Origin of the sequence: Actinoplanes sp. TBRC 11911, from assembly GCF_012933445.1 — a bacterium.
Taxonomy (GTDB): domain Bacteria; phylum Actinomycetota; class Actinomycetes; order Mycobacteriales; family Micromonosporaceae; genus Actinoplanes.
In genome coordinates this window covers 115,344-156,048 of the sequence record NZ_JABBNC010000023.1, presented here as the reverse complement: position 1 = coordinate 156,048, position 40,705 = coordinate 115,344, and the positions used below count along the sequence as shown (strand labels likewise).

Annotated in this window: 38 protein-coding genes and 1 pseudogene (1 of these 39 running past the window's edge); 11 read left to right on the top strand and 28 right to left on the bottom strand. The window is 70.3% G+C overall.

Going from position 1 to position 40,705, the window contains the following annotated elements; all coding sequences use genetic code 11:
- Positions 1–168: 168 nt before the first annotated feature.
- A pseudogene (locus HH310_RS27650) lies at positions 169–822 on the bottom strand (NuoI/complex I 23 kDa subunit family protein); the annotation flags it as partial.
- A gap of 103 nt (positions 823–925) precedes the next feature.
- Between HH310_RS27650 and HH310_RS27645 the strand changes: the two are divergent.
- Positions 926–1,162 (top strand): hypothetical protein, encoded by a 237-nt coding sequence (locus tag HH310_RS27645; protein ID WP_169178579.1) that lies wholly within the window; start codon positions 926–928, stop codon positions 1,160–1,162.
- Positions 1,163–1,225: 63 nt separating this feature from the next.
- Positions 1,226–1,933 carry a transglutaminase domain-containing protein gene (locus HH310_RS27640; protein ID WP_169178578.1) on the top strand — a complete coding sequence of 236 codons (708 nt, stop codon included), beginning with the start codon at positions 1,226–1,228 and terminating at the stop codon, positions 1,931–1,933.
- Here the strand turns inward: HH310_RS27640 and HH310_RS27635 are convergent.
- The 6 genes from HH310_RS27635 to HH310_RS27605 all read right to left on the bottom strand — a co-directional run bounded on the left by HH310_RS27635 (position 1,926) and on the right by HH310_RS27605 (position 8,552).
- Positions 1,926–2,882, bottom strand: a complete 957-nt coding sequence (locus HH310_RS27635) for a complex I subunit 1 family protein (protein ID WP_169178596.1) — start codon at positions 2,880–2,882, stop codon at positions 1,926–1,928. The two genes, HH310_RS27640 and HH310_RS27635, sit on opposite strands and share 8 nt — an antisense overlap.
- The gene (locus tag HH310_RS27630) at positions 2,882–3,475 is read right to left on the bottom strand and encodes an NADH-quinone oxidoreductase subunit C (protein ID WP_169178577.1); all 594 of its coding nucleotides are present in this window, start codon (positions 3,473–3,475) and stop codon (positions 2,882–2,884) included. Before HH310_RS27630 ends, HH310_RS27635 begins: the two co-directional genes overlap by 1 nt.
- 39 nt (positions 3,476–3,514) lie before the next feature.
- Positions 3,515–4,816 carry a DUF2252 domain-containing protein gene (locus tag HH310_RS27625; protein ID WP_169178576.1) on the bottom strand — a complete coding sequence of 434 codons (1,302 nt, stop codon included), beginning with the start codon at positions 4,814–4,816 and terminating at the stop codon, positions 3,515–3,517.
- Positions 4,817–4,979: 163 nt separating this feature from the next.
- Entirely contained in the window at positions 4,980–5,519 is a 540-nt protein-coding gene (locus HH310_RS27620) for an NADH-quinone oxidoreductase subunit B family protein (RefSeq protein WP_312034359.1), read from the bottom strand.
- Between the two features lie 9 nt (positions 5,520–5,528).
- A complete protein-coding gene (locus tag HH310_RS44150; RefSeq protein ID WP_248294460.1) occupies positions 5,529–7,118 on the bottom strand; it encodes an aminotransferase class V-fold PLP-dependent enzyme in 1,590 nt (529 codons plus the stop codon).
- A gap of 63 nt (positions 7,119–7,181) precedes the next feature.
- Positions 7,182–8,552: an MFS transporter gene (locus tag HH310_RS27605; RefSeq protein WP_169178575.1), complete on the bottom strand. Its 1,371-nt coding sequence runs from the start codon at positions 8,550–8,552 to the stop codon at positions 7,182–7,184.
- Between the two features lie 48 nt (positions 8,553–8,600).
- Between HH310_RS27605 and HH310_RS27600 the strand changes: the two genes are divergently transcribed.
- Positions 8,601–9,992 carry a gamma-glutamyltransferase gene (locus HH310_RS27600; RefSeq protein ID WP_169178574.1) on the top strand — a complete coding sequence of 464 codons (1,392 nt, stop codon included), beginning with the start codon at positions 8,601–8,603 and terminating at the stop codon, positions 9,990–9,992.
- 587 nt (positions 9,993–10,579) lie between these two features.
- On the opposite strand, the gene HH310_RS27595 is transcribed toward HH310_RS27600, so the two are convergent.
- A complete protein-coding gene (locus tag HH310_RS27595; protein ID WP_169178573.1) occupies positions 10,580–11,509 on the bottom strand; it encodes an NAD-dependent epimerase in 930 nt (309 codons plus the stop codon).
- A 102-nt stretch (positions 11,510–11,611) separates the two neighbouring features.
- On the opposite strand from HH310_RS27595, the gene HH310_RS27590 reads away from it, so the two are divergent.
- Positions 11,612–12,295 (top strand): TetR/AcrR family transcriptional regulator, encoded by a 684-nt coding sequence (locus HH310_RS27590; RefSeq protein ID WP_169178572.1) that lies wholly within the window; start codon positions 11,612–11,614, stop codon positions 12,293–12,295.
- Positions 12,296–12,303: 8 nt separating this feature from the next.
- On the opposite strand, the gene HH310_RS27585 is transcribed toward HH310_RS27590, so the two are convergent.
- Both HH310_RS27585 and HH310_RS27580 read right to left on the bottom strand, forming a co-directional pair.
- Positions 12,304–13,107 carry an SAM-dependent methyltransferase gene (locus HH310_RS27585; protein WP_169178571.1) on the bottom strand — a complete coding sequence of 268 codons (804 nt, stop codon included), beginning with the start codon at positions 13,105–13,107 and terminating at the stop codon, positions 12,304–12,306.
- A complete protein-coding gene (locus HH310_RS27580; protein WP_169178570.1) occupies positions 13,104–13,409 on the bottom strand; it encodes an MGMT family protein in 306 nt (101 codons plus the stop codon). Before HH310_RS27580 ends, HH310_RS27585 begins: the two co-directional genes overlap by 4 nt.
- Positions 13,410–13,469: 60 nt before the next feature.
- Between HH310_RS27580 and proB the strand changes: the two genes are divergently transcribed.
- A complete protein-coding gene (proB, locus tag HH310_RS27575; RefSeq protein ID WP_396027548.1) occupies positions 13,470–14,582 on the top strand; it encodes a glutamate 5-kinase in 1,113 nt (370 codons plus the stop codon).
- 12 nt (positions 14,583–14,594) lie between these two features.
- Positions 14,595–15,839 carry a glutamate-5-semialdehyde dehydrogenase gene (locus HH310_RS27570; RefSeq protein WP_169178568.1) on the top strand — a complete coding sequence of 415 codons (1,245 nt, stop codon included), beginning with the start codon at positions 14,595–14,597 and terminating at the stop codon, positions 15,837–15,839.
- Here HH310_RS27570 and HH310_RS27565 read toward each other — a convergent pair.
- The 5 genes from HH310_RS27565 to HH310_RS27545 all read right to left on the bottom strand — a co-directional run bounded on the left by HH310_RS27565 (position 15,836) and on the right by HH310_RS27545 (position 21,550).
- Entirely contained in the window at positions 15,836–16,591 is a 756-nt protein-coding gene (locus HH310_RS27565) for a prenyltransferase/squalene oxidase repeat-containing protein (protein WP_312034358.1), read from the bottom strand. The two genes, HH310_RS27570 and HH310_RS27565, sit on opposite strands and share 4 nt — an antisense overlap.
- A 153-nt stretch (positions 16,592–16,744) precedes the next feature.
- Positions 16,745–17,926 carry an adenylyltransferase/sulfurtransferase MoeZ gene (gene moeZ / locus HH310_RS27560; protein WP_169178566.1) on the bottom strand — a complete coding sequence of 394 codons (1,182 nt, stop codon included), beginning with the start codon at positions 17,924–17,926 and terminating at the stop codon, positions 16,745–16,747.
- Between the two features lie 87 nt (positions 17,927–18,013).
- Positions 18,014–18,808, bottom strand: a complete 795-nt coding sequence (locus HH310_RS27555; protein WP_169178565.1) for a DUF3152 domain-containing protein — start codon at positions 18,806–18,808, stop codon at positions 18,014–18,016.
- A 55-nt stretch (positions 18,809–18,863) separates the two neighbouring features.
- Complete coding sequence (locus tag HH310_RS27550; RefSeq protein WP_169178564.1) at positions 18,864–19,817, bottom strand: alpha/beta fold hydrolase; 954 nt, start codon at positions 19,815–19,817, stop codon at positions 18,864–18,866.
- Complete coding sequence (locus HH310_RS27545) at positions 19,814–21,550, bottom strand: Daple (RefSeq protein WP_312034357.1); 1,737 nt, start codon at positions 21,548–21,550, stop codon at positions 19,814–19,816. The genes HH310_RS27550 and HH310_RS27545 overlap by 4 nt, the downstream gene beginning before the upstream one ends.
- Before the next feature lie 236 nt (positions 21,551–21,786).
- Here HH310_RS27545 and HH310_RS27540 point away from each other — a divergent pair, with 236 nt between their 5' ends.
- The 4 genes from HH310_RS27540 (at position 21,787) to HH310_RS27525 (ending at position 25,849) form a co-directional block, all read left to right on the top strand.
- Positions 21,787–22,446, top strand: coding sequence for a TetR/AcrR family transcriptional regulator (locus HH310_RS27540; protein ID WP_169178562.1), 660 nt, complete (start codon positions 21,787–21,789; stop codon positions 22,444–22,446).
- Positions 22,447–22,481: 35 nt separating this feature from the next.
- Positions 22,482–22,706: a DUF3107 domain-containing protein gene (locus tag HH310_RS27535; protein WP_169178561.1), complete on the top strand. Its 225-nt coding sequence runs from the start codon at positions 22,482–22,484 to the stop codon at positions 22,704–22,706.
- A gap of 231 nt (positions 22,707–22,937) precedes the next feature.
- Positions 22,938–24,635: a DEAD/DEAH box helicase gene (locus HH310_RS27530; RefSeq protein WP_169178560.1), complete on the top strand. Its 1,698-nt coding sequence runs from the start codon at positions 22,938–22,940 to the stop codon at positions 24,633–24,635.
- Between the two features lie 77 nt (positions 24,636–24,712).
- On the top strand, positions 24,713–25,849 hold the full coding sequence (locus HH310_RS27525; protein WP_169178559.1) for an SAM-dependent methyltransferase: 1,137 nt from the start codon (positions 24,713–24,715) through the stop codon (positions 25,847–25,849).
- Here the strand turns inward: HH310_RS27525 and HH310_RS27520 are convergent.
- From HH310_RS27520 to HH310_RS27460, 13 genes are all read right to left on the bottom strand, one after another.
- Positions 25,842–26,948, bottom strand: a complete 1,107-nt coding sequence (locus HH310_RS27520) for a hypothetical protein (protein WP_248294459.1) — start codon at positions 26,946–26,948, stop codon at positions 25,842–25,844. The two genes, HH310_RS27525 and HH310_RS27520, sit on opposite strands and share 8 nt — an antisense overlap.
- A complete protein-coding gene (locus HH310_RS27515; protein WP_169178558.1) occupies positions 26,941–27,153 on the bottom strand; it encodes a heavy-metal-associated domain-containing protein in 213 nt (70 codons plus the stop codon). The genes HH310_RS27520 and HH310_RS27515 overlap by 8 nt, the downstream gene beginning before the upstream one ends.
- A gap of 24 nt (positions 27,154–27,177) precedes the next feature.
- Positions 27,178–27,492, bottom strand: a complete 315-nt coding sequence (locus HH310_RS27510) for a metal-sensitive transcriptional regulator (RefSeq protein ID WP_169178557.1) — start codon at positions 27,490–27,492, stop codon at positions 27,178–27,180.
- A 57-nt stretch (positions 27,493–27,549) separates the two neighbouring features.
- Positions 27,550–29,667, bottom strand: a complete 2,118-nt coding sequence (locus tag HH310_RS27505; protein ID WP_169178593.1) for a RecQ family ATP-dependent DNA helicase — start codon at positions 29,665–29,667, stop codon at positions 27,550–27,552.
- A 216-nt stretch (positions 29,668–29,883) separates the two neighbouring features.
- Positions 29,884–31,416, bottom strand: a complete 1,533-nt coding sequence (locus HH310_RS27500) for a serine/threonine-protein kinase (protein ID WP_169178556.1) — start codon at positions 31,414–31,416, stop codon at positions 29,884–29,886.
- A 67-nt stretch (positions 31,417–31,483) separates the two neighbouring features.
- Positions 31,484–32,956 carry a fused MFS/spermidine synthase gene (locus tag HH310_RS27495; protein ID WP_169178555.1) on the bottom strand — a complete coding sequence of 491 codons (1,473 nt, stop codon included), beginning with the start codon at positions 32,954–32,956 and terminating at the stop codon, positions 31,484–31,486.
- A gap of 40 nt (positions 32,957–32,996) precedes the next feature.
- On the bottom strand, positions 32,997–34,007 hold the full coding sequence (locus tag HH310_RS27490; protein ID WP_396027547.1) for a coiled-coil domain-containing protein: 1,011 nt from the start codon (positions 34,005–34,007) through the stop codon (positions 32,997–32,999).
- A gap of 62 nt (positions 34,008–34,069) precedes the next feature.
- Entirely contained in the window at positions 34,070–34,843 is a 774-nt protein-coding gene (locus HH310_RS27485) for an SDR family NAD(P)-dependent oxidoreductase (RefSeq protein WP_211192687.1), read from the bottom strand.
- The gene (locus HH310_RS27480; protein WP_169178553.1) at positions 34,843–35,646 is read right to left on the bottom strand and encodes an inositol monophosphatase family protein; all 804 of its coding nucleotides are present in this window, start codon (positions 35,644–35,646) and stop codon (positions 34,843–34,845) included. The genes HH310_RS27485 and HH310_RS27480 overlap by 1 nt, the downstream gene beginning before the upstream one ends.
- A complete protein-coding gene (locus HH310_RS27475) occupies positions 35,639–36,094 on the bottom strand; it encodes a response regulator (protein ID WP_169178552.1) in 456 nt (151 codons plus the stop codon). The genes HH310_RS27480 and HH310_RS27475 overlap by 8 nt, the downstream gene beginning before the upstream one ends.
- On the bottom strand, positions 36,091–37,674 hold the full coding sequence (locus HH310_RS27470; RefSeq protein ID WP_169178551.1) for an ATP-binding protein: 1,584 nt from the start codon (positions 37,672–37,674) through the stop codon (positions 36,091–36,093). Before HH310_RS27470 ends, HH310_RS27475 begins: the two co-directional genes overlap by 4 nt.
- Positions 37,671–38,873, bottom strand: coding sequence for a PP2C family protein-serine/threonine phosphatase (locus tag HH310_RS27465; protein WP_169178550.1), 1,203 nt, complete (start codon positions 38,871–38,873; stop codon positions 37,671–37,673). The genes HH310_RS27470 and HH310_RS27465 overlap by 4 nt, the downstream gene beginning before the upstream one ends.
- Before the next feature lie 40 nt (positions 38,874–38,913).
- On the bottom strand, positions 38,914–39,261 hold the full coding sequence (locus HH310_RS27460; protein WP_169178549.1) for a hypothetical protein: 348 nt from the start codon (positions 39,259–39,261) through the stop codon (positions 38,914–38,916).
- Positions 39,262–39,336: 75 nt separating this feature from the next.
- Here HH310_RS27460 and HH310_RS27455 point away from each other — a divergent pair, with 75 nt between their 5' ends.
- Positions 39,337–40,705 carry the 5' portion of a M28 family peptidase gene (locus HH310_RS27455; RefSeq protein WP_169178548.1) on the top strand. The gene runs 962 nt beyond the window's last position, so 1,369 of the gene's 2,331 nt are visible here — the first part of the coding sequence; its start codon is at positions 39,337–39,339; its stop codon lies off the right edge, out of view.

Below are 40,705 nucleotides of genomic sequence, written 5' to 3'. Positions count from 1 at the left end.
CTCACGCTCGGAATCGGTAGCCGGGCGCGGCGCCTCACGCTCGGAATCCGTAATCGGCCGGCGCGCCTGGCGCTCCGCGTTGCTGGGGGCGGCCGTTGACGGGGCGGGGCCCAAATTATCCGCCGAAGGCGTTTGCGCGTGCGGTGAGGGCGGGGCGTCCTCGGTGTGGGCGGGGCGTGGGGGGCGCTTGCGGGGCGTTGCGTCCGCGTTCGCTTCCGGTGCGGGTGATGGTGTGGTTGGTGAGGGCGCACGCCGTACCGGAGGCCTTGCTGTTTTCGCCGCGGTGGCCGCGCCTGGGCCCGCTGCCTTGCGTGCCGCGGTGGCCTCCTCTTTCGAGGGTTCGCCGAGGACGTCGTGGGCCGGCGGCGGAGGCACCGTGCGCATCCAATCGCCCAGCCGGTCCTTGTCGTGCAGGAGGTCGAGGACGTCGGTCTCGGAGTATTCGAACTCGGGCGTCCAGTGCAGCGCGTCGAAGGGGCAGACCTCGATGCAGATGCCGCAGTACATGCAGAGCGAGAAGTCGATGTCGAACTTGTCGAGGACGTTGCGCTGGCGGGCCCGCGCGGCGCCCGGGACGACGACCTCTTCCTTGTGCGAGTCGATGTAGATGCACCAGTCCGGGCACTCGCGGGCGCAGAGCATGCAGACCGTGCAGTTCTCCTCGAGCAGCGCGATCACGCCGCGCGAGCGAGGGGGGAGCTCGGGTTTGACGTCGGGGTACTGCTGGGTGACCGATCGCTTGGTCATGGTCTTGAACGTGACCGCGAGACCTTGCACCAGGCCCTTACCGGGCGTGCCGTTGCGCTCCCCGTCGTCACTCACAATCAGACATCCTGCCCCGTCGCCGCGTGTGACGCGAGCACACCCCCAGTAGATCTTCCGGTACGGTCGGTTTCGGGTCGTCGGCTCACCGGGAGAAACCATAATGACGATCTCTCTCGACCATTCTGGATCTTGGACTGGCGACGACCTCGAGAACTTGCCCGAGGACAACCGGCGGCGCGAGCTGGTGGATGGCTCGTTGATCCTCCGGGCGTCACCCACCTTGGCGCATCAGCAGGTCATCACCCGGCTGAGCGCCGCGCTCGACGAGTCTCAGCCTGATCAATATCACGAAAGGCCTCGACCGGCTTTTCAAGCGCGCCTTCGCTGGCTGGGTTGACTCTGACACTGGGGGAGGTAGTCAGATTGGTCCATGAAAACGACCTATCGTGAGGCTGGGTTGATGACCGGTGTTGGTGGGCATGCGGACGCCGTGGCTCGACTGCCGGGTGACTTCACGGGGATCGCTGCGATTCTGCACGGGCTGCTCATCCATGAGTTCTGGGCGGACGCGTACGGGGTCACGCTCAGCGACGCCGATCGGGAGACCGTGCACCTGCGGCCCGCCGACAAGATCCTGGATGCGGTGCTGGCGAAAGACCCGCGGCCGTTCGATGTGGCGCGCGAACCCGAGCAACGCGTGGCCACCAACTGCCGCGGGTTCACCGTCGTGAGTGTGGCACTGCTGCGGGCGCACGGGGTGCCGGCTCGGGCGCGGTGCGGGTTCGGGGCCTACTTCCGCGAGGGCTGGTTCGAGGATCACTGGGTGGTCGAGTACCACGACGGCGAGCGCTGGCGGCGCGGTGATGCGCAGATCGACGGCGTACAGGGGAAGGCTCTGGGGATTGACTTTGACCTGAGCGACGTCGGGGACCGGTTTGTCGTGGCCGGTGAGGCGATGCGGCTGGTGAAGGCCGGTGGGGTGGACGCTTCGCGGTTCGGGCTGAGCACGATCAACGAGGGTGGCGAGGACTGGATCGCCGGGAACGTGGCGCGTGACGAGTTGGCGCTGGCGGGCGTCGAGGTGCTGCCGTGGGACACGTGGGAGGGCCCGGGCATCCCGGAGGAGGTGTTCAACGAACTGCGGAAGCGGTCCGAAGTGCTCAGGTGAAGACCTTGACCGTCGCGGTCAGCACCAGCTGAAGCAGCGCCACCGGGACGAGGACCAGCCAGCAGAGCCGTTGCAGCTGGTCCTCGCGCAGCCGGGGATACGACACACGGAACCAGATGATCACGAAGGACACCGCGAAGACTTTCAGCAGCGTCCACAGCCAGCCGAGCTGATCGGAGAGTGGCCCGTGCCAGCCGCCGAGGAAGAGGACGGTGGTGAGGGCGGCGATGACGACGATCCCCACGTACTCGGCGAGCAGGAAGAAGGCGAAGCGCAGGCCGGTGTACTCGGTCATGTAGCCGAAGACCAGCTCGGAGTCGGCGATCGGCATGTCGAACGGTGGGCGGCGGATCTCGGCGAGCCCGGAGATGAAGAAGACGACGGTGGCCGGTAACTGCCAGAGCAGCCACCACGGACGCCACGCCTCGACGATGCCGGGCAGGCTGAGTGTGCCGGCGGCGGCCGCGACGCTGGCGGCGGCGAGGACGAGCGGGAGTTCGTAGCCGAGGAGCTGAGCGGCGCCGCGCATGCCGCCGAGCAGGCTGTACTTGTTCGCGGACGCCCACGCGGACATCAGCACGGCGACGACACCCACGCCCAGCAGGGCGAGCACGAAGAACAGGCCGACGTCCAGGGACTGCGCGACGAGACCGGGGCCGAGTGGGATGGTCAGGAGGATCAGCAGGTACGGGAACAGGGCCACCAGCGGGGCCAGCCGGAACACCCGGCGGTCGGACCCGTTCGGCGCGACGTCCTCCTTCTGGACGAACTTCACGCCGTCCGCGACCAGTTGCGCCCAGCCGTGGAAGCCGCCCGCGTACATCGGGCCGAGCCGCGCCTGCATGTGGGCCATCACCTTGTGCTCGGTCTGCCCCACGACCAGCGGCAGCAGCAGGAACGCCACGACCACGGCAACGACCCGGATGACCAGATCAAGCCAGAGAGGGATCATGCTTGCGGACCCCACTCCTTCGGATCCGGTACGCCTGGGGGCCGCATCGGGGCTCGTTTGGCAGCGCCGCTCTCCGACTCCCCGGGCTCCTTCGCGCCGGGCCAGGCCTTCGCGACCCGCGCGGCCAGCACGAACTCCTTACGCAGCGGGTGCCCCTCGAAGCCCGGCGGCAGCAGCAGCGGACGCAGGTCGGGGTGCCGGGCGAAGGTGATGCCGAACATCTCGTACGTCTCGCGCTCGTGCCACGCGGCGCCCGGGAACAGCTCGACCACCGACTCGACGACCGGCTCGTCCCTGGGCACCCGGGTGCGCAGCAGCAGTGAGTGCTTGCGGCGGGTCGAATACAGGTGGCAGACCACGTCGAAACCGTCGTCGAGCTCGTCGACGGCGGAGAGCCAGTCGAAGAAGTCGCAGCCGACGGCGCCGTTGTGCTTGGCCGTTCCGACAGCCTCCCACCAGCGCGCGACCGGCACGTCAACGACGGCGCGCTCGTGCCCGGAACCACCGCCGGACAGGCTGGCGACGATCTCCGGTGAGTCCTCCTCGGTCAGCAGGGCGACCAGGCGCTCGCCGACCTCTTCGGGCGTCATGCCCGCCATCCTATGATCCGGCGGGCCCGTCGCGTCGACTCATACACCCGGCATGCGGCCGTTGCGGAACAGGTCGACGAAGTCCTGGTGGTCCTCGCGGGCCTGGTCGCCGTAGCGATGGGCGAAGTCGACGAGGTGGCGTACGAAACCGGTCTCGTCCTTGTCGGTGGCCGCGACGATGGCCTCCTCCGTGGAGAAGTCGACCAGGTCGTGGCTGGACTCGTCGTCGGCGACCGAATGCATCCGGGCGACGGCCCGGCCCAGGTCGGCGATCACGCCGGTGAGCTCGTCGGGCTCGTTCACGTCGGACCAGTCCAGGTCGGCGGCGTACGGGGAGACCTCGGCGACGAGCTGGCCGACGCCGTTCAGTTCGGTGTAGCCGAGCCACGGATCCGCGTGCGCCTGGAGCGCCCGCTGCGACTCGGCGGTGCGGTGGCCCTGGTGCCGGAAGTACGACCGGACGCGCTCGTCGTCGATCCAGCGCGCCACGGCCGGCACCTGCGCCTGCTTCATGTAGATGATCACGTCGTTCTCCAGGGCCTGGGTGTGGCCCTCGAGCAGCAGGTTGTACGACGGAAGCCCGGCCGAGCCGATGCCCACGCCCTTGCGCAGCTTGATGTCCTTGATGTGGGTGGACACCGGCCGGCCCGCGTCCGGAAGCGTCGCTAAATATCGCGTGAAGGCGGCCTCCACTTGTGGCGCGGTGTCGCCGTCCACCTGGTAGACGCCGTCCAGCATGGCGAAGCGCCGCTCGTAGTCGTCGATCGTGGTCTGATCGGACAGCATCTCGACGCGCGTGTTGAGTCGCGCGTGCTGCAGCACCCGGCGCAGCACACCGTCCGCGTTGTCCAGCGTGATCGACCCGATGGCGTCGTCGCCGCCGTCCGCGATCGCCCGGAGCTCGTTGAGATAGGACCGCGCGAAGGTCGTCACCAGCGAGGTGATGCTGTCGTCGCTGAGCGCCTTCTGGTAGCCGATCAGGGCGAGGCTCGCCGAGAAGCGTTTGAGATCCCAGGAGAAGGGCCCCACGTACGCCTCATCGAAGTCATTGACGTTGAAGACGAGCACACCGGACGAGTTCATGTAGGTCCCGAAGTTCTCGGCATGCAGATCGCCGTGGATCCACACCCGGCTGGTGCGTTCGTCGAGGAAGCTGTCGTCCGCGTAGGTGGCGGTTAGATCGGCGTAGAAAAGCGACGCACTCCCCCGGTAGAACGCGAACGGGGAGGCGGCCATCTTGCGGAACTTGCGCCGGAAGGCGGCGGGGTCGAGCGCTATCAGAGCGCCGAATTCCCGGGTGAGGACGTCAACGATGAAATCCGCGCGAGAGTGATCGCTCATAGCCGGAGAGTAGTCCTGGAGATCCACCATGGGTGGCGGTTGCCGGTGGCCGCTTGTCGGTGGCCGCTTGTCGGTGGCCGCTTGTCGGTGGCCGCTTGTCGGTGGCCGGGCCACGCAGGTGGGCGCGCCACGCAGGTGGCCCGGTCGCGTGCGAGATCGGCGCCTAGGCCGGCGGCTTCACCAGCGGTGCTGTCAGGGACACGACGTCGCGGGCCAACGGATCCGGACGCGACACGCCGCCGGGCCCGGCCTGCTCGGCCGCGATCTTTTCCTGGAGCTGCAGGATGCCGTGCAGCAGTGCTTCCGGGCGGGGCGGGCAGCCCGGGACGTAGACGTCCACCGGGATGATCTGGTCGACGCCCTTGGTCACCGAGTACGAATCCCAGTACGGCCCGCCGCTGTTCGAGCACGAACCGAACGAGATCACGTACTTCGGCTCGGGCATCTGGTCGTACAGGCGCTTGATCGCCGGGGCCATCTTGTCGGTCACCGTGCCGGAGACGACCATCAGGTCGGCCTGGCGCGGCCCGTGCGCGAACGGGATGACGCCCATCCGCATGAAGTCGTGCCGGCTCATGCTGGACGCGATGAACTCGATCGCGCAGCACGCCAGTCCGAAGTTGAACACCCACAGCGAATAGCGCCGTCCCCAGTTCAGCACGAACCGGATGGGTTCCCCGAGCACACCTGGCAGAGCAGCCACGACGTCAACCTACTCCGTCGCCGTGCCGGGCCGCTGAAGCAGGCTGAGGAACCCGGTCAGCAACGCCTCGCGCAGCGCCGGCGGCGCCGCGTTGAGAAGCGTGTTCACCGCGGCCATTCGGCTGAAGTCTCCGGTGCCAAGCCCGAGGCCCTCGGCGAGGCCGGCGATGAGCTGTGGCGTCACCATTTCGGGCGTGAGCGAGCCGGCCGCCTCGAGCAGCGGCGCCGGAAGGTCGATGGGCCCGCATTTTCGCGCCGCCGCGACGGCGTCGGCCAGTGCTGGGCGGAATTCCGCGGCGGTAGCGGCCACTGCGGCAGTCACGGTCAGGTGGATGGTGGGTGGCATTGGCCCGTAGGCCATCTGGGGCTGGGTGTGCCACCCGCGCGCGGCCAGCTCATCGGCGAGCACGAAGAGGTCGACCCGGCCCGAGGCAGGGTCGGCGCGCCCCGAAGCGGGATCGGCGCGGCCCGAAGCGGGATCGGCGCGGGCCGGAGCAAGGCCGACCTCGGCCGAAGCAGCGTCAGCCTCGTCCGAGGCGGGGTCGGCCGCGCCTGCGGCAGGCTCGGCGGCGTCGGAGGTGAGGCAGACGACGCTGGTCTCGGGCGGCGCGAACAGCCGCACCCCGGCGGTGTCCGCCACGGCGGCGGACAGCTCGGTGACGGCGTCGCGGGTGCGGCCGGCGAGCTCCAGATAGCCCGTGTCGCCGATGCTGCGCAACGTGGCCAGCGCGGCGGCGATGGGGCCGCCGGATCGGGTGGACGAGATGATCGGGTTGACCATCGTGTAGCCCGGCCAGTCGGCGTACGCGAAATACTGCGGGAGGCGCGACTCCTCGTCGCGGTGCAGCAGGATCGAGACGCCCTTCGGGGCGTACGCGTATTTGTGCAGGTCGACCGAGATGCTCGTGACGCCGGGCACGGAGAGGTCGAACGGCGGCAGGTCGGCGCCGAGGCGGCGCAGATAGGGCAGGACCCAGCCGCCGAAGCAGGCGTCCACGTGGAACCGTACGCCGTGCTCGGCCGCGCTCGCCGCCAGCTGCGGAATCGGGTCGACGACCCCGTGCGCGTAGGAGGGTGCCGAGGCGGCGACGAGCACCGTGTCGGGGCCGATCGCTGCTGCCATCGCCGCCGGATCGGCCCGGAGGTCGGCGCCGACCGGCACCACGTCGAGCGCGACGCGCAGATAGTGGGCCGCTTTGGCGAACGCAGCGTGTGCGGTGGACGGGACGACCAGCCGCGGGGTGGCGAGCTCGGGCCGGGAGTCGCGCGCCGCCTTCACGGCCAGGATCAGCGACTCGGTGCCGCCGCTGGTGACGCTGCCGACCGCGCCGGGCCCGCCGCCGAGCAGACCCGCCGCAGCCGCGACCAGCGCGTTTTCCATGGCGAGCAGGGACGGGAACGCGGTCGGGTCGAGGCCGTTCACCTGTGCCGAGATGGCGTGCGCCGCGCGGGCCAGCTCGTCCAGACCCTCGACCGCCGGGTCGTAGACATAGGCGAAGAGCCGGCCGCCGTGGGTCGGCAGATCGGCGGCCCGCAGCTCGCGTAACTCGGCGAGGATCTGGTCACCCGGGACGCCCTTCTCGGGCAGCGCTTCGAACATGCGCCGACGTTAATCGAGGGGACACCGGGCGGGCTATTCGCCAAAGGTCGCTGCCGAATAGACCTAAGTCGCCTTCCGCCACTGGTCTCGGTAGGCGCCTAATAGCAGGACCGCGGCAGCCACCAGCACCGCCGGCACCACGGTAAACCCGAGGAGCACGCCGAGCCGTGCGGCGTCGTCCTGTGCGGCGGCGTCGCCGGTCGACGACGAGACATATCCGAAGAGCTGGAGGATCAATGCGTACAGTCCGGGTCCGAGCGCGAGTCCGAGGGTCTCCCCCGCGGTCCACAGGCCGGTGAAGACGCCGGCCTGACGGCGGCCGGTCCGTTCGGTGTCCCAGGCGATGCAGTCCGGAAGCATGGCGAGCCCGAAGACCTGCTGGCCGGCGTATCCGGCACCGACGCACGCCACGATCAGATAGACGGCGACCGGCGGCAGCACCAGCGCGAGCAGAAGGGCGAGCGCTCCCGCGGCGAAGAGCAGCGACGCGAAGGTCAGGGACCGGGGTTTGCCGTGACGACGGCCGATGCGGGTCCACAGCGGCATGACGAGCAGCGCCGGCCCGACGAAGGCGGCGAATAGGAAGGTGGCGCCCGATTCCCGCTCGACGATGTGGTCGGCGAAGTACTGCACTCCGGCCAGCATCGTGCCGGTACCGACCGCCTGGACGATCCAGCAGAGAAGGAGGGCGAGGAAGGGCCGGTTGGCCATCGCGACGCGCAGCTGCGTTCGCAGGTCGGGCTCGGATTCGGCGGCCGAGCTGGTCTCGGCCCGGCGCGTACCGAAGTAGACGCCCAGTGTTCCCACCACGATGAGGAGGCCCACGAAGAGTCCGGACCACCGGTGACCGGTGACACCGCCACCGGTCTGCTCGACCACCAGCGGCGCGATCGCACCGGAGACCAGGATGGCCAGCGCCAGGACGGCCACCCGCCACGTTGAGAGCCGGGTGCGCTCGGCGTAACCGTCGGTGCCGGAGGTGAGCTCGGCCGGCATCGCGATGTAGGGCACCTGGAAGAAGGCGTACGCGGTGGCGGCGGCGAGGAAGGCGAGGGCGACGTACGCGCCGGCGCCGGCCCCGCTGCGCACCGGGCCCGCGAAGATCGCGGCGAAGAGCACGCCGAGGGTGAGGCCCGCGCCCAGCAGGAACGATCGCCGGTCACCACGGCGGTCGGAAACCCGACCGGCCACCGGGTTGACCAGCACGTCCCAGGCCTTGGGCAGTAGCACGAGAAGGCCCGCCACGCCGGCCGCGACACCCAGCGTGTCGGTGAGATACGGAAGGAGGAGCAAACCCGGCACAGTGCCGAAAGCGCCCGTGACCAGCGAACCTAGGGAATATCCGGCAAGGGTGCGGCGCGAGAGCGGGGCCACCGGTCGTAAGCCGGGGGTGGGACCCGAAGTCGGGCCGGACTCCGGACCGGTAGTGGTCATGAACGCGGATGGTAACCATGGGAGGGCAAGGGAGCCTACAGTCGCCGCATGAAAAGCGTTGGGGCCGGTGTCGCCGCGAGTCACCCGGCGACCGCGAATGCCGGGCTGCGGATCCTCAGCGACGGGGGTTCGGCCGCGGACGCCGCGGTCGGGGCAGTCCTGGCCTGCTGCGTCGCCGAGACGATCTTCACGGGGCTCGGGGGTGGCGGGTTTGCCACCTACTTCGAGGCTGCCACCGGGCAGGTGACCTGCCTGGACTTCTTCGTCGCGGTGCCCGGCATCGACGGCGACCGGGAGCCGGGCCGGATGGTCGCGGTGGACGTGTTCTTCGGTGGGTTGCCGCAGGTCTACTCGATCGGTGGGGCGAGCGTCGCGGTGCCGGGCGTGCCGATGGGGTGCGGCGAGGTGCACCGGCGGTGGGGGCGGCTGCCCTGGGAGCAGGTGGTGGCGCCGGCGATCGAGCTGGCCCGGACGGGTGTTCCGTTGCCGGCCGCGCACGCCGCGACGCTGGACTCCTGCGCGCCGGCGCTGGCGTGGGGCGACGGGGCCGCCATCTACCGGCCCGGCGGTCGCAACCTGGGCGCGGGCGAGGTGCTGTTCCACGAGGGGCTGGCCGGGACAATGACCCTGCTCGCCGCCAAGGGGCCGCAGGTGTTCTACACCGGCGAGTACGCGAAGGTGCTGGTCGACGCGGTTCGGGCCGCGGGCGGAAACATGGGGGCCCGCGACCTGGTCGAGTATCGCGTGCTGGAGTCGCCGGTCGACGAGGCCGAGCTGGCCGGGCATCGGGTGCTCGCCCGCCACGACCTGAACCGGACGGTGGACACGATTGCCGGGCTGCCGGGCGACCTGTCCCGGCCTAACCGCGTCGTCGGGGTGGCCAACGCGCTGCGCGACCAGGGCCGGCAAAAGATCGGCGACACGACCAACGTCTCGGTCGTCGATCCGGAGGGCAACGCCTGCGTCATCACGACCACGCTCGGCCTGGGCGCTGGTGTCTGGCCGCACGGCCTCGGCCTGAACCTGAACTCGATGCTCGGCGAGGGCGAGCTGATCACCAGCAACCTGACGCCGGGCAAGCGGATGGCCTCGAACATGTGCCCGCTCGTCGTGATCGGCCCGGACGGCGGGCTGACCGTGGCGGCGGGCTCCGCCGGGGCCTCGCGGATCCGGTCGGCGCTGGTCGGCACGCTGCTCGGGGTGCTGGCCGACGACCTCGACATGGAGGCAGCGATCGCCCGGCCGCGCTTCCACCTGGTCGACAACACCGCGCACGTGGAGCGTGGCTATCCCCGCGACGAACTGGCGCTGCTGGCCGACGCGGGCTGGCGGATCAAACAGTGGCCCGACCTCAACCACTACTTCGGCGGCGTCACCGCGGTGGGCCGGGCCGGCGCGGCAGGCGACCCCCGCCGCGGCGGCGTAGGCCTTCTGCTCTGACCGGCGGGACCGCCGCATGGCCGGCGGGTCGCGTCAGTCGGTACTCGCCGCCGCCCTGTAACGCCGTCGTGGCGGTCACCGGCCAGCGACGCCGCGCGCCATCATGTGGGATGCGCGTCCGTTGTGTGGGATCGGCGACCACATGGTGGCAGTGGGTCCACAACGTGAGAATCGCCTCCACAGTGGAGCGTCTTTTCGCCGCTTTCGTCCCCGTTTGGTTGGCCGTCTTTTCTGACGTTTCGTAGACCTTGGATACTTAGGGTTCGCATGTGGGCGTAACTCTCCAAGGTCTCGACCAAATCCAGAATGTGGCCGGGATCGCCACATAGTGGGATGGATGGGCGAGGCGCGCGTCGACCTGCAAACAGGTGCGGCTCGTCGGGCATCTCGGCGGATGTCAGTCGCGGGCTGCGAGTCACAGAACCATTGCCGGTTGCCGGGTTGCGGGGTGCGGGGTGCCGGGTGCCGGGTGCGGGTTGCTCGACCCGTACGGCGTCGAGATCCGCCGCGACCTGGCTTGGGGACGACGCGGATTCGGACCCCGGCCCGGAAACGTCTCTGGCCGATTCCCGTTGGACATCGCAGCCTCACATGCGGCGGGCGGCTGTCGCGGTTGCGGCGTCGGCGGTCTCGCGGATGGCCACGTCCAGGTCGCTCGGGGACAGGCCGAAGGTCTGCTCGGTGAGCGTGCTGTCCAGGTGGAACGGCGCGTAGAACTGGTAGTCCATCTCGGCCAGCTCGCGGGCCATCGGGACGACCAGGCCGGCGGTGCGCATCAGGAAGCGCGGCAGGCTGTGCAGCTTCAGCCTCGGGGCGCCGACCATGTCGCAGTATCGCTCGGCCAGCTGGGTGATGGTGATCGGCGCGTTCGTCGGGGTGTGCCAAGCCTTCCCGTACGCCCGTTCGTCGCGCGACAGTGCGATCATCGTGCGCGCCTGGTCGCCCGTGTAGGTGAAGCTGTGCGGCATGGTGATGTCGCCGGGTGCCCAGGCGGTGCGGCCCTTCTGGATCGCCGGGAAGATTACGGCGGAGAAGACGCCCACCGCGCCCGCGCCGATGTAGTCGGAGCCGCGCACCTCGACCGTGCGCACGCCGCTGGCTAAGGCGTTCTGCCACATCTTGATGCGGACCTTGCCCTTGCGTCCGACCGCGGCCATCGAGCTGTTCTCGTTCATGTAGCCGCCGGGCTGCGGGCCGTAGACGTACAGGTTCCCGGTGATCGTGTAGACGAGATCGTTGGCCTTCGCGGCGGCGATCATCGAGTCGTTCATCGGGTGCCAGAGCTTCTCCCACTCGGTGTACTTCGGGTTCGCGCAGTTGTAGAGCACCGAAGCGCCCTTCGTCAGCGAGATCAGCCGGGCACTGTCGGCGGCGCTCGCGGCGACCCGCTCGATCAGCGGATGCGACGGGCCGCCACCGCTGCGGGTGACCATCCGGACCGTTTCGCCCTCGGCGGCGAGCTGCTGGGCGATCTGCGTGCCGACCGGGCCGGATCCCACCACGACGTACTTCGACATTGCCGTTCTCCTTCGTGAGCACTGCTCTCCGTTGAGAACAACGATTACACGCGTACGAAGGAAAAGCAAGAGCACTGCTCTCTCTATGGCACACTGGTCTCCATGAGCGCCGAAGGGGTACGCGCCCGCGTCCGGGCCGAGATGACCGAAGAGATCAAGACGGTGGCCCGCCGGCACCTCGCGACGGACGGGGCGAACCTGTCGTTGCGCGCGGTCGCCCGGGACATGGGGATGGCGTCGTCAGCGGTCTACCGGTACTTCGCGAGCCGGGACGAGCTGCTCACGGCGCTGATCATCGACGCGTATGACGCGGTAGGCGAGAAGGTCGAAAACGCGGAAAAACGCGAAAAAGGCGGGCATGTGGAGCGGCTGCTGGTCACGGCCCACGCCGTACGGGAATGGGCCCTGGAAAACCCGCATCAGTGGGCGCTGATCTACGGAAGCCCGGTGCCGGGATATCAGGCCCCGGTCGACACGGTCGCGCCCGCCACGAGAGTCATCTTGCTGATTGCCCGAATTGTCCAGGACGCCTACGAGGCCGGAGCGATCGCCGAGCAGGCCGCGATCACCGGCGGGTATGCCGACGAGCTGGCCCGGGTGGCTCAGCAGTTCACGCCGGGCACCCCGCCGCGGCTCGTGGGCGCCGCGTTCTCCGCTTTCATCCACCTTTGCGGAGCGGTCAGCGCCGAGCTGTTCGGCCAGCTCAACAACTCGGTCGACGAGGACCGCCGCGGCTACTTCGAGTTCCAGATGCGGGGCGCGGCCGCGTTCATCGGCCTCGGCTGAGCGAGGAGCTAAGCCGGGCCGACGATGGCGTGCAGCACGTGACCCCCGGGCGTATCGGGCGGAACGTCCTCCCGCCCGAAGAAACGCGCCGCCAGCCGCGACGGCCCTAAGTCGTCGATCGTGCCGAAGCCGAGCCCGGCCAGCTCCGCGGCGATCTCGTCCGGCTCGAAATACGTCAGCCACGGCTCGCCGATCCGCGCCACCCGCGAAGCCCGCGCCTCCAGCGCCGCACGACGCTCCGGCGACATCCTCTCCGGCGACTGGGCGTAGTCGAACACGACCTCGTTGCCCGCCCTCGACGCCACCACCTTCAGCGTCTCGTCGAAGCCCTGCCTGGTCAGATAGGGCACCACGCCGAGCCACAGGAAGAACGCCGGCCCGTCCATCGCGAGCCGATCACCCAGCGTCTCGCGCTCGAAGTCGACGCCGAGATACGTGACGTCCGGTGGGATCGCTATCCCGGTGGCCGCGAGCCGCTGCCGCTTCCACGCCTGCGTGTCCGGATGGTCCACTTCGATCACGCGTACGCCGGGGAAGGGGTTGCGGTAGGCGAACGTGTCCAGCCCCGCGCCGAGCACCACCAAGGTCGGTAAACCGGACCGGGCCGGCGCATCCTCCGCGAAGCGGGTCCGCGCCGCGATGAACACCCGCATGGCCCGGCGGGGCGCGTCCGCGAGCAGCTCCGACTCGGGCACGCCGAGAATCCGCACCGCCAGCGGATCCGTGAAGATCTTGCCCTGCTCCAGGAGCTGATGCGCCGCCCGATAGCGGGCCGCGCTGAACGCCGTACGGCTGGGTTGTCCGTGGTTCATCGGGGCTGCCACGAAGCGCGAGCCATGTCCACGTGATCACCTTTCAGCGGCACTCCGTCGGCCAGCAGCCGTTGCCGCGCCTCCTGCTCGTGGCCGGGCGGTGTGCGCCCGGCGCTGGTCACCACCCGATGCCAGGGGACGCCGCCGCCGTGCCGGGCCATGATCGTGCCGACCTGGCGGGCCGAGTTGCGACCCGAGAGGTCGGCCAGCGCGTCGGCGATCGCGCCGTAGGACATGACCTTGCCCTCCGGGATGCGCTCGACGAGCGAAAGCACCTCTTCGACGTACTCCTGCGGTGTCACCCCGGCCACGATATGGGATCTCGGCCGCGTCCGTCCGCCCCGCCCGAGCACAATGGCGTGGTGCGCGATGGAGTAACCGGTGCACGCCGGATAGTGATCAAGGTCGGCTCGTCGTCGCTGACCACGGCCTCCGGCGGCATCGACGAACAACGCGTCGACACCCTGGTCGACGTGCTCGGTGGCCTGGCGACCGACGGCCGTGAAGTGGTGCTGGTGTCCAGCGGGGCGATCGCCGCCGGGCTGGCCCCGCTGCGGCTGAGCAAGCGACCGCGCGACCTGGCCACCCAGCAGGCGGCCGCGAGCGTGGGCCAGGGCCTGCTGATCGGCCGTTACGCGAGCGGCTTCGCGCGGCACGGCCTGACCGTCGGCCAGGTGCTGCTCACCGTCGACGACGTGACCCGCCGGGCGCACTACCGCAACGCGTACCGGACCCTGCGCAAGCTGCTCGACCTGCACGCGGTGCCGATCGTGAACGAGAACGACACGGTCGCCACCGAGGAGATCAGGTTCGGCGACAACGACCGGCTGGCCGCCCTGGTCGCCGCGCTGGTCGACGCCGACCTGCTGCTGATGCTCTCCGATGTGGACGCGCTCTACACGGGCAGCCCGTCCGACCCGGCCTCCCGCAAGATCCCGTACGTGGAAAGCGAAAGCGCCCTGAACGGGATCAACATCGCCACGCCCAGCAAGTCGAAGATCGGTACCGGGGGCATGGTGACCAAGGTCGAGGCCGCGCGGATCGCCACCGGTTTCGGCATCCCGGTCGTGCTGACCTCCGCCGAGAACGCGGCGAAGGCGCTGGCCGGGGACGACGTCGGAACGCTCTTCCAGGGCGTGGCGAAAAGGCCGGCCGCGCGGCTTTTCTGGCTCGCGCACGCCACCGAGCCGCGCGGCCGCCTGCACCTCGATCCGGGCGCGGTGGTGGCCGTGGTCTCCCGGCGCAAGTCGCTGCTGCCCGCCGGCATCACCGCGGTGGACGGCTCGTTCGCGGCCGGCGACCCGGTGGATCTCGTCGACGCGGATTCCGGCGCGCCGGTGGCCCGCGGCCTGGTCAACTACGACGCGGTCGAGCTGCCCGCGCTGCTGGGACGCTCGACGCCCGAGTTGGCCGCGACGCTCGGTCCAGGATATGAACGAGAGGTCGTCCACCGCGACGACCTCGTCCTCCTTTGACAAGGGATCACCATGACAACCGTCCTGCAGCAGGCCGCCGACGCCCGGCTGGCCGCCATCGACCTCGGCGCGGCCACCCGCGCGGACAAGGATCGGGCGCTGCTCCTGATGGCGGACCGCCTGGTCGAGCGCACCGAGGACATCGTGGCGGCCAACGCCGTCGACGTGAACTCGGCCCGGGAGAACGGGCAGAGCGAGTCGATGATCGACCGGCTGACGCTGACCCCGTCGCGGATCGAGGCGATGGCCGACGGGCTGCGCCAGCTCGCCGCGCTGCCCGACCCGATCGGCGACGTGGTGCGGGGCTCGGCGCTGGCCAACGGGCTGGAGCTGCGTCAGGTGCGGGTGCCGTTCGGCGTGGTCGGCATCATCTACGAGGGCCGGCCGAACGTGACGGCGGACGCCGCGGGCATCTGCCTCAAATCGGGCAACGCCGTGTTGCTGCGCGGATCGGGTTCGGCGCTCAGCTCGAACGCGGCGATCGTGTCGGTGCTGCGCAAGGCGGTGGCCGACGCCGGGCTGCCGGCCGACGCGGTGCAGCTCGTCGACGCCAGCACCCGCGACTCGGTCAAGGAGCTGATGCGGGCGCGCGGGCTGGTCGACGTCCTGATCCCGCGCGGCGGGGCGTCGCTGATCAAGACGGTGGTCGAGGAGTCCACGGTCCCGGTGATCGAGACCGGGGTCGGCAACTGCCACGTGTACGTGGATGCGGCCGCCGACCTGGAGAAGGCGCTCGCGATCACGATGAACTCGAAGACGCAGCGACTGTCCACCTGCAACACGGCCGAGTCGCTGCTCGTGCACGCGGAGATCGCCGACGCGTTCCTGCCGCTGGTGCTCGCCGAGCTGGCCGATGCCGGGGTCACCGTGCACGGCGACGCGCGGGTCATGGCGTACGCGAAGGATGCGCAAGAGGCGACGGACGAGGACTGGGGCAAGGAATACCTGTCCGCCGACATCTCGGTGGCGGTGGTCGACTCGATCGACGACGCCCTTGACCACATCCGCCACTACGGCACCGGCCACACCGAGGCGATCGTCAGCGAGTCGATCACCGCGACCCGGCGCTTCGCCTCGCGAGTCGATGCGGCGGCCATCATGGTCAACGCGTCGACGCGGTTCACCGACGGCGGCGAATTCGGCTTCGGCGCCGAGATCGGCATCAGCACCCAGAAGCTGCACGCGCGCGGCCCGATGGGTCTGCCGGAGCTGACCTCGACGAAGTACATCGTCACCGGGAATGGGCAGACGCGCTAACGGCAGGCACGCAGCACGGTCAACGTCGTGTGCACGTCGAAGATCGGGCCTTCCGCGCTGTCCCAGCCGCCGTCCGAACGCTGCGTCTCGGCGAGCCGCTTCCGCGCGCTCTGCAACAGCCAGTCGTCGCCGAGGTTGACGCGGCGCAGGGTCGCGGCCATCGACGCCACGTCGGCCGGGGACATGTCGGAGAGCCGGTCGCCGAGCACCAGCTGGACCCGCGCCGACTCGTAGAAGTACTGCTGGCCGTACAGCAGCCCGGCGGCGTGCCACCCGGCGGCCAGAAAGGACGGCCAGGTGCCGTCCGGGCGCAGCTGGTTGACCAGCCACGTCGCGGAGCTGCCGAGCGCCTGCCCGTAACGCGCCGGGACGTCGAGGTGCGGATGCAGCTCGACCTCGGCCACGGTGAGCCAGAAGCCGGCCAGCGCGGTCTGGTAGAGCGTCGCCTCCGGATCGCCGGGCATCGCCCAGTCCGGTGCCTCGGCGGCCAGCGCCTCGTCTTCCTGCCAGGTGCCGTCGGGGCGCTGCACCGAGGCGAGCCAGGCGAGCGCGCGATCGACCGGCTCGCCGTCGAGGCCGCCGAGATCGTCCAGCTCGTTCAGCCGGAAGCAGGTGGCGTCCACCGATGGGGTGTCACCCTCGGTGGAGGCGGGCCAGCCGCCGAACTCGGTCTGAGTGGACACGATCCGCTCGATGATCTCGGGATCGGGTCGTTGACCGGTGCGCAGGTAGGACAGACGCGCACGCTCCACGGGGTCACCGTGTGCGACGACATAACCTATCGCGGCGTCGATATCTACCACGACGGTGACGCTACCGTTCCGCTCCGCATTCCGCTGTGCCGTCTCACGTGAATCTTTCGTCACGCTGGGGAGCCGCTCGCGCGACTCCCCAGCGTCAACAGGTCAGTACGACGGCAACGACGGGTCGACCGTGTTGATCCAGGACAGGATGCCGCCCTGGAGGTGCACGGCGTCCTTGAAGCCGGCCATCTTCAGCGCCGCGAGCGCCTCCGCGGACCGCACGCCCGACTTGCAGTGCAGGACGATCTGCCGGTCCTGCGGGAAGCGGGACAGCGCCTCGCCGGAGAGGATCTCGCCCTTCGGGATCAGCGTGGAACCCGGGATCGCGGCGATCTCGTACTCGGCGGGCTCGCGGACGTCGACGAGGAACAGGTCCTTGCCGGTGTCCTGCCAGTCCTTGAGCTCCTGGGCGGTGATCGTCGAGTTGACGACGGCGTCCTGCGCCTCCTGCGAGACCGCGCCGCAGAAGTCCTCGTAGTCCTCGAGGAGGTCGGTGACCGTCGGGTTGTCGCCGCAGAGCGCGCAGTTCGGGTCCTTACGGACGTTGATCTTGCGGTACTCCATCTCCAGGGCGTCGTAGACCATCAGCTTGCCGACCAGCGGCTCGCCGATGCCGGTGAGCAGCTTGATCGCCTCGTTGACCTGGATCGACCCGATCGACGCGCAGAGCACGCCGAGGACGCCGCCCTCGGCGCAGCTCGGCACCATGCCGGGCGGCGGGGGCTCCGGGTAGAGGCAGCGGTAGCAGGGACCGTGCTCCTCCCAGAAGACGGAGGCCTGGCCGTCGAAACGGTAGATCGAACCCCAGACGTACGGCTTGCCGAGCAGCACGGCGGCGTCGTTCACCATGTACCGCGTCGCGAAGTTGTCGGTGCCGTCGACGATCAGGTCGTACTGGCTGAAGATGTCGCGGACGTTGTCGCGGTCCAGCGCGGTGTCGTGAATGACCACGTTCACCAGCGGGTTGATCTCGCGAATGCTCTCCGCCGCGGACTCGGCCTTGGGGCGGCCGATGTCGGAGACGCCGTGGATGATCTGGCGCTGCAGGTTCGACTCGTCGACCGTGTCGAACTCGACGATGCCGAGCGTGCCCACCCCGGCCGCGGCCAGGTAGAGCAAGGCCGGCGAGCCGAGGCCACCGGCGCCCACGACGAGCACCTTGGCGTTCTTCAGCCGTTTCTGACCGTCCATGCCGACGTCCGGGATGATCAGGTGCCGCGAGTAGCGGCGGATCTCGTCGACCGACAGGTCAGCGGCCGGCTCGACGAGCGGGGGGAAAGCCACGTTTTACTCCCCGGGTTGACGGTAAGGATCGGACCCCATTGTCACTCGATTCCACCCGTGACGGCCATGACGTTTACCACCGGGATTTCACCCGACCGGCGGGCCGGCGTATCGGCGGCCCTTCAGGTAAGGCCACGGGTTCGGGGTACAGCCTTCCAGACCGTACGTCTGCTGCATCATCACGGGTGCCGGGCGACCGCGGCCGGGGCACCCCTCGTGACCGTGTCCGAGCTGGTGGCCGACCTCGTGGTTCACCGCGTAGGCGCGGTACGTGCCGAGCGGCGCGCCGTATCCCGCGACGGCGCCGTGCCACCGGGCGCCGTTGATGATCACCCGGCCGGGCAGGCGGCACGACGTGTAGCCGCCGGTGTCCAGCCCGCCCTGCGAGCACATGCGCCGCGAGGTGCCGGCTGAGGCGAGAAAGATCGTGAATTCCGCGTACGCCGTGTGGGGTACCCGCCGCAGCCGGACATCCCGGGCAGCGATCCAGCCGCGCGGGTCGCCGAGCACCCGGTCCACCTCGTACGCGAAGCCGGCCGCCAGCGAACCCGAGGCGGGCAGCTCGACCGCGACCCGGTAGCGGCGGATCTTGCCGGCGGTGCCGAGGACCGGGCCGTAGCCGGGGGCGTACGCGAATCGGCCGCTGGTGCCGGGGCCGATCGGGAGCACGGGGGCGGCGGCGACGCGTACGGGAGACGGGGTTGGATCTTGGGGGGTGACCTCGGAGCGCGACTGCAGCTTCGGATCGGTGTGCACCACCTCGCCGGCCGCCAGCAGCGCGATCATCAGGAGCATCACGATCATGGCCCGGCGGGGATACGCCGACGCCGCGGAAGCGGATCGCCGCGGTGAGGTGGCGGCACGCGGCCGGATGGTCGCCATGACACCCCGAATTTGCCACGATCCGGTGAATCTCGCAGCGTTTTAACTTCGCGGATCAAACAAGTGCCGGCTCGGTCAACATGCCCACAATGGCCCGCGCGACCAGGCGCGGAACTTCCATCTGAGCGACGTGGCCGACGCCCGGCAGGATCAGCAGCCGGCTGTCCGGGATCACCCGGGCCACCTGGAACGGCACCCGGGGATCGATCAGCTTGTCGGTGAGACCGCCGATGACCAGCGTCGGTGCCTGCACGCGCGCGGCCAGCCGCCAGTGCGAGTTCGCCCCCGGCAGGTACGCCCGCAGGAAGCTGGACACCAGCCCCCGGAGGGTTCCCAGGTACGCCTTGGGGTAGTGCGCCACCGTGTACCGCAGCCGGATCTCCTCCATCGCCTCGGCCCGTCGCTGCGCGCTGACCCGTCGCGTATCGCCGAAGCAGGACTGCAGGACCTGCTCGGCCATCTCCTCGACGGTGACCCGGTTCATCGCCCACGCGATCAGCCGCTCGGCCCGGGGTAACGCGAGCAACGGCAAAACCGGGAAATGGGCGGTACGCCTCGGGTCGAGGAACGGCATGGCCGGCGAGATCAGCGTGAGGGTGCGGACCAGATCGGGGCGCAGCGCGGCGACCCGGACCGAGATGGTGCCGCCCAGCGAGTTGCCGACGAGGTGGACCGGACCGCGCGCGTCGTGGTCGAGGTAGCGGATCAGCGCCGCCGCGAACGCCGCGATCGAATAGCGCGGGCTGGGATCGCTGTATCCGAAACCGGGCAGATCGACCGCCTGCGCGTCGAAGCGGTCGGCTAACAGCCCGGCCACGTCGGTGAAGTTCTGCGACGAGCCGCCGAGTCCGTGCACGTAGACGGCCGGTTCCGCGCCCGCTGCCGTCGCCGGGGTGTCCCGGACGTGCAGCATCGCCCCGTCGACGGTGACTCGCCGCACCGGCCACGGTGGTGGGATGTCGCCGTCCGGCAGTAAGACGCTGTCGTCGGCGAGAACGGCACCTCTCATCGCGACAAGAGTGCCTCAAGCCTCCGATTGACCGCCGCCAACGTCGCGCGCACCATCGCGTGCCGGTCGTCGCTGGTCACCACGGCCGAACCGGCCAGCTGCTCGACCCAGCCGTTGCAGGACAGCAGCAGCACGACGACGGCGACCTGACTGGCGCCGAACGGCACCGCGGCCGCGTGCTCGACGAAGCATCGGGCCGGGCCGTCCGGATGCGTCGAGGTGGACAGCAGCTCGTCGACCGCGCCGGCCGTGGCGACCGCGCACAGCCGCAGCAGGAAGCCGTCGACCGCGGGGCCGCTCGCCGAGCCCGCCGCGACGCGATCGCCGACGGACAGCCGGACCTCCACATGGGCGTCCGTGCCGTACGTGTTGACCTGCACGTTCTCGATGACGACGCGGGGGCCGGGGTGTTCGGCGGGGAAGAGCGGACGGGGTTGCGCCGGTTCCGCCTCGGCGAGATCGACGGCGCCGGTCGGCTCGAGTTTGCGCCGCTCCGGCATGGGCGGGTCGACGACCGGGGCCGGAGGTGACGAGATCTGGCGGGGCCGCTCGACCGGCGGGGCCGGTGCCGCTGCCGGTGGCGGGGGTGGGAGCCGCTGCGCCGGGGGCCGGTCGGCACGCACGGGCGGCATCGGCGGCGGCATCAGCATGTCGCCCTGCATCGCGGCGTCCAGCCCCATCCGCTCCGAGAGCAGGCGGGCGACCCGGCGGCTCACCTCGGCGGAGTCGGCGCCCTCGGAGAGATCGAGGCGCAGGCTGTGCGCGCCGGCCGGGGTGGTGCGCAGCGACGCGTCGCGCACGCCGGCCACCTCGCGAACGGCAGCCAGGATCGCCTGCACGTCAAAGCCCTCCTGCCGGTCCTGGACGGGCAGGGCGGTGCCGCGACGCAGGTGCGTCGCTATCCGGGCGAGCTGGGGGGTCTCGGCCGTGGGCTCCACCAAGGGTGGCTCCGGAACCTTGGGCACGTCCGGCTGGGCCGGCACGCGCTGGGGAAGCACCCGCGTACTCGGGTCGGCCGGTCGCGGGTCATTCGCGTCGGCACCACGATTGAAAGCGGCGTACGCCGCGGGCTGGGCGTACTCCGAGCCGTCCGCTGCGGGTGCGGGCTCGTAGGACACCCGGCGCGGAAAGCTGGACGGATCGTAAGCCGGACGCGCCGGCGCCGCCTCGTCGGAGGGTTGATCCACGTGCGGCATTCCCTGAGTTGTCGTACTGAGAGCGTGCCGCGCGGAGTCGGCGTCGGACGAATTCCAGTCCGGGCGGCGGCCCCCGGGGGCGGCGGGACGCACCAGCGGCACGGCGGCACGCTGCGTCGGAGCCGGCGGGGACGTGTCCTCGAGGTCCCCCTCGTACGGAAAAGGGGGCGCACTGTTCGGCGTCGGCACGTCGTAGCCGCGCATCCCCGGATCTTGAGTCGCGACCGGTGCGGCCCGTGGCGCGGGTGGACGCGCGGGCTCACCGCCCGGTGGCGACAGGTGGGCCAGCAGGTCGGAATAGCGCGGCCGGGTCTCCGGCCAGCGCTCGGCCTTGTCGCCGGTGTCCGCGTCCACGAAGCCGGGCGGCGGCGGGGCGGGCACGGCGGAGGCGGGCTGGGCCGATGTCGGGAAGGTCTGGCTGCGCGGGAACAACCGGCTCTCGCCGGTCGGGCGGCGCCACGAGGGGACGTCGTCCTCCGCGTTCGGCGGCGGAGCAGCGGGGGACCAAGGACTATCCGGCGTGACCCAGCCGTTCACCCGAACGCGCTCACGCGTATCGGCACTGTTCTCGCTGTCAGCGGGCCCAGTGTCTCCGGAATGCCCTGATTCATCCACCGCGTGCTCCTCGCTCCGCCCCCGCTGAGGCTACCGTGTGGGGGCAGTGGCGATAAGTTGCAGCGTCGGGACAATTGCTCATCCGACCGCGACAAGCGCCGATCCGGGCAAACCACGCGCCGGCTGACCCGGGGACGACCCCCAGGAGGTTCATAAAGATGACCGCTGCGTCCGGCGGAGCACAGACGGCTCGTCCCACCCGTCTGCCGCGTTCCGCACGCCGCAAGCAGCTCTTGGCAGCGGCTCAGCAGATCTTCGTAGCCCAGGGCTACCACGCCGCCGCGATGGATGACATCGCCGAGCGGGCCGGAGTGTCCAAGCCGGTCCTTTATCAACATTTTCCGGGAAAACTCGAGCTTTATCTGGCTTTGCTCGACACCCACTGCGACGCCATCATCGCCAAGGTGCAGGACGCGATGCACTCCACCAGCGACAACAAGGAGCGCGTCAAGGGCGCCGTCCGGGCGTACTTCGACTTCATGGACCACGAGAGCGAAGCCTTCCGGCTGGTCTTCGAGTCCGACCTGCGCAACGACCCGCAGGTCCGCCAGCGCATGGAGCGCGTCGAGCAGGGCTGCATCGCGGCCGTCACCGACACCATCATCTCGGACACGAACCAGGAATCGTCGGCCGCCGAGCTGCTCGCGTCCGCCCTGGTCGGCGCCTGCGGGCAGTCCGCCCAGTTCTGGCTGGCGAACGGCCGGCGTACGCCCAGAGCTGAAGCCGAAGCGCTCGTAGCTGCGCTGATCTGGCGCGGGATCGCCAGCTTCCCCCTGCAGGGCAGCGCAACAGGCGGAACACCCGCTGAAATCGGATAACCTTCAGGCGGTAACACGCGAAGAGGGAGGGCCCCGTGGAGGTCAAGATCGGCGTGCAGCACACGCCGCGTGAGCTGGTGCTGGAGAGCGCTCAGACCCCGGCGGAGGTCGAGCAGGCCGTTGCCGAGGCGATGGCCAAGGACAGCGTGCTGTCGCTCACGGATGAGAAGGGCCGCAAGGTGATCATCCCGATCGCCAAGGTGGCGTATGTGGAGATCGCCGAGTCGAGCAACCGCCCGTTCGGCTTCACCACCCGCTGAGGTTTTGCGCCGGGAGGGGCTCCCGAGTCCGGGGAATCCCTCCCGCAATTCCGCTCTGAGGTGCACGATCGCTCGGTCGGGTAGACTTGCCGAGTCGCCGTCGACGTCGATCTTCACGATCGCCGCGGCGACCGCGCGTGCGGCCCGCTTTTCAGCGTGTGGCCCGCGCCCTACCCATAGCGCGCCCCAGACTTCCGACGGGCGCACCACGAGAGGCACCCGTAAAACTTCATGACCGACGACATCCAAAACGCTCCCGCTCTAGTTCCAGTCACCAACCGCGCACCCGTCCGTCCGGACAGCCCCACCTTTGCCGAGCTGGGGGTCCGTTCCGAGACGGTGGAGGCGCTCGCCAAGGCCGGGATCACCCGTGCCTTCGCGATCCAGGAGTACGCCCTGCCGATCGCCATGCGCGGCACGGACCTCATCGGCCAGGCGCCCACCGGCACCGGCAAAACCCTCGGCTTCGGCCTGCCCATCCTCGAGCGCTTGACCTCGCCGTCCGAGGGCGCCGACGGCAAGCCCCAGGCGCTCATCGTCGTCCCCACCCGTGAGCTGGGCCTTCAGGTCGCCCGCGACCTGGCCGCCGCGGGCAGCACCCGCGGTATCCGGGTGCTGCCGATCTACGGCGGGGTGGCGTACGAACCGCAGGTCGACGCCCTGAAGAAGGGCGTGGAGATCCTGGTCGGCACGCCCGGCCGGCTCCTCGACCTGGCCAAGCAGAAGCAGCTCAAGATCGGCACGGTCAAGGCGCTCGTGCTCGACGAGGCCGACCGCATGCTCGACCTGGGCTTCCTCGAGGACGTCGAGAAGATCTTGGCGATGCTGCCCACGGAGCGGCAGACGATGCTGTTCTCGGCGACCATGCCCGACCCGATCGTCGCCCTCTCCCGGCGCTTCCTGCGGCACCCGGTCACGATCCACGCCGGCCACACCCAGGACACCGGCCCGTCGCCGCAGACCAAGCAGGTCGTGTACCGCACGCACCCGCTGAACAAGGTCGAGATGGTGGCGCGCATCCTGCAGGCCCGCGGCCGCGGCCTGACGATGATCTTCACCCGGACCAAGCGGGCCGCCGACCGGCTCGCCGAGGACCTCGACTTCCGCGGCTTCGCGGTGGCCGCGGTGCACGGCGACCTCGGGCAGGGCGCTCGCGAGCGGGCACTGCGGGCGTTCCGCAGCGGCAAGATCGACGTGCTGGTCGCCACCGACGTCGCGGCCCGCGGCCTGGACGTGTCGGGTGTGACCCACGTCATCAACTACGACTGTCCGGAGGACCCGGAGACGTACACGCACCGCATCGGCCGGACCGGTCGCGCGGGTGCCAGCGGCGTCGCCGTGACGTTCGTGGACTGGGAGGACATGCCGCGCTGGGTGCTCATCGACAAGTCGATGGGTCTGGGCATGCCGCAGCCGCCGGAGACGTACCACACGAGCGCCGCGCTCTACAGCGATCTCGACATCCCGACCGATGTCTCGGGGACGCTGCCGACCGCTTCGCGTAGCCGGGCCGGGTTGTCCGCCGAGGTCGAGGAGGACCTCGGCGGCGGCCGACGGCGGCGTGAGGGTGGCCGCGGGGGCCGGGGGCGTCCGTCGTCCGACTCGAGGTCCCCTTCGGCCGCCGAGGAGACGGCTGAGCGGCCCAAGCGGCAGCGTCGCCGGCGCAAGGTCGATGCCGCGGACTCTCCGGCCAAGTCCACGCCGGCGCCCGCAGCCGCAGCCGAGGCGCCTGCCGCCTCCGCTGCCCCTGCTGCTGCCGCTTCTGGCGAGGACGCAGCGCCGGTCCGCAGGCGTACCCGGAAGGTGGCGGCTCCGGTCTTCTCGGATTCCGCTTCCACGGAGGCCCCGGCCGCGTCAGGTGAGGATGCCCCGGATCGCCCTCGCCGGCGCCGTCGTCGCTCCCCCTCCACCGACGCCGAGATCTCCTAGCTCGTCATCGCGGCGCTCCCCCGCAGGAGCGCCGCCCTCGGTGGGCGGTCGACGCGCATCCCGGCACAATTGATGCCATGCCCCAGCCCCTTGCCGATGTGCTCACCGAGGTTCGTTCGCTCCTGCTCGATCCCGGGCTCACGCGCGCCGTCGCGGCGGGTCGCCGCCGTGGTCAGACGCCGTCGGTGAGCCGGGCCGAGCTGCGGCCGGTGGCTCTCAAGGGCGGGCCGAGGTTGCAGATCGTGACCGATGACGGCGCCCGGCCGTACACGAGGAATGTCGCCCTGGGTGCCGAGGCCGCCGAGGCGGTCGATGAGCTGCTGGCCGAGCCGTTCGGGAACTGGCACGTGGAGACGACGTCGGCGACGGTGCAGGTGCGGATCACGAAGAAGGGTGACGCCCAGGTGCATCGAGCGGCTTCGTCGGCTCCCACATCCTCGGACTCTCATGATCGTCCGAAGCAGTGGCTGCTCGACCCCGGCGATCCGCTGTTCCGGGTGATCGGCGGCAACGCGGCGAAGCGCCGCCAGGTGGACGCCTTCTTGCGCGCCCTGGCCGCGACGCTGCCCGACGAACTGCCGTCGCCGCTGCACGTGGTCGACCTGGGCTGCGGCAACGCGTATCTGACCTTCGCGGCCTACCGCTATCTGTCCGGCCGGGGGATAAAAGTCCAGGTCGTGGGGGTCGATGTGCGTGAGGACCAGCGCGTACGCAATTCCGCCGTCGCCGCCGAGCTGGGCTGTTCCGACGACGTGACGTTCGTGGCCGGGACGATCGAGGACGCGAAGCTGCCCTTCGAACCCGACCTGGCGCTGGCACTGCACGCCTGCGACACCGCGACCGATGAGGCCCTGGCCCGTGCCGTGCACTCGTCGGCGACGTGGGTGCTGGCGGCGCCGTGCTGCCATCACGACATCGCCGCGCAGCTCAAGGGCCAGTCCGCACCGACGCCGTTCAGCGAGCTGACCCGCCACGCCATCATGCGGGAGCGGTTCGCCGACGTGCTGACCGACTCGCTGCGCGCGTCGCTGCTGCGCCTCAACGGCTACAAGGTCGACGTGGTCGAGTTCATCGACTCGGCGCACACGCCGCGCAACCTGCTGCTGAAGGCGCGCCGCACCGACGCGCCCGCGACCGACGCCCAGCGCGCCGAGTACGCGTCGCTGACCACCCAGTGGGGCGTGACCCCCGCGCTGGAGAAGATGCTCAGCTGACGACCGCGGTCCATTCGGCGGTGTGCACGCGCCCGGCGACCTGGAAGTCGAAGAACATCCGATAGCGGCCCGCACTCGGCATCGCCACCCAGAACTTGACCTTGCCGTCCACCAGCTGCGTCTCGGGATGCACATGCACGTACGCGAGGTCGCCGTCCCGCATCACGACAAGGTGCCCGAAGGCCCCCAGATAGGGCTCGAGCGCCACCGGCTTGCCGCCCGCACCCACCACATCGATCAGCATCGGCTGGGTCGCGGCGATTCCAGGCTCCCCCGCGTACGCGACCCCGAAGCCGTCCACGACATCGGATACCGCGGGGGCCGGAAGGGCGCGCGGAGCGTACTGCCCCGCGACCGTGAGGTCGCTCCCGAGCGTGGTGGCGAGCTGCTGCCCACCGACGATCGCGGTGAAGTCGGCGACCATCCGATAGATGCCCGGGTCGCGGAGCGTGAGGTCGATCTGCCACGTCCCGTCGGGTCCCATGCTCGGATGCAGATGCTGGAACCCGCTCAGATCGCGCCGCACCACGATGAGGTGTAGCGGCTTGTCGTGCACTGTCGCGTAGCTCGTGACCGCCGTCCCCTGCGTGTCGACGATCTGGAACAGCAGCTGCCGCCGCTCACCAGCGACAAAGTCGGTGTTGAGCGGGACGAGCGTGAGCCCGCCCGCGCTGAGCGAAAGCCCACCCACGATGGACCCCATGGGCGCGGAGACCCCACCCTGCGTGACGGTCCCGTTGGTGTTGTGCACGTGCGGCTGACTCTCGTTGACGGCCATGCCGGCCATCGGCGCCCCGCCGCCGGTGTTGGCCCCGCTGGGTGGCGCCGAGGCCGACGCGACGCCGGAGTTGAGCCGCCCCAGCCCGTAGCCCGCGAAGAGCACCACGACGAGCAGCGCCCCAAACGCGGCGAGCCGAAACCCGCTCCGGCTCCCGGCAGGCACCTCGGCACCGTCATCGGGCCGGGGCGCGCCGTCGGCGCTGTCGCGTTCGAGCGACCACCGCCTGCGCTTCGGCGCCTTGCCGCCCGGGCCCGGCGCCTCCCCCGCCGTCGGGCCGGTCGTCGCCTCCGGGCCTAAAGCCGGGTCGTCGTCATGCATTCGCGAGCTCGTAGCCGGCCTCGTCCACCGCCGCACGCACCGCCTCGTCCGCCAGCGGAACCGCACTGGTCACCGTGACGGCGCCGGACGCGAGGTCGACCCGCACGTCCGCCACCCCGGGGAGCGTCGAGATCTCACCGGAGACCGCCTGCACGCAGTGCGAACAGGTCATGCCGGTCACGGTGTAGGTGCTGGTCACAGCCATGGAACAGCCTTTCGAAAGCTTCCGTCAGGAACGAACGAGGCGAGCGATAGCATCGGACGCCTCCTTGACCTTGACACTCGGGTCGCCCTCGCGCGCCGCGTCCACGACGCAGTGGGCCAGGTGATCCTCGAGCAGCCCGATCGCCACCGCGTGCAACGCGCTCTTGGCGGCGGAGATCTGGGTCAGGACGTCGATGCAGTAGGTGTCCTCGTCGACCATGCGCTGAAGACCCCGGATCTGGCCCTCGATACGCTTCAGGCGCCCGAGCAGCGCGGGCTTGTCACCGGCGTATCCGTGCGGTCCGTCCGGTCCGTGCTGGTGCGTCGTGTCGTCGGACATGCCGCCAGCATACCCCCTACCCGTATCACTGCCGTCCCGCGTGAAGCGGCCGCCCGGTCAGCCTGCCACCGCCAGCGCCAGCGGCAACACCCCCTGCGCACCGGCTCGCCGCAACGCGCGACCGGCCATCGCCATCGTCCAGCCGGAATCGACCAGATCGTCGACCAGGAGCACCGGCCCGCCCGCCGACGGGAGCTCCCGCACGACCTCGGCCGGCACCTCGAACGAGTCGTGCAACGCCCGCACCCGCTGCGCGCTGTTGGCCCGGGCGCTCGCATCCGCCTCATGCGACGCGGAGACCGCACCCAGCAACGGAAGCCGCCCGACTCGTGCGATGTGCTCCGCCAGGGTGTGGACGAGCCGTGGATGACGCCGCGAAGCCACCTCGACAACCGCCGCGGGCCGCTGCGGCCATGCGTCCTCGCCGTGCGCCCACGCCTTCAGGATCTCGACGACCGCGGCGGCCAGGTCGTCGGTGATCGGCGCATCCGGCGCCTCCGGTGCCGCCAGGCTGCGCAAACGCGAGCCCCAGCCAAGATCGGAAAGCCGTCCGACTGCCCGGCCGGCGGCGATCTGCTCGCCGGCCGCAATCTTGCCCTTGAGCGAGATGCCGACCGCGGAGAGCCCGGTCGGCCACATCCGCTTCGGCGCGATCTCTGCCCCGGGGCGCCCGAGGAATGCGTTTGCGGCGGCCAGCGCCCCCGCCGAGACGTCGGCGTCGAACTGCGGCCCGGCACAGTTGTCGCAGCGCCCGCATGGCGCCGCCTCGGGATCGTCGAGGCAACGGCGCAGGAATTCCATCCGGCAGGCGCCCGTATCCGCGTACTCAATCATGGTCTGCTGCTCCACCGAGCGCGCCTCGGCGACGCGGCGCAGGCGCTCGGTGTCATACGTCCACGGCTCGCCCGTCGAGAGCCAGCCGCCGCGCATCCGCCGCACCGCGCCGTCCACGTCGAGCACCTTGAGCATCATCTCGAGCCGGGTGCGCCGCAGGTCGACCAGCGGCTCCAGCGCCTGCGTCGACATCGGACGGTCGTGCGACAGGTTCGCCAGCACCGACCGGACCTGATCCTCCGGCGGGAACGCCAGCGACGCGAAGTATCGCCAGATCGCGGCGTCCTCGGCGCCGGGCAGCAACACCACCTCGGCGTGCTCGACGGCCCGGCCGGCCCGGCCCACCTGCTGGTAATACGCGATCGGCGAGGGTGGCGCGCCGAGATGCACCACGAACCCGAGATCGGTCTTGTCGAAGCCCATACCCAGCGCGGACGTCGCCACCAGCGCCTTGATCTTGTTGTCTAGCAGGTCCTGCTCGGCGGCCCGCCGCTCGGCGTCCTCGACCTGACCCGTATACGAAGCGACGGCATACCCCCGGGACCGCAGGAAGTCGGCGGTCTCGGTGGCCGCCGCCACGGTCAGCGTGTAGACGATGCCGGAGCCGGGGAGCCGGTCGAGATGATCCGCCAGCCAGGCCAGCCGCTGTGCCGGATCGGGCAGGTCGAGCACCGCGAGGCGAAGCGAGTCACGATCGAGCGTGCCCCGGAGGACGAGGGCGTCACCCAGCTGGTCGGCGACGTCGGCGGTCACCCTGGCGTTGGCGGTCGCGGTGGTGGCGAGCACCGGGGTGCGCCCCGGGAGGCCGGCCAGGAACGTCCGCAAGCGCCGATAGTCGGGGCGGAAGTCGTGGCCCCAGTCGGAGACGCAATGCGCCTCGTCGACGACCAGCAGGCCGGTGCTGGCCGCCAGGCCGGGCAGCACGTTGTCACGGAAGTCGGGATTGTTGAGCCGCTCGGGGCTGATCAGCAGGACGTCGACCGCGCCGGACCGGATCTCGTGCTCGATCTCGGACCACTCGTCGAGATTCGCCGAGTTGATGGTGCGCGCGTGAATGCCGGCCCGGGCGGCCGCCTCCACCTGGTTACGCATGAGCGCGAGCAGCGGCGAGACGATCACGGTCGGCCCGGCGTCCGCGGAATCGGCCCGGAGCAGGGCGGTCGCGATGAAGTAAACCGCCGATTTGCCCCACCCGGTACGTTGCACACACAGCACGCGCCGCCGGTCGATCGTGAGCGCCTCGATCGCCCGCCATTGGTCCTCGCGGAGCACCGCCTGCTCGCCCGCGAGCCGGCGCAGCACCTCCTCGGCGCGCTCGCGCACCGCTTCTCGTTCGGCCATACCGGCCGTCGTCCCAGTCGTCTCGGTCACCCGGCATGTCTATCAGCCCGGTCCGACAGGACCTCGTTTATCCACAGGCCGGGGGTTATCCACAGGCCGGGAAAGAATCTTCCCGCCGGGGCGCCCGGCGGGCGCAGAATCGGCGCCTACCCAGCGGAAGGAGCCGGACATGCCGACACAGGAGTAGGCGCCAAAGGCGCCCGGCAAGCGCCGGGCTCAGTCGGACGTGCTCGCCGCTCGCGGGGCCGCCGCCTCCGTGTCGATGCGCGTCACCCCGCCGAGCACCTCCGCCCGGCAGCGGTGACCGTCCAGCGTGAACGCGAGCGGCAACGAGTTGTATCCACGATAAGCACCACGAAGGGTGAACGATTGAAGCTTTCCACTACCCCGCGCGACGACCTTGCGGCCCTTCTGGGTCACCGCCTTCGGAGTGCCGGTCAGGCGTTGCGACCCCGGGTAGGAGAACTGGACCCGCCACGTCGCGTCGGGGGCCTCGGCCGCGGTTGCCACGGTCAGCAGCGCCTCATACGACCTGCCCGAGTCCCGCCGCAGCTGATAGCGCACCTTGCACGCGGTGGGTGCGACGGCGACGGGCGCGGCGCCGGCCGCCTGAGCCTGGTGGACCTCGGGCGATTCGCGCCCGACCGCCCAACTCAAGCCGGCGGCGGCCAGCAACGCCACCACGATCAGGCCGGCCGGCAATCCGGTCCGGGCCGGCACGAAAACGCCACCGCCGAGCGGGCGCACCCCGCCGAGCCGCAACGCCGCACCGAACCGCAAACCCGCGCGCAACCGCAGACGCTCCAACGACAAGCGTGAGAAACCGAAGTACGCGAGGAGGCCCGAAGGCAGGTCGACATTCGACACCGGGGAGCGCCCCACCGCCGGGACGTCCCGGGCACTCAGCGGCGGGATGATGGGCTGCATCCCGACCTCGGCGGACAGGACGCGGGCCACCTCCGCGGCGCCGGGACGGTCCGCGGGACTCTTCGACAAGCAGGTCAGGCACAGGTCGCGTACGGCGGAGGGGAGGCCGGCGATCTCCGGCAGTGGGACCGGGTCGGCGTAGAGGTGGGCTCGGAGCGCCTCGGCGGTCGTGTCCGCGGGCCACGGAAGGTGGCCGGTCAGCGAGCGGTACAGCAGCAGGCCGAGGGCGTACACGTCGGTCGCGGCGGATACCTGCGAACCGCCCAGCCGCTCGGGGGCCAGATACGCGGGGGTGCCCAGCAGGCTCCCGTCGGGGGCCGCGTCGCGCTGGCCGACCACGGCGGAGATGCCGAAGTCGACGACCTTCGCGCCGGAGCCGGTCAGCATCACGTTGGCCGGGGTCACGTCTCGGTGCACGACGCCGCGCGCGTGTGCCGTGGCCAGCGCGGACGCGACCTCGGCGGCCACCGTCACCGCCTCGTGCCAGGGCAGCCGGCCGCGGCGGGCGATCCGGGCCGAGACGGATTCGCCGTCGTTGAGTTCCATCACCACGTACGGGACGGTCACCCGGTCGTTCAGCGGAGTCTCGCCGAAATCGAAGACGCCGGTGATGTGCGGATGGCAGAGCCGCGCCGCGGACAGGGCCTCCTGCCGCAGCCGGTCGCGGAAAACCTGGTCGTCGGCGAGACGCAGGGACAGAACCTTGACCGCCACCGAGCGGCCGAGCGTCTCGTCGTAGCCGCGCCAGACCTCCGACATGCCGCCGATGCCAAGCTTCTCGACGAGGCGGTAGCGCCCACCGAGGAGAGTCCGCCGCCCCATGAGCCGATTGTGACCCGGAATACACCCCGCCCGGCGCCACACCGAGAAACCCGTGGCGAAAACCCCGTCACTCGGTCAGCAACTGGTCCACCGGGGCGAAATCGTCCGTCAGCACCCGCGCACCCCGCGCATAGCCGGCCGAATCCAGCAGCGTGACCGGCTCTTTCAGGCCGGCGAGGCGGGCCCGGATCGATGCGACGGGTAACGGGCTCTTGGACGCCACGATCACGAAGTTCGATCCGGTCTTCTCGTCCAGCGCGTCCTGCGGCGCGATCAACGCCACGTGCGGGAACGCCGCCGCGACCGTCGCCAGCTCGGCCCGGATGAAGCGGTTCGGCGGGTAGTCGATCACGTTCTGGGCGTACACCCCGTCGTCCCGGAGGACGCGAGCGATGTCGACCATCATCTCCTTGGTCGCGAGATGCCACGGCACCACGAGATGGCCGAACGCGTCACCCACCACGAAGTCGTACGCCCCGGACGGCTGCGCCGCCACCCCGACCCGCGCGTCCTGCACCCGGACACGCAGGTCCGGACCGGTCGTCAGGCCCAGCTTCTGCCGGTCGAGCGCCACCAGCCCGCCGTCCAGCTCGAGAACCAGCTGGTCACTGCCGGGCCGGGTGGCACGCACGTACGACGGCATCGTGAACCCGCCGCCGCCCAGGTGCAGCGCGTCCACCTGACCGGGCCGGAGCACGTCGGCCACCGCGCCGAGCCACTGCACGTAGGCGAACTCGAGATGCCGCGGGTCGTCGAGGTCGACGTACGAGTGCCGCGCCGAGTTCAGGATCAGCGTCCGCCCGCCGGGCACGGCCGGATCGGCGTCGACGCGGGCGCAGTGGTACGCCGTCTCGATGTCGCACGGGTTCGGGCCCAGCACGCCGAGCCCGGCCGCGACCAGCCCGACCGCCGCCAGCGCGGCCTGATGCGGCAGCACGCTGCGGGCCCGCTGCCACCACCCGAGCACCAGCCCGGCCGCGGCCAGCAGGAACGCGAGCGACAGCACGATCCACGTCGACGGCACCGCGGCCACGAAGATGAACCCGGTCGCGAGCGTCGCCGTGATCGCGCCGAGGGTGCCGATGCTGGACAACCGGCCCACCACCGAGCCGGTCCGTTCCAGGTCGCTGAGCTGGAGCTTGACCACCATCGGGGTGATCGTCGAGAGCAGGAACGCGGGGATGAACACGGCGAGCGCCGCCAGCAGCAACACCGCCGGGGCTGCCCCGCCGCGCAGCCACGAGCCGCCGTAGCGGACCAGCGGCAGCGTGATCGCCGTGCCGATCGCGCCGAGAATCAGCGCCGGGGCGAGCAACGAGCGCGGGTCGAACCGGTCCGCCATCCGGCCGCCGACCCACGTCCCGTACGCGATGGCGGCGAGCGAGATGCCGATGACCGAGCTGGACACCTGAAGCGTCACGCCCACGTAGGGCCCGACCAGCCGCAACGCGACGATCTCCAGGACCAGGACGGCGCCGCTGGCCCCGAACACGAGTGCGCTGGCTAAGCCGGACGGCAGGGACCGGGACGCTTTCTCCATCGCCGGATGGTACCGAGCGTCCCCAAACCGCAACAAAGCGTCAAATCATTGACAAATGCACGTGGTTGGTGTGGACCACCGACGGGCCGCCCGAGGCGCTGTACGCCTTCCAGCCGGTGCCGGGCTGCCAGATCTGCCGGAACCAGATCACGTACAGCACGCCCAGGCGATCGGCGTTCTTGACGAAGTACGCGGCGAGCCGGTCCCCATAGGCCTTGTCGGCACCCGTAGCGGCCGAGTCCTTGTAGGTCGTCGCGTTCGCCGAGAAGTCGCAGGCCCGGCCCTTGGGATGCTCACCGGAGTCGCGTTCGCTCCAGCACACCGTGTAATGCGTGAACCCGTCCGCCCGTGCCGACTGGTAGGCGTTCAGCATCCGCGGCGTGATGCAGCCGCTGCTGGTCGGGTCGTCGATCGTGCACGACTCCTTGGGCCACGAACCGTCCGAATTGCGCGGTGCCGGCTGGGCCAGCGGTGAGTTGGCCGAGACGAAGCCGCCCGCGTCACCACCACCGCCGATGCTGCCGAGCGCGAGTTCGGCTTCCTTCTTCTTCTTGGTGAGCGCGGTGACCTGCTTCTGCTGCTCGGCGATCTCTTTGTCGATCTCGGCCTTGGCCTGCGTGGCCCGGGTGAGGTCGTCGCGGTATCGCGTGAGGACCTGGCCGTCGAGCTGGGCCATCATGTCGAGGCGCTGCACCCGTTCCAGGAAGAGGTCGGGCGAGGTGGAGTCGAGCAGCATCGTCATGGTGCTGGTGCGGCCCAGCCGGTACGACCGGTTCGCGATCGCGCCGACCTGACTTTCCAGCGATTTCGCCGACAACTCGGACTGCTTCACCGTGTTCTGCAGGGCGGTCTGGCGCTTCTTCGAGGCGTTGAGCTTGCGAATCGCCTCGGCCTGCCCCTTCGCGGCGGACTCGAGGGCGTCGCGCAGCGTCTTGCTACCGCCTTCCGGATCGGTCGGCGCGGCCGAGGCCGGAGCGCCGAGCACGAGCACGGATGCGGTCATGAGCAGCGCAAGCGCGGCGCTGAGCCGCTTTCGGAACACCGCCGCCACGGATACCTCCCCATCGTCAGCGGGGAGACTTTACCGTGCGGCGTAACGGATCGGCAGCTCAGTCAGGTCGCCGAATATCCACCATCGACAAAGAGTGTCTGGCCGGTCACGGCGACGGCAGCGGGGCTGGCCAGAAAGACCGCACATGCCCCGAAATCCTCCGGTACGCCGTTTCTCCCGATCATGGCACGGGTGGCGTGCCGAGCCGCGGTCGCCGGGTCGTTGAAGATCGGGGTCGTCATCGGCGTGTCGACCACGCCGGGCGCGATCGCGTTGCAGCACACGCCATGACGAGACCACGCCTCGGCCTGCGATCGAGTCAGCCCTACCAAACCCGCCTTCGCGGCACCGTAGGCCCCGCTGTTCCCGTACGCGCGAAACGCCTGTTGGGAGACCACGTTGATGATGCGTCCCCAGCCGCGCGACGCCATCCGCGGCCCGAACGCCTGGCCCAGCAGGAACGGCGCGGATAAGTTCGCCGCCAGCGTCGCGTCCCAGTCGTCCTCGGTGAGCTCGTTCATCGGCGGCCGGCGGTTGATCCCCGCCGAATTCACGAGCACGTCCGGCGTCCCGTACGCGGAAAGGATCTCGGAAATCGACGAGGCGACGGCCGCGCGATCACTGAGATCCGCGGTGACAGCGTGGCCCTCGGCGGAAAACGCCCGCAGCTCCTCGATCACCGCGGCCATCGGTTCGGGGCGCCGGGCGACCAGCACGATGCGGGCTCCGGCGCGTCCGAGCGCGATGGCCATCGCCCGGCCGATACCGGAACTGCCGCCGGTCACGACCGCCGTGCGCCCGGCAAGACCGAAAACCTCGTTCAGGTACGCCGACATCACAGTCCCGGGAAGAGTTCGTCCCGGACCGTGTGCCAGATCTCCTCGTTGGCCGCCACCAGGAGTCCGCGCTTGGTCGCCTGCGACGGTTCGTAGCGCGAACCGTCCAGATGCGCCACCGAGCCGCCCGATTCCCGGATGATCAGCGAGCCGGGCGCGTGGTCCCAGGGCAGTACCAGCCAGAACACCGCGAACTGCTGCTCGTCGGTGGCGATCGACGGGTACTCGTAGCCGGCGCAGTGGTGTCCCGGATGAATCCCGGCGAACACGCCAGCATGCCGCGCGGCCGCGTCGCGCAACGCCTCCGGCAGGTATTTCCCGGCGACCGCGCCGCGCAGCGCGGCCACCCCGGGATCGTCGGTACGGGTCTTGAGCCGCACGCCGTCGCGATACGCGCCGGAGCCGGCCTCGGCCACCGTCAGTTGATCGGTCACCGGATCGAGGATCCAGGACGCGACCGGCTCGCCGTCGCGCATCAGCGCGACCATCACCGCGAACGGCGTCTTGCCGGCCGCGAAGTTGTTGGTGCCGTCGACCGGATCGACGACCCAGACCGCGCCGTTGCCGCGCAACCGCTCCAGGACGGACGCGTCGGCCGCGACCGCCTCCTCGCCGACCACGACCGAACCCGGCAGCAACGCCGTCAGGCCGCGGGTCAGCGCCTTCTCGGACTCTTTGTCGGCGATGGTGACCAGGTCACCGGGCGATTTCTGAACGATCTCGTCGGAGCTCAGGTGGCGGAAACGCGGCAGCACCTCGGTGGCCGCGACCTCGCGGATGAGATCGGCTACTTGATCAAGCACGCGGCGGCAACTTCACGACGCTGACGAAAAACTCGTCGATCTGCTTGATCACCGCGATGAAGCGGTCGAAGTCGACCGGCTTGGTCACGTACGCGTTCGCGTGCAACTGGTAGCTGCGCAGGATGTCCTCGTCGGCGGCCGACGTGGTCAGCACCACCACCGGAATCCGCCCGAGTTCCTCGTCCTTCTTGATCTCTTCGAGCACCTCACGGCCGTCGCGGCGGGGCAGGTTGAGGTCGAGCAGGATCAGGTCGGGGCGCACCGCGTTCGCGTAGTCGCCCTCGCGGCGCAGGTAGGCCAGCGCCTCGGCGCCGTCCGAGACGACGGTGAGACGGTTCTGGACCTTGTGTTCCTCGAACGCCTCCTGCGTCATCAGGACGTCACCCGGATCGTCCTCGACGAGCAGCACCTCGATCGGTGTGCCGTCGGCTCGCAGCGGTGGTGTCACGCCGTGACCTCCTTCAATGTTTCCTGCGCCGGGATCTCGGGGGCTCCCGGGAGCACCGGCAGGGTGAAGTTGATCGAAGTGCCTTCCTCGACGTCGAGGTCCAGCCAGATACGCCCGCCATGGTATTCGACGATCTTCTTGACGATGGCCAGGCCGATCCCGGTCCCCTCGTACGCGTCCCGGGCGTGCAGTCGCTGGAAGATGACGAACACCTTGTCCGCGAACTCGGCCTCGATGCCGATGCCGTTGTCCCGGACGTTGATGTGCCATTCGTCGTCCTCGAGTGCCGCACTGACCGTTACCGCGGGCGGCACGTCCGGCCGGCGGAACTTCAGCGAATTACCGATGAGGTTGACGAACAGCGTCGCCAGCAGCGGTTCCTCACCCTCCACGGTGGGCAGTCCCGACCAGGTGATCTCGGCGGGCGCGTCCAACTGCGCCGCCACGTCGGTCAGCACCTTGTTGAGGTCGACCTCGGTGAAGCCCGCGGTGAGCCGCCCAATCCGGGAGAACGCCAGCAGGTCGTTGATGAGCCGCTGCATGCGCTGGGCGCCGTCCACCGCGAACGCGATGTACTGATCGGCGCGCTCGTCGAGCTGGCCCGCGTAGCGCCGCTGCAGGAGCTGGCAGAAGCTCGCCACCTTGCGCAGCGGTTCCTGCAGGTCGTGCGAGGCCACGTAGGCGAACTGCTCGAGGTCGCGGTTGGATCGGGTGAGCTCCTCGGCCTGCGCCTTGAGCTGCTCGTTCACCCACTCGATCTGGGCCCTGGCCTCGCGCACCTCGGACAGTTCGTCGGCGATCTTCCGCCGCATCGCGTCGACGTCGCGGGACAGGCCGGCCAGCTCGGGCGAACCCCCGCTCTCGATGTGCCGGTCGTAGTCGCCGGCCGCCACCTCGCGCACCTGTTCGGCCAGCTTCACGACCGGCCGGCTGACCAGCCGGTCGAGTAGCAGCAGGAGCAGCGCACCGGCCAGCACGATGATCGCGGCCGCGGCGATCTGGATCGCGACCATGGTGCGGCTGCTCTGGCCGGCCGCGTCCGCGGAGCGGGCGCGCAGGGCCGAGATCTGCGCCTGCATCGTGTTGATCGCGATGCGGACCTCGTTGAACGGCCCGGTCGAGGCCGCGTCGATCTGCGCCCGGCCGGCCGCCGGTCCGCGGGTGCGGATGGTCCGTAGAACCGGATCGGCGACCTGCGCGCGCCACGCGTTCGTCCGCTGCTGCACCACCGCGAGCGAATTGCGGATGTCGGCGTCGCCGGGCCGCAGCAGGGACTCGATCCGGGCGATCATGGTGCGCTCCTGGGCGAGCCCGCCCTGGTACGGCTGCAGATTCGTCTCGTCGCCGCTGATCGCGTAGCCGCGGATGCCGGTCTCCTGGTCGACCAGGGCGGTGTAGAGCGATTCGCCGGCCGCGCGCATCGGGCTGGCCCGGTTGAGCACGTCGTCGAGCTGGCGGTTGTTGCGGGCCGCGGTGAACGCGGCAAACACGCCGAGGGCGCCGAGCAGCACCGCGACCGTGATGACCAGCGCCACGATGCGCCGGCGCAGGGTCCACGTGCGCAGGTCGAACAGGGTCACCGGCCGCCTCCCCGGGAGATGAGCAACATCGCCACGTCGTCGGCGAGCGGTCCGCCGTTGAACCGCTCGGCACACCCGACCAGCCACGCCGGGAGGGCCGGCAGCGGCACGTCGGCGGCCTCCGGCTGATCCAGCAACGCGCAGAGGCCGTCGACGTCGAGGCGCTCGTTTCCCTTTCCGGTGTGGCCCTCGATCAAACCGTCGGTATAGAGAAGAAGCGACCAGTCGTCGCCGGAGAACTCGACATCGGTCACCGGCGGCGGCTTCGGGCTCACCCCGAGGACGATCCCGCCGCGGGCGACCACCGGGACCGTCCGGCCACCGGCGAGCAGCACCGGCGGCGGATGGCCGGCCAGCCGCACCCGAGCCCTGTTGGCGGTCAGGTCGAGCACCACCGAGGCGACCGTCGCGAAGACCTCACGGGCCCGGCGCTCGGTCATCAGCACCTGCTCCAGCGAGCCAAGGATCTGCTCCTCGGGCACCCCGGCCAGCACCAGCGCCCGCCAGGCGACGCGAAGCTCGACGCCGAGCGCCGCCTCGTCCACGCCGTGCCCGCAGACGTCGCCCACGATCACGTGCAGCGTGTCGTCGCCCACCTGCACGACGTCGAAGAAGTCGCCGCCGAGCAGGCCCAGCGCGCGCCCGGACCGATAGAACGTGTGGACCGCGACCTCGCTGGTCGACATCAGCGGCTGGGGCAGCAGGCCACGTTCGAGGCGAGCCGACTCGGCCTGGCGCAGCTCGACCTCGCGCAGCCGCTGGGCGTTCTCGTCGGCGCGCTTGCGCTCCACCGCGTACCGCAGGGCCCGGGTCAGCAGGACGCCGTCGACCTGGCCCTTGACCAGGTAGTCCTGGGCGCCCTCGGCGACCGCGGCGACGCCCAGGTGCTCGTCGGAACGGCCGGTGAGCACACAGACCGCGGCGCCGTCGGCCACCGCGAGCAGCTTGCGCAGGCCGTCGATGCCCTCGGCGTCGGGCAGCCCCAGATCGAGCAGGACGCACTGGATGCCGTGCAGCTTGGTGCGCGCCTCGCGCAGGCTGCTCGCCACCGTCAGGTCGAACGGCGCGGAGGCCTCGGCCAGCAGCTCACGCACGAGAAAGGCGTCGCCCTCGTCGTCCTCCACCAGCAGCACCCGCAGGCGCTCCGGCAGGGCGGTGGTAGTGGCCCGGGCGCGGGGTGCGACAGACCGTTCTGTCATGGCGTCACACCCCCCTTTTCGAGCCGGGCTCGATTATGGCTCACAAAGGGTCCTGGGCCGCTTCGGCGGCGGCGACTCGGGCGGCATGCTGGGCGATCACTTGGCCGAGGATGCCATGCAAACGGCCGCAATCGCGGCAATGCAGATTCTCGTCGAGGTGACGACCGCCGCAGCCGACGCACACGCCCCGGTCCTCGGGGTCGCGGTACGCGGCCAGCGCCTTGCACATGGCCCGGACCACGTGGTCACTGACGGCGAAGACGCCCTCGCCGAGCGCGGTCCGCACGCCGATCATGGCGACCGGATCGTCGTCCGGGTGGGGGTCGTAGGGGGAGACCGCGTCGATGAACTCCGCGACGACGGCGGCGGGGTCGAACGGCGTGTTCACCCGTTCAACGCTATGCCACGCGGTAAACGATCTTCCGACTACCCGGTGTCGTACCGACCCGCTTAAATGTCACCCATGCGTGCGCCAGCGATCGTCGATACCGCACACCGGGCCCTGGCCGGGCTCGTCGTGGTGGTCGTCCTCGGGCTCGTCTCCTACGCATCCGTTTTGTCCGTCCGGCCCCCGGACGCCCGCGGCAGCGGCGCGCCGGCCGGCGACTTCCGCGCCGGTCGCGCGTTTGCGCAGGTCCAGGCGATCGCGACGCGCCCGCATCCGGTCGGCAGCGCGGCGCAGGACGCCGTTCGTGATCATCTGCTCGCCTCGTTACGCGGGATGAATCTGTCGCCCGAGGTGCAGGACACGACGTCGGTGCAGGGCGCCGAGCTGTCCGCGAGCGCGGGCGGCATCGGCCTCGCGCACGTGCGCAACGTCGTCACGTTGATTCCGGGAGCAAACTCGACCGGGCGAATCTTCCTGGTCGCGCACTACGACTCCGTACAGACCGGTCCGGGCGGCAGCGACGACGCGGCCGGTGTCGGCGCGCTCCTGGAGGTCGCGCGGGCGCTGACCACCGGCCCGCGCCTGCGCAACGACGTGGTGCTGGTGTTCACCGACGGCGAGGAGGCCTGCTTATGCGGCGCCGAGGCGTTCGTCAGCCAGAACCCGCTGGCCAAGGGCGGCGGCGTCGTGCTCAATCTGGAGGCGCGCGGCAGTTCCGGCCCGGCGATCATGTTCGAGACCTCGACGAACAACCGGAAGCTCGTCGACCTGTACGGCGCGGCGCCCAAGCCGGTCGGCACGTCGTTCGCCGTCGAGATCTACCGCCTGCTGCCCAACGACACCGACTTCACCGCGTTCCGGGAGGCGGGCTTCACCGGCCTGAACGCGGCCTTCATCGACGGCGCGGCGGTCTATCACGCACCCACCGACGTGCCCGAGGCGATGGACCGGGACAGCCTTCAGCACCACGGCGAGAACACGCTGACGGTGGCCCGGCTGCTGGGCGATCGCGATCTGCGGACGCTGCGCGGCGGCGACGACGCCACCTACTTCCCGGCCCCGGGCCTGCTGGTGCGCTACCCGGGCACGCTGGTGTGGCCGCTCGCCGCGCTCGCGCTGATCGCGGTGCTCGCGCTCGGCTGGGTGGCCCGCAAACGCGGTCTGACCAGCGGCAAGAAGCTCGGCGGGGCGGCCGCGCTCACGCTGGTGCCGATCATCCTGGCGCCGGTGCTGGCCCAGCTTTATTGGCCGATTCTGACGTTCATCCGCCCGGAGTACGCCGGGTTCCCGATCGACCCGTACCGCCCGCAGTGGTATCGGCTGGCCGTCATCGCTCTGACCGCGGTCGTCGTGTTCGGCTGGTTCGCGCTGTTCCGGCGGCGGCTGGGGCCGGCCACCCTGGCGATCGCGGGTCTGGGCTGGCTCGCCGTGCTCGGCCTGGTCC

Excerpts from the sequence above, each read along its gene's own strand:
- HH310_RS27510 (WP_169178557.1), bottom strand. The coding sequence starts at position 27,492 with ATGTCCGACGACACGACGCACCAGCACGGACCGGACGGACCGCACGGA.
- HH310_RS27570 (WP_169178568.1), top strand. The coding sequence starts at position 14,595 with ATGACAACCGTCCTGCAGCAGGCCGCCGACGCCCGGCTGGCCGCCATC.
- HH310_RS27520 (WP_248294459.1), bottom strand. The coding sequence starts at position 26,948 with ATGCATGACGACGACCCGGCTTTAGGCCCGGAGGCGACGACCGGCCCG.
- HH310_RS27605 (WP_169178575.1), bottom strand. The coding sequence starts at position 8,552 with ATGACCACTACCGGTCCGGAGTCCGGCCCGACTTCGGGTCCCACCCCC.
- HH310_RS27495 (WP_169178555.1), bottom strand. The coding sequence starts at position 32,956 with ATGGAGAAAGCGTCCCGGTCCCTGCCGTCCGGCTTAGCCAGCGCACTC.
- HH310_RS27595 (WP_169178573.1), bottom strand. The coding sequence starts at position 11,509 with ATGTCGAAGTACGTCGTGGTGGGATCCGGCCCGGTCGGCACGCAGATC.
- HH310_RS27640 (WP_169178578.1), top strand. The coding sequence starts at position 1,226 with ATGACCGGTGTTGGTGGGCATGCGGACGCCGTGGCTCGACTGCCGGGT.
- HH310_RS27590 (WP_169178572.1), top strand. The coding sequence starts at position 11,612 with ATGAGCGCCGAAGGGGTACGCGCCCGCGTCCGGGCCGAGATGACCGAA.
- HH310_RS27525 (WP_169178559.1), top strand. The coding sequence starts at position 24,713 with ATGCCCCAGCCCCTTGCCGATGTGCTCACCGAGGTTCGTTCGCTCCTG.
- HH310_RS27555 (WP_169178565.1), bottom strand. The coding sequence starts at position 18,808 with ATGGCGACCATCCGGCCGCGTGCCGCCACCTCACCGCGGCGATCCGCT.
- HH310_RS27550 (WP_169178564.1), bottom strand. The coding sequence starts at position 19,817 with ATGAGAGGTGCCGTTCTCGCCGACGACAGCGTCTTACTGCCGGACGGC.
- HH310_RS27585 (WP_169178571.1), bottom strand. The coding sequence starts at position 13,107 with ATGAACCACGGACAACCCAGCCGTACGGCGTTCAGCGCGGCCCGCTAT.
- HH310_RS27505 (WP_169178593.1), bottom strand. The coding sequence starts at position 29,667 with ATGGCCGAACGAGAAGCGGTGCGCGAGCGCGCCGAGGAGGTGCTGCGC.
- HH310_RS27645 (WP_169178579.1), top strand. The coding sequence starts at position 926 with ATGACGATCTCTCTCGACCATTCTGGATCTTGGACTGGCGACGACCTC.
- HH310_RS27465 (WP_169178550.1), bottom strand. The coding sequence starts at position 38,873 with ATGACAGAACGGTCTGTCGCACCCCGCGCCCGGGCCACTACCACCGCC.
- HH310_RS44150 (WP_248294460.1), bottom strand. The coding sequence starts at position 7,118 with ATGTTCGAAGCGCTGCCCGAGAAGGGCGTCCCGGGTGACCAGATCCTC.
- HH310_RS27630 (WP_169178577.1), bottom strand. The coding sequence starts at position 3,475 with ATGACGCCCGAAGAGGTCGGCGAGCGCCTGGTCGCCCTGCTGACCGAG.
- HH310_RS27600 (WP_169178574.1), top strand. The coding sequence starts at position 8,601 with ATGAAAAGCGTTGGGGCCGGTGTCGCCGCGAGTCACCCGGCGACCGCG.
- HH310_RS27515 (WP_169178558.1), bottom strand. The coding sequence starts at position 27,153 with ATGGCTGTGACCAGCACCTACACCGTGACCGGCATGACCTGTTCGCAC.
- HH310_RS27500 (WP_169178556.1), bottom strand. The coding sequence starts at position 31,416 with ATGGGGCGGCGGACTCTCCTCGGTGGGCGCTACCGCCTCGTCGAGAAG.
- HH310_RS27530 (WP_169178560.1), top strand. The coding sequence starts at position 22,938 with ATGACCGACGACATCCAAAACGCTCCCGCTCTAGTTCCAGTCACCAAC.
- HH310_RS27485 (WP_211192687.1), bottom strand. The coding sequence starts at position 34,843 with ATGTCGGCGTACCTGAACGAGGTTTTCGGTCTTGCCGGGCGCACGGCG.
- HH310_RS27540 (WP_169178562.1), top strand. The coding sequence starts at position 21,787 with ATGACCGCTGCGTCCGGCGGAGCACAGACGGCTCGTCCCACCCGTCTG.
- HH310_RS27625 (WP_169178576.1), bottom strand. The coding sequence starts at position 4,816 with ATGAGCGATCACTCTCGCGCGGATTTCATCGTTGACGTCCTCACCCGG.